This window comes from Halorubrum kocurii JCM 14978 (genome assembly GCF_000337355.1).
GTDB lineage: Archaea > Halobacteriota > Halobacteria > Halobacteriales > Haloferacaceae > Halorubrum > Halorubrum kocurii.
Genome location: NZ_AOJH01000060.1, coordinates 1 through 56,108, shown reverse-complemented (window position 1 = coordinate 56,108; position 56,108 = coordinate 1). Strand labels below are relative to the sequence as shown.

General features: G+C 69.6%; 54 protein-coding genes, 2 tRNA genes and 2 pseudogenes (1 of these 58 running past the window's edge). 24 read left to right on the top strand and 34 right to left on the bottom strand.

Features of this window, described 5'->3' with window-relative positions; translation table 11 throughout:
- The 3 genes from C468_RS09170 to C468_RS09160 form a co-directional block, all read right to left on the bottom strand.
- Positions 1-71: the 5' end (the start) of a Cdc6/Cdc18 family protein gene (locus C468_RS09170; RefSeq protein ID WP_008848610.1), read on the bottom strand. The gene continues 1,129 nt to the left of window position 1, outside the view; the window shows 71 of its 1,200 coding nt (coding positions 1-71); the start codon lies at positions 69-71; its stop codon lies beyond the left edge, outside the window.
- 878 nt (positions 72-949) lie between these two features.
- A complete protein-coding gene (locus C468_RS09165; protein ID WP_008848609.1) occupies positions 950-3,202 on the bottom strand; it encodes an NADP-dependent malic enzyme in 2,253 nt (750 codons plus the stop codon).
- A gap of 84 nt (positions 3,203-3,286) precedes the next feature.
- Entirely contained in the window at positions 3,287-4,381 is a 1,095-nt protein-coding gene (locus tag C468_RS09160) for a DUF7544 domain-containing protein (protein ID WP_008848608.1), read from the bottom strand.
- 172 nt (positions 4,382-4,553) lie between these two features.
- Between C468_RS09160 and C468_RS09155 the strand changes: the two genes are divergently transcribed.
- Both C468_RS09155 and C468_RS09150 read left to right on the top strand, forming a co-directional pair.
- Entirely contained in the window at positions 4,554-5,447 is an 894-nt protein-coding gene (locus C468_RS09155; protein ID WP_008848607.1) for a DUF7117 family protein, read from the top strand.
- Between the two features lie 106 nt (positions 5,448-5,553).
- Entirely contained in the window at positions 5,554-5,781 is a 228-nt protein-coding gene (locus C468_RS09150; RefSeq protein WP_008848606.1) for a DUF7385 family protein, read from the top strand.
- A 126-nt stretch (positions 5,782-5,907) separates the two neighbouring features.
- Here C468_RS09150 and C468_RS09145 read toward each other — a convergent pair whose 3' ends face one another.
- Positions 5,908-7,572: an MATE family efflux transporter gene (locus C468_RS09145; protein WP_008848605.1), complete on the bottom strand. Its 1,665-nt coding sequence runs from the start codon at positions 7,570-7,572 to the stop codon at positions 5,908-5,910.
- An 83-nt stretch (positions 7,573-7,655) separates the two neighbouring features.
- On the bottom strand, positions 7,656-8,867 hold the full coding sequence (locus C468_RS09140; RefSeq protein ID WP_008848604.1) for a mechanosensitive ion channel domain-containing protein: 1,212 nt from the start codon (positions 8,865-8,867) through the stop codon (positions 7,656-7,658).
- A gap of 200 nt (positions 8,868-9,067) precedes the next feature.
- Between C468_RS09140 and C468_RS09135 the strand changes: the two genes are divergently transcribed.
- From C468_RS09135 to C468_RS09115, 5 genes and pseudogenes are all read left to right on the top strand, one after another.
- The gene (locus C468_RS09135) at positions 9,068-9,808 is read left to right on the top strand and encodes a proteasome assembly chaperone family protein (RefSeq protein ID WP_008848603.1); all 741 of its coding nucleotides are present in this window, start codon (positions 9,068-9,070) and stop codon (positions 9,806-9,808) included.
- A gap of 198 nt (positions 9,809-10,006) precedes the next feature.
- On the top strand, positions 10,007-11,059 hold the full coding sequence (trmB, locus tag C468_RS09130; RefSeq protein ID WP_008848602.1) for an HTH-type sugar sensing transcriptional regulator TrmB: 1,053 nt from the start codon (positions 10,007-10,009) through the stop codon (positions 11,057-11,059).
- A 78-nt stretch (positions 11,060-11,137) separates the two neighbouring features.
- Positions 11,138-12,183 (top strand): annotated as a pseudogene (locus tag C468_RS09125) (aldo/keto reductase).
- Positions 12,184-12,269: 86 nt separating this feature from the next.
- On the top strand, positions 12,270-12,992 hold the full coding sequence (locus tag C468_RS09120; protein ID WP_049912156.1) for a hypothetical protein: 723 nt from the start codon (positions 12,270-12,272) through the stop codon (positions 12,990-12,992).
- Positions 12,993-13,082: 90 nt separating this feature from the next.
- Positions 13,083-15,029 (top strand): DEAD/DEAH box helicase family protein, encoded by a 1,947-nt coding sequence (locus tag C468_RS09115; protein ID WP_008848599.1) that lies wholly within the window; start codon positions 13,083-13,085, stop codon positions 15,027-15,029.
- Positions 15,030-15,141: 112 nt separating this feature from the next.
- On the opposite strand, the gene C468_RS09110 is transcribed toward C468_RS09115, so the two are convergent.
- The 3 genes from C468_RS09110 to C468_RS09100 form a co-directional block, all read right to left on the bottom strand.
- Complete coding sequence (locus C468_RS09110; RefSeq protein WP_008848598.1) at positions 15,142-15,696, bottom strand: adenylate kinase; 555 nt, start codon at positions 15,694-15,696, stop codon at positions 15,142-15,144.
- Positions 15,696-15,986, bottom strand: a complete 291-nt coding sequence (locus tag C468_RS09105; protein WP_008848597.1) for a DUF5789 family protein — start codon at positions 15,984-15,986, stop codon at positions 15,696-15,698. Before C468_RS09105 ends, C468_RS09110 begins: the two co-directional genes overlap by 1 nt.
- Before the next feature lie 218 nt (positions 15,987-16,204).
- The gene (locus tag C468_RS09100) at positions 16,205-16,969 is read right to left on the bottom strand and encodes a sugar phosphate isomerase/epimerase family protein (RefSeq protein ID WP_008848596.1); all 765 of its coding nucleotides are present in this window, start codon (positions 16,967-16,969) and stop codon (positions 16,205-16,207) included.
- Positions 16,970-17,074: 105 nt separating this feature from the next.
- On the opposite strand from C468_RS09100, the gene C468_RS09095 reads away from it, so the two are divergent.
- The 3 genes from C468_RS09095 to C468_RS09085 all read left to right on the top strand — a co-directional run bounded on the left by C468_RS09095 (position 17,075) and on the right by C468_RS09085 (position 21,594).
- Complete coding sequence (locus C468_RS09095; protein WP_008848595.1) at positions 17,075-18,811, top strand: thiamine pyrophosphate-binding protein; 1,737 nt, start codon at positions 17,075-17,077, stop codon at positions 18,809-18,811.
- Between the two features lie 450 nt (positions 18,812-19,261).
- Positions 19,262-20,332, top strand: a complete 1,071-nt coding sequence (locus C468_RS09090; protein WP_008848594.1) for a Gfo/Idh/MocA family protein — start codon at positions 19,262-19,264, stop codon at positions 20,330-20,332.
- Between the two features lie 59 nt (positions 20,333-20,391).
- Positions 20,392-21,594: a DUF418 domain-containing protein gene (locus C468_RS09085; protein ID WP_008848593.1), complete on the top strand. Its 1,203-nt coding sequence runs from the start codon at positions 20,392-20,394 to the stop codon at positions 21,592-21,594.
- 154 nt (positions 21,595-21,748) lie between these two features.
- Here the strand turns inward: C468_RS09085 and C468_RS09080 are convergent, their stop codons facing one another.
- From C468_RS09080 to C468_RS09065, 4 genes are read right to left on the bottom strand one after another with little or no spacing between them, the layout of a single operon-like run.
- The gene (locus tag C468_RS09080) at positions 21,749-22,468 is read right to left on the bottom strand and encodes a fumarylacetoacetate hydrolase family protein (protein WP_008848592.1); all 720 of its coding nucleotides are present in this window, start codon (positions 22,466-22,468) and stop codon (positions 21,749-21,751) included.
- Between the two features lie 54 nt (positions 22,469-22,522).
- Positions 22,523-22,921, bottom strand: a complete 399-nt coding sequence (locus C468_RS09075) for a hypothetical protein (protein ID WP_008848591.1) — start codon at positions 22,919-22,921, stop codon at positions 22,523-22,525.
- Positions 22,921-23,319, bottom strand: a complete 399-nt coding sequence (locus tag C468_RS09070; protein ID WP_008848590.1) for a hypothetical protein — start codon at positions 23,317-23,319, stop codon at positions 22,921-22,923. The genes C468_RS09075 and C468_RS09070 overlap by 1 nt, the downstream gene beginning before the upstream one ends.
- A complete protein-coding gene (locus C468_RS09065) occupies positions 23,316-23,600 on the bottom strand; it encodes a ubiquitin-like small modifier protein 1 (RefSeq protein ID WP_008848589.1) in 285 nt (94 codons plus the stop codon). Before C468_RS09065 ends, C468_RS09070 begins: the two co-directional genes overlap by 4 nt.
- Positions 23,601-23,718: 118 nt before the next feature.
- Between C468_RS09065 and C468_RS19435 the strand changes: the two are divergent.
- Positions 23,719-25,255, top strand: a pseudogene (locus tag C468_RS19435) (GMC family oxidoreductase).
- Between the two features lie 44 nt (positions 25,256-25,299).
- Here the strand turns inward: C468_RS19435 and C468_RS09055 are convergent.
- From C468_RS09055 to C468_RS09045, 3 genes are read right to left on the bottom strand one after another with little or no spacing between them, the layout of a single operon-like run.
- Positions 25,300-25,683, bottom strand: a complete 384-nt coding sequence (locus C468_RS09055) for a hypothetical protein (RefSeq protein WP_008848588.1) — start codon at positions 25,681-25,683, stop codon at positions 25,300-25,302.
- A gap of 36 nt (positions 25,684-25,719) precedes the next feature.
- Positions 25,720-26,484, bottom strand: a complete 765-nt coding sequence (locus C468_RS09050; protein ID WP_008848587.1) for an alpha/beta hydrolase — start codon at positions 26,482-26,484, stop codon at positions 25,720-25,722.
- Positions 26,481-27,479 (bottom strand): phosphate signaling complex PhoU family protein, encoded by a 999-nt coding sequence (locus tag C468_RS09045; protein WP_008848586.1) that lies wholly within the window; start codon positions 27,477-27,479, stop codon positions 26,481-26,483. The genes C468_RS09050 and C468_RS09045 overlap by 4 nt, the downstream gene beginning before the upstream one ends.
- Before the next feature lie 246 nt (positions 27,480-27,725).
- Here C468_RS09045 and C468_RS09040 point away from each other — a divergent pair, with 246 nt between their 5' ends.
- The gene (locus C468_RS09040) at positions 27,726-28,133 is read left to right on the top strand and encodes a MaoC family dehydratase (RefSeq protein ID WP_008848585.1); all 408 of its coding nucleotides are present in this window, start codon (positions 27,726-27,728) and stop codon (positions 28,131-28,133) included.
- A gap of 45 nt (positions 28,134-28,178) precedes the next feature.
- Here the strand turns inward: C468_RS09040 and C468_RS09035 are convergent, their stop codons facing one another.
- The 10 genes from C468_RS09035 to C468_RS08990 form a co-directional block, all read right to left on the bottom strand.
- Positions 28,179-28,394 (bottom strand): hypothetical protein, encoded by a 216-nt coding sequence (locus C468_RS09035; RefSeq protein WP_008848584.1) that lies wholly within the window; start codon positions 28,392-28,394, stop codon positions 28,179-28,181.
- A gap of 56 nt (positions 28,395-28,450) precedes the next feature.
- Positions 28,451-29,470, bottom strand: coding sequence for a 3-oxoacyl-ACP synthase (locus C468_RS09030; protein ID WP_008848583.1), 1,020 nt, complete (start codon positions 29,468-29,470; stop codon positions 28,451-28,453).
- Positions 29,467-30,810, bottom strand: a complete 1,344-nt coding sequence (locus C468_RS09025; RefSeq protein WP_008848582.1) for a branched-chain amino acid ABC transporter permease — start codon at positions 30,808-30,810, stop codon at positions 29,467-29,469. Before C468_RS09025 ends, C468_RS09030 begins: the two co-directional genes overlap by 4 nt.
- Positions 30,800-31,834, bottom strand: coding sequence for a branched-chain amino acid ABC transporter permease (locus tag C468_RS09020; RefSeq protein WP_008848581.1), 1,035 nt, complete (start codon positions 31,832-31,834; stop codon positions 30,800-30,802). Before C468_RS09020 ends, C468_RS09025 begins: the two co-directional genes overlap by 11 nt.
- Positions 31,831-32,529 carry an ABC transporter ATP-binding protein gene (locus tag C468_RS09015; RefSeq protein ID WP_049912155.1) on the bottom strand — a complete coding sequence of 233 codons (699 nt, stop codon included), beginning with the start codon at positions 32,527-32,529 and terminating at the stop codon, positions 31,831-31,833. Before C468_RS09015 ends, C468_RS09020 begins: the two co-directional genes overlap by 4 nt.
- Positions 32,526-33,485, bottom strand: coding sequence for an ABC transporter ATP-binding protein (locus C468_RS09010; protein WP_008848579.1), 960 nt, complete (start codon positions 33,483-33,485; stop codon positions 32,526-32,528). Before C468_RS09010 ends, C468_RS09015 begins: the two co-directional genes overlap by 4 nt.
- Positions 33,485-34,852, bottom strand: coding sequence for an ABC transporter substrate-binding protein (locus C468_RS09005; RefSeq protein WP_008848578.1), 1,368 nt, complete (start codon positions 34,850-34,852; stop codon positions 33,485-33,487). The genes C468_RS09010 and C468_RS09005 overlap by 1 nt, the downstream gene beginning before the upstream one ends.
- A 162-nt stretch (positions 34,853-35,014) precedes the next feature.
- Entirely contained in the window at positions 35,015-35,716 is a 702-nt protein-coding gene (locus tag C468_RS09000) for a helix-turn-helix domain-containing protein (RefSeq protein ID WP_008848577.1), read from the bottom strand.
- A gap of 52 nt (positions 35,717-35,768) precedes the next feature.
- A complete protein-coding gene (locus tag C468_RS08995) occupies positions 35,769-37,355 on the bottom strand; it encodes a class I adenylate-forming enzyme family protein (RefSeq protein ID WP_008848576.1) in 1,587 nt (528 codons plus the stop codon).
- A 1-nt stretch (position 37,356) separates the two neighbouring features.
- Positions 37,357-38,163, bottom strand: coding sequence for an alpha/beta fold hydrolase (locus C468_RS08990; RefSeq protein ID WP_008848575.1), 807 nt, complete (start codon positions 38,161-38,163; stop codon positions 37,357-37,359).
- Between the two features lie 252 nt (positions 38,164-38,415).
- On the opposite strand from C468_RS08990, the gene C468_RS08985 reads away from it, so the two are divergent.
- The 3 genes from C468_RS08985 (at position 38,416) to C468_RS08975 (ending at position 40,889) form a co-directional block, all read left to right on the top strand.
- Positions 38,416-38,526 (top strand) — tRNA-Glu (locus tag C468_RS08985).
- Positions 38,527-38,624: 98 nt separating this feature from the next.
- A complete protein-coding gene (locus tag C468_RS08980; protein WP_008848574.1) occupies positions 38,625-39,827 on the top strand; it encodes a cystathionine gamma-synthase in 1,203 nt (400 codons plus the stop codon).
- Between the two features lie 114 nt (positions 39,828-39,941).
- Complete coding sequence (locus C468_RS08975; RefSeq protein WP_008848573.1) at positions 39,942-40,889, top strand: D-2-hydroxyacid dehydrogenase; 948 nt, start codon at positions 39,942-39,944, stop codon at positions 40,887-40,889.
- A 46-nt stretch (positions 40,890-40,935) separates the two neighbouring features.
- Here C468_RS08975 and C468_RS08970 read toward each other — a convergent pair whose 3' ends face one another.
- Positions 40,936-41,502 (bottom strand): peptidylprolyl isomerase, encoded by a 567-nt coding sequence (locus tag C468_RS08970; protein WP_008848572.1) that lies wholly within the window; start codon positions 41,500-41,502, stop codon positions 40,936-40,938.
- A gap of 134 nt (positions 41,503-41,636) precedes the next feature.
- Between C468_RS08970 and C468_RS08965 the strand changes: the two genes are divergently transcribed.
- From C468_RS08965 to truA, 3 genes are all read left to right on the top strand, one after another.
- On the top strand, positions 41,637-41,837 hold the full coding sequence (locus tag C468_RS08965) for a XapX domain-containing protein (protein WP_008002988.1): 201 nt from the start codon (positions 41,637-41,639) through the stop codon (positions 41,835-41,837).
- A gap of 75 nt (positions 41,838-41,912) precedes the next feature.
- Entirely contained in the window at positions 41,913-42,398 is a 486-nt protein-coding gene (locus C468_RS08960; protein ID WP_008848570.1) for a universal stress protein, read from the top strand.
- Positions 42,395-43,273 carry a tRNA pseudouridine(38-40) synthase TruA gene (gene truA / locus C468_RS08955; protein ID WP_008848569.1) on the top strand — a complete coding sequence of 293 codons (879 nt, stop codon included), beginning with the start codon at positions 42,395-42,397 and terminating at the stop codon, positions 43,271-43,273. Before C468_RS08960 ends, truA begins: the two co-directional genes overlap by 4 nt.
- Positions 43,274-43,297: 24 nt before the next feature.
- On the opposite strand, the gene C468_RS08950 is transcribed toward truA, so the two are convergent.
- Positions 43,298-43,831: an Rrf2 family transcriptional regulator gene (locus tag C468_RS08950; RefSeq protein WP_008848568.1), complete on the bottom strand. Its 534-nt coding sequence runs from the start codon at positions 43,829-43,831 to the stop codon at positions 43,298-43,300.
- A gap of 445 nt (positions 43,832-44,276) precedes the next feature.
- Here C468_RS08950 and C468_RS08945 point away from each other — a divergent pair, with 445 nt between their 5' ends.
- The gene (locus C468_RS08945) at positions 44,277-45,194 is read left to right on the top strand and encodes an NAD+ synthase (protein WP_008848567.1); all 918 of its coding nucleotides are present in this window, start codon (positions 44,277-44,279) and stop codon (positions 45,192-45,194) included.
- On the opposite strand, the gene C468_RS08940 is transcribed toward C468_RS08945, so the two are convergent.
- The gene (locus C468_RS08940) at positions 45,191-46,630 is read right to left on the bottom strand and encodes a M28 family metallopeptidase (protein ID WP_008848566.1); all 1,440 of its coding nucleotides are present in this window, start codon (positions 46,628-46,630) and stop codon (positions 45,191-45,193) included. The genes C468_RS08945 and C468_RS08940 overlap by 4 nt on opposite strands.
- Before the next feature lie 91 nt (positions 46,631-46,721).
- On the opposite strand from C468_RS08940, the gene C468_RS08935 reads away from it, so the two are divergent.
- Positions 46,722-46,792 (top strand) — tRNA-Gly (locus tag C468_RS08935).
- A 122-nt stretch (positions 46,793-46,914) separates the two neighbouring features.
- Here C468_RS08935 and C468_RS08930 read toward each other — a convergent pair.
- The gene (locus C468_RS08930; protein WP_008848565.1) at positions 46,915-47,172 is read right to left on the bottom strand and encodes a hypothetical protein; all 258 of its coding nucleotides are present in this window, start codon (positions 47,170-47,172) and stop codon (positions 46,915-46,917) included.
- A gap of 223 nt (positions 47,173-47,395) precedes the next feature.
- On the bottom strand, positions 47,396-48,838 hold the full coding sequence (locus C468_RS08925; protein WP_008848564.1) for a KaiC domain-containing protein: 1,443 nt from the start codon (positions 48,836-48,838) through the stop codon (positions 47,396-47,398).
- A gap of 121 nt (positions 48,839-48,959) precedes the next feature.
- Here C468_RS08925 and C468_RS08920 point away from each other — a divergent pair, with 121 nt between their 5' ends.
- The 3 genes from C468_RS08920 to C468_RS08910 all read left to right on the top strand — a co-directional run bounded on the left by C468_RS08920 (position 48,960) and on the right by C468_RS08910 (position 51,152).
- The gene (locus C468_RS08920; protein WP_008848563.1) at positions 48,960-49,787 is read left to right on the top strand and encodes an NAD(+)/NADH kinase; all 828 of its coding nucleotides are present in this window, start codon (positions 48,960-48,962) and stop codon (positions 49,785-49,787) included.
- A 99-nt stretch (positions 49,788-49,886) separates the two neighbouring features.
- Complete coding sequence (locus tag C468_RS08915) at positions 49,887-50,414, top strand: hypothetical protein (protein WP_008848562.1); 528 nt, start codon at positions 49,887-49,889, stop codon at positions 50,412-50,414.
- A 60-nt stretch (positions 50,415-50,474) separates the two neighbouring features.
- Positions 50,475-51,152, top strand: a complete 678-nt coding sequence (locus C468_RS08910; RefSeq protein ID WP_008848561.1) for a TVP38/TMEM64 family protein — start codon at positions 50,475-50,477, stop codon at positions 51,150-51,152.
- Between the two features lie 260 nt (positions 51,153-51,412).
- Here the strand turns inward: C468_RS08910 and C468_RS08900 are convergent, their stop codons facing one another.
- The 3 genes from C468_RS08900 to aspS all read right to left on the bottom strand — a co-directional run bounded on the left by C468_RS08900 (position 51,413) and on the right by aspS (position 54,012).
- Positions 51,413-52,147 carry a DUF4382 domain-containing protein gene (locus tag C468_RS08900; protein ID WP_049912153.1) on the bottom strand — a complete coding sequence of 245 codons (735 nt, stop codon included), beginning with the start codon at positions 52,145-52,147 and terminating at the stop codon, positions 51,413-51,415.
- 1 nt (position 52,148) lies between these two features.
- On the bottom strand, positions 52,149-52,439 hold the full coding sequence (locus C468_RS08895) for a hypothetical protein (RefSeq protein WP_008848559.1): 291 nt from the start codon (positions 52,437-52,439) through the stop codon (positions 52,149-52,151).
- Positions 52,440-52,707: 268 nt separating this feature from the next.
- A complete protein-coding gene (aspS, locus tag C468_RS08890; RefSeq protein WP_008848558.1) occupies positions 52,708-54,012 on the bottom strand; it encodes an aspartate--tRNA(Asn) ligase in 1,305 nt (434 codons plus the stop codon).
- Positions 54,013-54,571: 559 nt separating this feature from the next.
- Here aspS and C468_RS08885 point away from each other — a divergent pair.
- Positions 54,572-54,883, top strand: a complete 312-nt coding sequence (locus tag C468_RS08885) for a hypothetical protein (RefSeq protein ID WP_008848556.1) — start codon at positions 54,572-54,574, stop codon at positions 54,881-54,883.
- 20 nt (positions 54,884-54,903) lie between these two features.
- On the opposite strand, the gene larC is transcribed toward C468_RS08885, so the two are convergent.
- The coding region (gene larC, locus C468_RS08880) for a nickel pincer cofactor biosynthesis protein LarC (protein ID WP_008848555.1) at positions 54,904-56,108 on the bottom strand (1,205 nt) is incomplete at its 5' end.

Below are 56,108 nucleotides of genomic sequence, written 5' to 3'. Positions count from 1 at the left end.
CTGATCTCGAGGAGTTCCTTGTTCGCGAAGATCGGGTCCTCCCTAGTGAAGAGGTCGTCCGCTGCGTCCATGGGATCGACACCGTGTTTCCGGTGAAATGCGTTCCGCTTCGAACGTGACGACACGGCGGTTGAGAGACACACCGTGTTTCCGGTGAAATGGGGTGCATTGGGTGGGAGAGGGTTGGTCAAGGTGGTGTGTTAATAAAAGAATATGAAAATAGAGAACGAATACCTCTGAAATTCCACAGCCAACTTCACCGGAAACGTGGTGTCGATCCCAGAGCAACCCCAGAGCGTAATCCCACAGAGCAACCCCAGAGCGTAATCCCACCAACACCACAAACAGGAGCCGTCAACGTCACAAACGAGAGAGACCGGAAAGCCGGGAATGAGACAGAGATGGCCTGCGGAAAGAACAGCCTGCAAAAAGAACAGCCTGCAGAAACCGGCCTAGCAGAGCGAACTAAAACCGTAAGAGACCCCGTTTCCGGTGAAACGCTAAACTTCGACCGACAAGCGAATTTATCTTTATAATTTAGTGGAATATACTCTAAATCGGTTTATAGTTCTTTCTATTCAATAACCCGTTCTACGACGGACCACCTGGAATCCAGGCACCGTATCTGGCGGCCCAGACACCACCTACTACCCACCCACCCCAAAACGATCCTATTTCACCGGAAACACGGTGTGTCTCTCAACCGAATGACCACCGTCCACTACCGTCCAAATTAACGGTGGGCGTCCACGCCATCGATACAGGCAGTATTCCTCCACCGTCACGAACGGCAAGAGAATTACGCGAGATCGAACGGCAAGGGATCCAAATTGCGTAAGTCGGTTACGTCGAGCAAGTCAGTTAACTTGAGCAAGTCAGTTAACTTGAGCAAGTCGGTTAAGCCGAGCAAGTCGCGGAAGTTGTAGTCGTGAAAGCTGCCGTGAGTCCGTTATTCCTGCGCGTCGACGACTGCCACGCTAGCTAGGTTGACGATATCTTTGACTTCGTCGCCGCGCTGGAGCACGTGAACCGGCTGGTCCATCCCGACGAGCATTGGCCCGATCGCCTCAGCGCCACCGAGCCGCTGGAGCAGCTTGTAGCCGATATTCCCGGCTTCGAGGTTCGGGAACACGAGCACGTTCGCAGCCTCGTCGAGCTGTGAGAATTCGTAGGTGTCGTTGAGGATCTCGTCGACGACAGCCGTGTCGGCCTGCATTTCACCGTCGACGGGGAAGTCAACCTCTTCGTCCTCATGGAGAATTTCGACCGCGTCACGGGGTTTTTGCGTCCCCTCGTTGTCGACGCTCCCGAAGTTGGAGTACGAGAGCATCGCCGCGCGAGGCTCGACATTAAATCGCCGAGCGAGATCAGCGGTGTGTCGGGTGATCTCCGCGAGCGTCTCTGCGTCGGGATCCTGATTCACCGTCGTGTCGGCACAGAAGACGACCCGATTTTTGAACGTGAGCATATACACGCCCGCGACGGTGTCCGTGTCCGCCGCAGAGCCGATCACCTGCAACGGCGGCCGAAGCGCCGACGGGTAGTGGTGCGTCAGTCCCGTGAGCATCGCGTCGACGTCACCCGATTTCACCATGACACTTCCGAGATAATTCGTGTCTCGGCGAACCAGTTCGTTCGCCTCCCGACTGGTTATGCCCTTCCGCTTGCGGAGCTGATAGAGCTGGTTGCCGTACGCGGACACGTCGCGATCGGCGGGATCGACGATCTCCGGACGGAACGAGAGTCCGAGCGCGTCTGCAGTCCGGGCGATTTCGTCGGCGTCGCCGAGCAGCACGGGATCCGCGATCCCCTGCTCGGAGAGCTGGTAGGCCGCGCGGATCATCTTCTCGTCGGTCCCCTCGGCCAGCGCGATGCGCTTCGGATCGCTCTTCGCCTTGTTCAACACGACGCGCATCATCTCCCGGGACTTCCCGAGCCGCGCCTCCAGTTGTTCCCGGTACGTCTCGAGGTCGATCTCGGTCCGCGCACAGCCCGACTCCATCGCCGCCTTCGCGACGCTCGGAGCGACCTCGAAGAGCACGCGCGGGTCGAGGGGCTTCGGGATCACGTAGTCCGGACCGAACTGAAGCGGGTCGTCGCCGTACGCCTTCACGACTGCGTCCGGAACGTCCTTGCGTGCCAGCTCCGCGAGTGCCTCCGCGGCCGCCCGCTTCATCTCTTCGTTGATCTCCGTGGCGCGCACGTCGAGCGCGCCGCGGAACAGGAACGGGAACCCGAGCACGTTGTTCACCATGTTCGGGTAATCGGACCGACCTGTCGCCATAATCACCGTATCGTCGCGAGCGTCCTTCGCGTCCTCGTAGGTGATCTCTGGGTCGGGGTTCGCCATCGCGAAAATGATCGGGTCAGACGCCATCGACCGGACCATCTCTTGGGAGACGATCCCCCCGACTGAGAGCCCGACGAACACGTCCGCCCCCGCCATCGCGTCGGCGAGGTCGCCGCCCTCTCCCTCACTGGCGAACTGGCTTTTGTACTCGTTGACGTCCCCGTTCGCGACGCGGTCCTCCGTGATGACACCGGAGGAGTCACACATAGTGATGTTCTCCCGTTTCGCGCCGAGGGAGACGTAAAACCGAGCCGTCGCAATCGCGGATGCGCCGGCACCCGAAAAGACGATCTCGATCTCGGAGAGGTCCTTCCCAGAGATCTCCGTCGCGTTCATCAGCGCCGCACCGGAGATGATCGCGGTCCCGTGCTGGTCGTCGTGGAACACCGGGACGTCCATCTCCTCCCGAAGCCGCTCCTCGATCTTGAAACACTCCGGGGCCTTGATATCCTCAAGATTCACGCCACCGAAGGTCGGTTCCATCGCCTTCACCGCCTCGCAAAAGGGATCGACGTCGTCGATTTCGAGTTCGATGTCGAACACGTCGATGTCGGCGAACCGCTTGAACAGCACGCCCTTCCCCTCCATGACGGGTTTCGACGCCGAGGCACCGATGTCCCCAAGCCCGAGCACGGCGGACCCGTTCGAGACGACGGCGACGAGATTCCCCTTCGCCGTGTACTCGAACACCGAATCCGGGTCCGCGGCGATATCTCGGCACGGCGCCGCAACTCCGGGAGAGTACGCGAGCGAGAGGTCACGCTGCGTGTTCGTCGGCTTGGTCGTCTCGATCTCGATCTTTCCCGGCGGCTCCCGGCGGTGGTACTCTCTCGCGTCGTCGTCTAGTCCCATGTCTCTCCCAATTCGGTAACGGAGTAAAAAGGTATGTGAACCCGTCGAATAATAGTTCGACATTCGACGATCACCGTCGGCGGGTCAGACGACGTCGGCGGACGCCGGAACGAGATCGGGGTGGAGCAACGCCAGTTCCGGGTCGATCCCGCCGAGCGTGGCGACCTCGTACGCGATCAGGTACGAACGGGTAACGACGCCGACGGGGAGCGTCACCGCGACCACCGTCACCACGGCGGCGATCGTGACGACTGCGACCGTCACGGCACCGGCGGTCGTTGCCACCAGAGCCCCGAGACCCCCGAGTGGGACGGCGGCGAGCAGAAGCGCGCTCCCGGCGACCGCGGCGATCGCGGACCCGACGATCACGAACGCGACCGCTTCAACGATCACGGTTCCGATACCGACGAAGAAGTGAACCGCGAGGTAGACGAACACCTCCGTCCAGCGCCCACGAACCGCGTGCCAGACCCGTTGCCAACCGGCGACCACCCCAGTACCCTCGACCACCATCGCGGGGACGACGAACTCGTAGGTGAGCCGGAGCGCGAGCGTCGCGAGCAGGACGACGACGGCCCCGAAGAGACTGACGGCGACCGTCGCGCCGACCGAGAGCGACCCGACCGCCGCCGCGAACGAGTCGACCGGTCCCCATCCGGTGGAGCCCTCCGCCGCGACGCCCCCGACGACCGCCACAGCGATCGGGGCGGCGGCAACCAACCAGAGAACGGCGGACGCGGCGAACAGCCCGACCGCCTGTCGAAGCCGTTCGAGGAACGGCCGCCACAGTCGGACCTGGTTCGTCCGGAGCGCGTCGTAAAACACCAGCCGAAGCGACAGCGAGGCCACCGAAAGCCCGACCACAGCGCCCACCGCGGCGCCGACGAGGGCGACGATCTCCCAGTCGCCGGGCGTACCGGCGAGGAGATCCGAGACGCCGGCGTCGAGCTCGGCGGCGGATCCGGTCTCCGTGCCGACTCCCCTCCCTCCGAAAAACCCCGGGACGCCCCCGAGTCGGGCGTCGGGGACCGCGGGAACGGACACGCCGGCGTTCGCACCGCCGCCCATGAAGAGGACGAGGAGCGCGAGCTTCGCCCAGCGGACGAGACCGAACGGGAACAGGAATCGGCGAGTGGTCTCGACGGCGTCGTCCACGGCCTCGACGGCGTACCAACTCATGTCCGCCGATTCATCTGGCACGGTTATATAACAGATTCATCGGGCACGGTTATATGACATATCGAGGCGCTCGATCGCTTTGGTATCTGCCCGGTCAAGCGTTTCGACACCGTTCGACCTCCCGTCCTGTGGGACCACAGCCCTTTACGCCGAACGCTTCGAAGGGTCTCGCATGAAGGTCCGCGGCGAACGGGAGTGCCGGGCGTGCGGCGCGCGGTGGTCGTACTACGAGACGGGCTCCGTCGAGTGTCCCGACTGCGGAAGCCTCAGAAGCGTCGGCGTCGACGACAGGACCGCCCACACCGATGCGCAGACGACGCTCGATCTCAGCGCGCACCGCGCTCGATTTGGCGACGCGAGCGGGACGCTTCCCGACGAGGGCGTCGACGACCTCAAGTCGGACCTCCGCGCGTACGCCCGCAAACGCGGATTCATCCGCGGCGGGGAACTGCTCCCGTTGGACGACACCTACCTCGCCGCCCGCGAACTGCTGGAGGCGGTCGACCTGTACGACCGGTTGCGCGACCCCACTGACCGGGACCGGGAGTACCTCCTCGCACTGCTCGCCGGCGCCGACGCCGGCGACCGGCCCGCGACCGACGCGGTCCCCGACGCCCTCCGCGAGGCGCGGGGGATGGCCGCGGTCCGCGCGGTCGACGAGTACCGGACCGACCTCCTCGCGTTCCTCGACGAACTCGACGCACTCGACGAACTAGACAAATTCGAGAGGGCCGAGGAGGCTGAAGAGACCGAGGGAGACGAGGGAACCGAGGAGGCTGCGGGGGCCGACACCGAAGGAGAAGGCGCCGACACCGACGCGTCCGCACCCGCCGTCTCCGTCAGCGGCGCCGACCCCCTCTCCCGGACCGACCCGACACGCGCGCTCCTCGAACGCCTCCGCGACCGCGCGAAGCGCGTCGAGGCGCTTACCGGCGACGTGCCGCCGGGAGACGCCGACGCGCTCGTCGACGCCGCAGACGCCCTCGGCGAGTACGTTAGAACCGGCGACGAGACCGCGCTCGATCGCGCTCGGGATCGGCTCTCGGACGATCTGGATCGGCAGTAGCGTCGATCGGCTCTCGGATGATCCGGAGGGGAAGAATCCTCTCCGACGGAATCACGGCTGATACTCGCGGAGTCACGTTCAACTGTCGGGCCGGGGACGTCGACGCATGCCGCGTTTCGACGTGCACGACCACCGCCACGCGCTGAAACAGCTCAGGGACACGGGAGCGACGAGCCTCTGGGAGAACAGAAAGCAAGTGGCCTGCCCGGTGTGTGACGCCCCGTTCGACCGGCTGTTTACCACCCGAGAGACGGGGACCACGTTCCCGGAGAACGACGGTGCGCGCTTCTGTCTCCTCCGCGACGGAGACGCGATCCACCTGTTCCGTCACTGAGTCCCCGCTCGCGTCGTGTTCCGTCACTGAGTCCCCGCTCGCGTCGTGTTCCGTCACTGAGTCCCCGCTCGCGTCGTGTTCCGTCACTGAGTCCCCGCTCGCGTCGCCCGGGCTCCGATCCGATCTTCAGTCGTCGCCAGCCGGATCGATGTCCGGTGCCGGATCGTCGATGTACCGGTCCGTCCACGTTCCCCGGGCGAACCACGCGACGCCGACGATCGCCCCGAGGACGTTTCCGAGCGCCATTCCGACCCAGATCCCCGTCTCGCCCCAGCCGGCGATAAAGACGAGGTAGCCCACGCTGGCGACTCGACCGACCCAGAGGGTGAGGATCGAGATCACCATCGCGGTCTTCGTGTTCCCGGCCCCGCGGAACGCACCGAGGATGACCTGCGAGACGCCGATGAAGGCGAACTCGACGGATCGTATCCGCACGTACTCGACCGCGTAGGTGACAGTCGCGGGCGCGTCGGGCACGTCGCCGAGGAAGGCGCCGACGATCGGTTCCGTGAACGCCACCGCGACGACCGCGACGAGGAACATCACCCCGGCGCCGGTCGAAGCCGCTAGCTTGACCGAGCGCGCGGCTCGGTCCGCACGGTTCGCCCCGAGATTCTGCCCGACCATCGTGTCGATCGCGCGCCCGAGACCCATCGCGGGGAGGAACACGAGCGAGATAAGCCGGTTGCCCAGCCCGTAGGCCGCGACGACCGGCGGCGAGAACGTGACGACCATCGCGGTGAGCGTGATCATCGCCAGCGCGCTCGTCGTCTGCTCGACGCTGGAGGGGAGCCCGAGCCGGAAGATGTCCTCGATGAACCCGAGATCCGGAACGAGGTGACTCAGCGAGACTGCGGGGCCCAGGCCCGTCCCGAACAGGAGCCACATCCCGATCGCGGTCGCGACTCCCCGGGAGAAGATCGTCGCTATCGCGGCCCCCTCGATCCCGTAGCCGGTGAAGCCGGTGACAGACAGCAACGCGGCCTCCGCCCCGACGGGATCGAGCGCGCCGACTCCCGGCACGCCGGCGAGCCACCCGAACAGCGGGTTCTCCGCGAACCCGAAGATGAGGAAGGGGTCGAGCAGCACGTTCAGGAACACCGAGACGACCATCACCGCCATCGGCGTCCGGGTGTCGCCGTACCCGCGCATCAGCGCGGAGAACACGAAGAACCCGAACATCAGCGGGATCCCGGCGAAGATGACTTCCATGTAATCGGCCGCCAGCGGGATCACGGTCGCCGCCGTGTCGGCATCGCTCGGCAGGATCTCGAGCGCCGGGCGCGTGTAGAAGTACCCACCGATGCCGATGAACACCGAGAGCACGGAGACGGTGAAGATGGTCTGCCCGGCGACGAGCCCCGCGGATCGGTCCCCGTCGGCGCCGGTGTACTGCGCGACGAGGATGGCCCCCGCGGTCGTGAAGCCGCCGGCGACCGCGATCAACAGGAAGATCAGGGGGAACGCGAGGCTGATCGCGCCGACCGCCTCGGCCGACAGCCGCCCGAGGTACAGCGTGTCGACGACGTTGTACATCACCTGCAACAGCTGAATGACGACGATCGGCCACGCGAGGTGGAACAGCGGCCGGATCAGGCTGCCCTCGGTGATCGACTCCTCTGACACGCGGCCTCCGGATCCGTCGTCGGAACCGCCTCCAGCGCCGCCGCTGGCGTCCGGTTCGTCGCTCGTTCGTTCGTCGGTACCGGCGCCGTCGTCGGTCGAGTCGGGACCGCCTCGCCCGGACTCCGAAGGCGACGCCGGCGGGTCTTCGGAGGGCTCGTCGCTCACGAGTTTATAAACGGTCGCGTCGGTCTATCAGACTTCCGGTTCCGTCGGGACCCCCACTGGGCGACGGGCACGAAGCGTCGCGCTTACCGGTCGCCGCCGGAGTCGCCTCCGTCGCTGGAGTCGGTCCGGGCGGCGGCGTTCGCTCCCGTCGGTAACCCGTCCTCGGTCGGCGCCGGCTCCGCTCTTCCGCCCGCCTCGGTATCGCCCGTCCCGGCGTCGTTCTTCCCGGTTTCGCCCGTCTCGGTGTCACCGTTTCCAGTTTCGGTCACCTCTGTGGCGCCCGCCCGGTCCTCGGTGGCGCCCCGCCCCTCGGGGTCGGGCTTGTCGCCCGCCCGTTCGCCGGCCGGCCGACCGTCGTCCGGACCGCCCACGCGCGCGATTCCGGAGGTATCGTCGAAGACGAGGTGGCGGTGCGGGTACGCCATCTCCACGTCGGCGTCCGTGAGCCGCTCGCGGATCCGGGTGTTCACGTCCGACTGGACCTTCGAGAGCTTGTACGGCTTCTTCACCCAGTACCGGAGGCGAAGGAGTATCCCGTCGTCACCGAACTCGTGAAGCCGGCAGTCCGGGCTGGCGGTGTAGCGCGCGACGCCGACCCGGATGTCTGGACCGCCGTCGATCACCGCGTCACAGTCCCGCGCCGCGCGTTCGATGAGCCGCCGCCCCTCGGAGATGTCGCTCTCGTACGTGACGAGCACGTCGATCGTTCGGCGGGTCCGCTCGTCCTCGGCGGAGTAGTTGGTCACGTCGCGCTCGCGCATCGCCCCGTTCGGCACGACGAGGAACGTGTTGTCGAGCGTGAATATCTTCGTGTACCGGATCGTGATGTCCTCGACGAACCCCGTCGTCCCGTTCTCCAACTCGATCATGTCCCCGATCTCGAACGGCTGGTCCGCGAGGATGAACACGCCGTTGATGAAGTTCCCGACGAGCGGGGCGAGGATGATCCCGATCACGGCGGAGAAGACCGCGGTCCCCACGAGGAGATCGGTGAAGCGGAACCCGACCGCCCAGAGGCCGACGAGCAGCGAGAGCGTGACCGTCCCGACGCGGACCCCCCTGACGATCGTCTGTGCGACGCTCTGTCTCGACACGCGACGCGCCACGGGCCGGCCGATGAGACGGACGAGGAACTTCGAGGCGACGACCCCGACCGCGACCGAGAGGATTACGAACAGCAGCCGGCCGACGGCGGAACCCGCGAACCCTCCGAATGCGTCCGCGAACCGCGTGAGTCGCCCCCCGATCGAGAGGAGGGCCTCGGGCCGTGCCATAGCGAACCCGCCGTCGCCCACCCGAAAAAGCGTTTCTCCCCGCGGCCGGCGAAGATGATCCGGCGTGGCGTACGGGGATCTGGCGTGGCGTACGGGGATCTGGCGTGGCGTACGGGGATCTGGCGTGGCGTACGGGGAGAGGGATCGAGGCCGAACGAAACGTCAGTCGTGGGGGTTTTTCCCATGAAAACAGCTAACATTCGTCTCTGCGAAGCGGAGGTATGCCGGACTCCCCACGCGATCGGCCGTCGTTCAGCGTCACACACGAGTCCGACCCGAGCGACGTGCTCATTGCGGGATTCTCGTCGTTCGGGCTCGCCGGGCTGACCGCGGTCGACTACCTCGTCGAGAATCTCGACCTCGAGCAGACCGGGTACGTTCGGGCCGAGGGACTGCCCTCGATCACCCCTTTTAAGAAGGGACGACCCCGGCGCCCGATCCGCCTGTATTCCCGGGACGATCTCGACGTCACCGTGCTCGTGGGAGAGCTGTTCGTCCCGCCCGTCCTCGGCGAACTGCTCGCGACCGCGGTCCTCGACTGGACGGAGTCGGCGGGCGTCACTGAGATCGCGGTGCTCAGCGGGGTCCCGATCCCGCACGGACCGGACGCGCACCGCACCTTCCACGTCGCGACCGACGACTACCACGAGCGCCGCGTCGACGACGAACTGGTCCCGCCGATGGAGTCCGGGTTCCTCGACGGGACCAACGGGTCCCTGCTCGAACGGGGGATCGACTCCCCGCTCGGCGTCGGGGTGTTCGTCACGCCGGTCCACGCGCAGGCCCCCGACGCCGACGCCGCGGTGCGACTCGTGGACACGATCGATGAGACGTACGCGTTAGGGGTCGACTCGGCGCCGCTCGCCTCGTTCGCGGCGGACGTCCGCCGCCACTACGAGGACCTCGCCGAGCGGATCGAAGAGCGCGAGCCGGACGGGGCCTCCGACCGGATGTACATGTAGGACGGGGGTTGTACGCGTAGGGCGCCGGGTTGTATGCGTAGGGCGCCGGGTTGTATGCGTAGGGCGCCGGGTTGTATGCGTAGGGCGCCGGGTTGTATGCGTAGGGCGCCGGGTTATATGCGTAGGACGCGGGTCTGAAAACGCGTGCAACTCGACTCATAGTAAAAACCTATATCGGTGGGTTACGTCGTAGTAACCATGACCGACGATCTCCGCGGCACGCTCGACCGCGTCGGGGACCGCTTCAACCTCGGCGAGTACGAGATCGACGCGTACCTCGCCGTGCTGGAGCACGGCGAGTTGACGGCGAGTGACATCGCCGACCGGACCGATATCCCGCAGCCTCGGGTGTACGACACGGTCCGGAGCCTCTCGGACCGGGGGCTCGTCGAGCTCCGCGAGTCGCGCCCGATGAAGATCGTCGCCGTCGACCCGGACGACGCGTTCGGCGACCTCCGGTCGTCGTTCGCGGAGATGGTCGACGAGCTGGAGGCCCGCTACACCGCGCCCACCCGCGAGACCGAGGCCGTGTCGCTGGTGAAGTCGCGGTCGACGATCCTCCGGTACCTCGAAGAGGTGATCGTCGGCGCCGAGTACGAGCTCGCGCTCTCGCTCACGCCGGGCCTGCTCCGTCGCTTCCGCGACGAGCTCGCGGCGAAGGTGCAGGAGGGCGTCAGCATCGAGCTGCTCGTCACGCCCGCGTCGCGGGCGCCGGACCCCGAGGAGTTCGACTACCTGGAGGTGGCGACCATCGCCCGGGCGCGCCGCGGGATCACCACGCCGATATTGGCCGTCGGCGACGGCGAGTACTCCGTGTACGCCACGCAGGACGCGCTCCGCGACGACCGCGAGCGGTACGGCGTCATCTTCAACCGCTCCGCACTCGGGTTCCTCGTCTCGGGCTTCTTCGGCACCGTGCTGTGGACGACCGCCGAGACGCTCGCCGCAGACGGGGCCGCCCGACCGTTCCCGCGCCGCTACGCCTCGATCCGACGCGCGGTCAAGGACGTCCGCGAGTTCGGGGACGAGGAGTTCTACGCGACCGTCGAGGGGCGCGACATCGAGACGGGCGACGCGGTGACGGTGCGGGGACGCGTCGTCGACATCGCGTTCGAGGACACCGAGGAGGTCGCGTCGCTCACCGTCGAGACCGAGACCGGCCCGGTCGACATCGGCGGTCGCGTCGCCGCCCTCGAAGACGTCGAGGGACAGGAGATCGTCATCGGCCGCGACGAGCCGCCGACGCTGTAGGCGACTCGCGTCGCTCGCGTCGGCGTCGACGAGCCGCCGGCGCTGTGATTTTTTATCCCTCGAGGTCGCCAGGTCGGTATGGAGTACACGACGCTGGGTGACACGGGAGCGACGGTGAGCCGACTCGCGCTCGGCTGCATGAGCTTCGGAAGCGAGCACGAGTGGATGCTCGACGAGGAGGAGGGCCGGGAGCTGATCGAGCGCGCGATCGACCTCGGGATCACGTTCTTTGACACCGCGAACGTTTACTCGAACGGCGAGAGCGAGTCGATCCTCGGCGACGTGCTCGCCGAGTACGACCGCGACCGCTTCACCGTCGCCACCAAGGTGTACGGCGAGATGCACGAGTCGAACCCCAACTCGAGCGGCCTCTCGCGGAAGGCGGTCGAACAGGAGCTCGAGAACAGCCTCGACCGCTTGGGGATGGAGACGGTCGACCTGTACCAGATCCACCGGTGGGACGACGACACGCCGATCGAAGAGACGCTGGCCGCGCTCGACGACGCGGTCCGGCGCGGCAAGGTCCGCTACCTCGGCGCCTCGTCGATGTGGGCCTACCAGTTCGCCGAGGCGCTCCACGCGAGCGACCGCGAGGGGTACGACCGGTTCGTCACCATGCAGAACCTCTACAACCTCGCGTACCGAGAGGAGGAGCGGGAGATGGTCCCGCTCTGCGAGCGGGAGGGGATCGGGATGATCCCGTGGAGCCCCGTCGGCGCCGGATACCTCGCGCGCCCCTACGAACAGGACGACGCGACGACCCGCGGGGAGCACGAGACGGCGCTCGGGCGGCCGTATCGCGAGGGCGGCGGCGAGGAGATCAACCGTCGGATCGAGGAACTGGCCGACGAGAAGGGGGTGCGGATGGCCCAGATCGNGAGGGCGGCGGCGAGGAGATCAACCGTCGGATCGAGGAACTGGCCGACGAGAAGGGGGTGCGGATGGCCCAGATCGCGCTCCGATGGGTCGCCGGGAAGGAAGTCGTCGACGCCCCCATCGTCGGCACGTCCAGCGTCGAGCACCTCGAAGACGCCGTCGAGGCGCTCGACGTCGACCTCTCGGAGTCGGACGTGGAGTGGCTCGAGGAGCCGTACGAGCCGGTCCGCGTCTCCGGCCACGAGTGAGCGGTACATCCACGGCTGTGCGACCGCGCGACCGCACCCCTGTGTCGCCGTAACACACTTAAGACCCCGCTCTATACTCACACGCAGTGGCTTCCCGACAGGGCGGGCCGGGGGACGCCGAGTCACCCCGTCCCGGATCGACGGAGCGTCGGACCGCGTCCACGACCGCGCCGGCGGGGTCTCGCCGGCGGGCGCCGCCGAGATCGGACCCCCTCCCGCACCCCCCCGACGCGGACTCTCCCCGGGGCCGGAACCCGGCGGCGGGCAAACGACCCTCGGCCGGCCGAACAGCCGAGGACCCTCCCGTCCGCGACCCCGGACGATACGCCCTCACAGACCACTTCCGCGAGCGACTGGAACAGCCGGGGCGGTACGTCTCGACCCGGACCGTCAGCGACGCGATCCGGCGCGGCCAGCTCCGCTGGAACCGGACCGACGGCTGGCGGTTCGCCCTCGTCGACGGCGGGGTCCGGTTCGTCGTCGTCGTGAGCGACACGGAGACGAACTCCCCGGTCGTCGTCACCGGGTGGACTGAGGTGGCCGACCGCGAGGCGGCCCTCAACGCCCCCCGGTGGGACCCCGTCGACGTCGACACCATCGCCGTGCGGGCGGCGCTGAGCGAGTCCGCCTCGACGCCGATCCCCGACCGGATCCGCCCCCGAACCGTGACGCGCCCCTTCGTCGTCGGCAAGCACCGGCTCGAAACCGAGCCCGGAGAGCCGTTCGTCCGCTGTACGGCCTGCGGCTGTCGGTTCCGCTCGAAGGACGCGATCACCTCCCGCGGCTGCCGCGGACGGTCGGGTCGCTGAGGCCCCGACGCCTCCTCACCCGCGGACGCTACCCATTTCCCCCCACCTGCGGACGCTACCCATTTCCCCCTCCCGGCCGAAGCGGAGCCAATGACCGACGACCCCGGCGACCCCGCCGCCGGCGACGACGCCGATGCGAGTCCCGATTCCCCTGATGCCGCCGACGACGCCGATGCGGATCCCGATTCCCCCGACGCCGACGAGCTCTCGCTCGACCGCTTCCACGAGGCGCTGGAGGCCGAGGAGCGACCGGTGGCGACCGCGAGCGAGGTCGCGCGACGGCTCGGGACCACGCAGGCGACCGCGCGCGACGCCCTCGCCGCGCTCGTCGACCGCGGCGACGTGGACCGGCTCGACGTCGAGAGCGACCCCGTCGTCTTCTATCCGACCGACTGGGGACGGCTGGCGACCCGCGAGCGCGTCGTCGCGTTCCCGGACCGCCGGGAGATCGTGGTCGATCGCCCGACGCAGTTCACCCGCGCGCGGCTCTCGCAGTTCGCACACCTCGTCGACACCACCGGAACCGATCCCGGCACGCGTGGGTACCTCTACCGGATCCGACAGGAGGACGTGTGGGCCGCGCCGTTCGACGACGCCGACGGCCTCATCTCAAGCCTCCGCTCGGTGCTCCCGCGCCGGTTCGACCACCTCGAGGAGTGGATCCGGGACCAGTGGCGCCGCGCGCATCGATTCCGATTATACACCCACGAGGACGGCTACGTCGTCTTACAGGCCGCCTCCGAGAGCCTGATGGGTAACGTCGCGGACCAGCACCTCGCGGACGACCACCTCCGGGCGCCCATCTCCGAGACGGAGGCGTGGGTCAACGAGGACGCCGTCGCCGGCGTCAAACGCGCCCTCTACGACGCCGGCTACCCGGTCGAGGACGAGCGCGACCTCGACGTGGGCGACCCGGTCGACGTCGACCTGACGACCGACCTCAGGTCCTATCAGGAGACGTGGGTCGAGACGTTCCTCGACGCGCGCTCCGGGGTGTACGTCGGCCCGCCCGGATCCGGCAAGACCGTCGCCGCCATCGCCACTATCGCCGCGGTCGGCGGCGAGACGCTGATCCTGGTTCCCTCCCGCGAGCTCGCCGGCCAGTGGCGCGAGGAGCTGCTCGACCACTCCACGATCGACCCGGCCGACATCGGACTGTACCACGGCGGGCAGAAGGAGATCCGACCGGTCACGATCGCGACCTACCAGATCGCCGGGATGGACCGACACCGAGCGCTGTTCGACTCCCGGAAGTGGGGGTTGATCTGCTTCGACGAGTGTCACCACGTTACCGCCCCGGTCTACTCCCGGACCGCCGAGCTCCAGAGCAAACACCGGCTCGGCCTCTCGGCCACCCCGGTCCGCGAGACCGGCAGCGAGGAGGAGATCTACACCCTGATCGGCCGGCCGATCGGCGCCGACTGGGACGAGCTGTTCGAGGCGGGGTTCGTCCAGGAGCCGGAGGTCGAGATCCGGTACGTGCCGTGGCGCGACGAGCTGGCGCAGAACGAGTATGCCAGCGCCGACGGCCGCGAGCGACGCCGGCTCGCCGCCGAGAACCCCGCGAAGATCGAGGAGATCCGGTACCTGCTGGCCGCCCACCGCGACAAGAAGGCGCTCGTCTTCATCGAGTTCCTCGATCAGGGCGAGGCGATCGCGGACGCGCTCGGCGTCCCGTTTATAAGCGGCGAGACGCCCCACTACGAGCGCGCAGAGCTGTTCCGGCGGTTCCGCGAGGAGGGCGACGAACCCTCCGCCGACGCCGACCGCGACGACGTCGACACTCTCGTCGTCTCCCGCGTCGGCGACGAGGGGATCGACCTCCCGAACGCCGAGCTCGCGATCGTCGCTAGCGGGCTCGGCGGCTCGCGCCGACAGGGGTCTCAGCGCGCGGGTCGCACCATGCGCCCCACGGGTTCCGCGCTCGTCTACGTCCTCGCGACCCGCGGGTCGAGCGAGGAGGAGTTCGCCCAGCGGCAGATGCGGCACCTCGCGCGCAAGGGGATCCGGGTGCGGGAGACGAACGTCGCGGAGTAGTCCGGCAAGCGACCGTCGCGCGTCGCGGAGTCGTTCGGCACGCGAACGTCGCGGAACAGTTCAGTACGCGCAGCATCCCGTCTCGTGAGAGGGATCGACCGGGATCACTTGCTCACAGCGTGTCAGCCATTCGCTCGGCCGCCTCGTCGATACCTCCCTCGTTTTCGATGAACCGAACGGGAGCGTTCTGGTCGCGCGCGTACTGGAGCGCGGCGGACCGGTTGAGATCCTGCTCGAAGGCGACCTTGCGCTCGCTGGCCTCGCGCAGCTCGCGGCCGCTTCCCCGTCGACGTTCGAGAATCGTCTCCGGATCTGCCTCCACGAGGATGAACGCGGTCGGCGAAACGTCGTGGAGCACTTCCGCAGGTAGCCCCTGGATATACCCGGCCGACGTTTCGACCGCCAGGTGTGTCGAGAGGAGAATATCCGCGGTCTGTGCCTCGTCAGCGACGAACTCTCCCGCACGACGCTGGAGGCGGCGCGTCTGCGTTTGCGAAAGCTCACCGAGGTCTTTGCGTTCGGTCGTGATACCACTCGTCGCGGCCTGTTCAAGCATCACGTCTCCGAAGTTGATCAGCTTGTACTCCTCGCCGAGCCCGCGTCGAACCGCCTGACAGACGCTTGAGAGGCCGACACCAGTGACCCCCGACACTAGAGTAACCGCCATCAGAAGCTCACCTCGCTGTCGTCGTCAGCCTGTTGTGGCATCCCGCCGCGGTCGTCGTAGTATCTGCGTCCGATAAACCGCGCCCCGACGAGCGTCATCAGTGTATCGTAGAGGTCGTCGGCCGAATCGAACTCCTCCACGTCGGACCGCTCGATGACCGTCCGGATCGTGGTGGCCTTTCCGTCTGGGGGCGAGAGCTCCGTGCTCCCCACCGTCTCTAACACCGTGTTCCGTGACGCCGGAAACTGGAGTGTCCGCGCGAACAGATCGCGGGTCTCTGGTAAGCGCATACATCTCACATGACACTGAGGAGTAAAGTAGCTATGTGTAGTTCCGTCCGAAGAATCACCTCCACGAGCGATTCTCCCCGATTCTCACGCTTTCAGGCGCCGAATGGTCCGACCGCTGTCGAGACACGATCCCCGGACGTAGTCATCTAACGCGACCGCCGCCTCGAGGGACACCGCGGACTCTCACGGTCAGTGGGGTGCCTCTCCACGCAGTTCACTCAGCGCAGCGCCTCTCGGAGCGCGGCTGCCCCACGCTCGATCGATTCGATCGGGTCCGCGGGGTCGTCGTGTTCGTAGACGAGCCACTCGGCGTCGGCGGACCGCGCACTCGCGACGACCGCGTCGACGTCCACGTCGCCCTCGCCGAGCCCGACCGACTCGCCCCGGTCGACGTCGGCGTCGGCCGCGTGAACATGCGTGATCCGGTCGGCGTGTCGGTCGATCAGCGCCGCGGGGTCGGTTCCGCCGACCAGTGCCCAGCCCGCGTCGACCTCGAGCCCGACCCGGTCGTCGGTTCGCTCGATCAGCCGCTCTAACGCGGGCGCATCGTCCACCGATGCGAACTCCTGATCGTGGTGGTGATACGCGAACCGGACGCCCTCAGCGTCGAGGGCCTCCGCGAGGTCGTCGAGCCGCGCCGCGGCTGCGTCGACCGCGGCCGCGCTCTCGAAGTGTTCCGCGTCGAGCCAGGGGACGACGAGGGTGTCGACGCCGAGCCGGTCGTAGAACCGGACGGTCTCGTCGAACTCGGCTTCCAGCGCCTTGGCCGGAGCGTCCTCCAACGCCTCGATCGGGACGTGTGCGGACGCGGCTTCGAGGCCGTTCCGGTCGAGAGCGGCGCGCACGTCTTCGACGGGCGACTCGCGCACCCGGTAGGCGAACTCCACCCCGTCGTAGCCGGCCGCTCCCACGCGGTCGAGGAGCTCCGGGAGCGGCGCGTCGAGCGAGCGCAGCGTGTACAGTTGGACCGCGATGTCGACCATACTCGTCGTCTCTCGGCCAGCGACGTATCGGTTCGGGTGTCCGTCGGACGGCGCCGGAATCCGTCCCGCCGAAGGTTTCAACACCCGTTCCGTCGACCTCGCGGTATGGACATCGACGAGTCCCCGACCGGGACCGATCCGGGCGCGACCGACCCTCCGACCGTCGCCGAGGCGGTCGTCGACTGCATGCTCGACCGCGGCATCGACGTCGCCTTCGGGATCCCCGGCAAGCAGACCCTCCCGCTGAACCGGGCGCTCGGCGAGCGCGACGCCCGGTTCGTCGTCGCGCGCCACGAGACGGCGGTGACCCATCAGGCGTGGGGGTACGCCGAAGCGAGCGACCCCGGGAAGATGGCGGCGTCGATCGTGGTCCCGGGCCCCGGGGACATGAACGCGATGAACGGGCTGAAAAACGCCCTGAACGACTGCGTCCCCCTCCTCCACCTCGCGGTCGAGACCGAGCGCGAGGTCCGCGGCGGCGACGGGATCCACGAGACGCCGCCCGAGACGTACGACACGGTCGTCAAGGAGAACGTCCTCGTCGACTCCCCGGCCGGCGCCGTCCCGGCCGTCGCCGAGGCGATCCGCGTCGCGCGCGAGCACCCGCAGGGCCCCGTCCGCGTCGGGATCCCGAAGGACGTCCTCGCGAGCCGCACGTCCCAGCCGGCGGTCGGGGAGCGCGAGCCGGCCGCCCCGCCCACCCCGCCCACGGACGCGGTCGACAGCGCGGTCGACCTGCTGGCCGGAGCCGACGCCCCCGTGATCCTCGCAGGGGGCGGGGTCCGACGCGCGGGCGCCGCCGATTCGCTCCGCGCAGTCGCCGAGCGCCTCGACGCGCCGGTGGTCACGACGTACAAGGGAAAGGGGACGCTCCCGGAGACGCATCCCCTCTCCGCGGGCGTCCTCTGCGGCGGGTCGAGCGTCGAACTCCGCGGCCTCCTCGCCGACGCGGACGTCGGGCTCGTCGTCGGCTCGGACCTCGACGCGGTCGCGACCGCGACGTGGTCGGTGTCGCTGCCCGAGCGCCTGGTCCACGTCACGCTCGACGGCGACGACGTCGGCTTCGGCTACGAGACCGACCTCGGGGTCGTCGCCGACGCCGACCGGTTCCTGCGCGCGCTCGGTGACCGGCTGGGGAGGGACGGGAGATCGGATGGCGCGACGGGGGGATCGACCCCCGAGTCGCCCGGCGCCGCGCGGGCCGCGTCCGTTCGCTCCGCGGACCGCGAGCGGTTCGCGGCGGTCGCGGAGGAGCGCGCCGCCGACGCTCCGCTCCGTTCGGTCGAGGTCCTCCGCGAGGTCCGCGAGGCGCTCCCGGCGGAGGCCGTCGTCACGGCTGACGCCGGCGGGTTCCGGCTCTGGACCCTCGTCTCGTTCCCCGCGGCCGGCCCCTCCCGATACGTGAACCCGGGATCGTGGGCGACGATGGGAACGGGGCTCCCGTCGGCGATCGGCGCGAAGGTCGCCGATCCCGACCGCGACGTGGTGGCGCTCACCGGCGACGGCGGGCTCATGATGTGTGTTCACGAACTCCACACGCTGGCGGCGGAAGGTATCGACGTGACGGTCGTCGCGCTCAACAACGACGACTACGCGATCATCAGCGAGGAGGCCGCCCGGTCGTACGGCCTCCCGGCGGGCGCGTACGGCTGGGCGGACGCCGGGATCGACCTCGTCGCCGTCGCGGAGGGGATGGGCGTCCGCGCCGATCGGGTGGCCGAACGGGAGGCGATCGGCGAGGCGCTCGCGTCCGCACTGGCTCACGACGGGCCCGCGCTGATCGAAGTCGCCACCGACCCGGACGAGCCGCAGGCGAGCGAGTGGATGACGCGGGAGCGGTGAGCCGTTCGGCTCCGGCCGCGCTTCCCTTCACGGGTCGAGTTTCGGGTATCTGAAGCGAGCGATATCCCGGCGGCGATCCGACGCGACGCATGCGCAACCCCTGGTCCACGGCGACGTACCGGAGGGCGTCGGGACCGGGTACGACGGTCACGTCCGCCTGCTCGCGACGCTCGTCTGGGATGCCCTCGCCGTCGCCGTCGGAGGATTCGTTCTCCTCTCGGGCACCGACATCGTCGATCCGGTGCTCGGCGGCTGGGTCCTCGGCCGGTTCCTGCGGGCGCGGGAGTCGGCGCGGCTCGAACGGTTCCTGACCGACGTGCTCCTCGGTGCGTTCACGGCCGTTTCGTAGCGATTTCCGTTCACAGCCGTCCCGATCTCGCGGAACGGCGTCGGCCAACTGATCCCCGCCCGGAGCGTGAACCTTAACAACATTCGTTGTGAATTCGGCCTATGACTCGCGCGAATGACGTCGCGGTCGGTATTGTCGGTCTCGGCGGGATCGGTCACCACCACGCGACGAAGCTCCTCGATCGCGACGCGAACCTCATCGGCGGGATGGACATCGACGCGGACGCTCGCCGCCGGTTCCACGAGGAGTTCGGCGTTCACGCCTACGAGGACGAGTCGGACCTCTACGCGGTCTGTGACGCCGTCCTGATCACGACGCCGAACCGATTTCACGAGGAGTACGCCGTCTCGGCGCTGGAGGCCGGCCTCGACGTGCTCCTGGAGAAGCCGCTGGCGCACACCCTCGAGAGCGCGGAGCGGATCGCCGAGGCCGCTCGCGCCGCCGAGGGCTTCTGTATGGTCGGGTTCAACAACCGGTTCGCGGAGCCGGTGCAGGTGCTGAAAGGGTACCAGGCGGAGGGCCGGTTCGGCGAGACGACGCACGTCGAAGCCAACTACATCCGCCGCCGCGGCGTCCCCGGTCGCGGCTCGTGGTTCACCTCACGCGACGTCGCCGGCGGCGGCGCGCTCATCGACATCGGCGTCCACGCGATCGACCTGTCGCTCTACTTCCTCGATCACCCCGAGGTCGTCGAGGTGTCCGGGGAAACGCGCTCGGAGTTCGGCGGCCGCGACGACTACGCGTTCGTCCACATGTGGGGCGACGACAACGGGTCCGACGGGTTCGACGTTGAGGACTCCGCCTCGGCGTTCATCCGCGACGCCGACGGCAACACCGTCTCGCTGGAGGTGGCGTGGGCGACGAACCGACCGACCAACGACGAGTTCGTGATCCGCGGCACGGAGGCGGGCGCGACGTTCGACCGCGGGAGCGACGAGCTCACGCTCCACGAGGCGACCGCCTTCGACGACGACCACCACCACTTCTCGGACGCCGAGATCGAGACGCGCGAGAGCGACAGCCACGCCGCCGAGCAGGCGAGGTTCCTCGACGCTGTCGCCGCGGGCGAGGCGCCCGACATCAACACGATCGAGGAGGCGCTCTCCGTCCAGCGCGTCATCGACGCGATCTACCGGTCCTCGGAGCGCGGCGAGGCCGTTCGGCTGGACTAGCGGACGCCGCCCGCTATCCGAACCTATTCGGTCCTGGGTCTCCTCGTCGGAGCCAACTCGTGACCCGCGACGCCGGCCCGACGCCGCCCTCTGACCGGATCGTCTCCCTCGACGCCCTCAGGGGACTCGCCCTGCTCGGCATCCTCCTGATCAACGTCTGGGTGTTCGCGATGCCCGAGGAGACGCTGTTGAACCCGACGGTGTACGGCGACTTCACGGGCGCGAACTACTGGGCGTGGGTCGTCAGCCACGTGTTCGGACAGAACAAGTTCATCACGCTGTTCTCGGCGCTGTTCGGCGCGGGGATCCTGCTGTTCATCGACAGCAAGAATGAGAAGGGGCAGGACGCGATGCGGCTCCACTACCGGCGGACCGCGATCCTCATCGCGATCGGGCTCATGCACGCCTACCTGCTGTGGTACGGCGACATCCTGGTCGCCTACGGGGTGACCGCGCTGGTCGTCGTCGCGTTTCGGGACTTCGAAGCCCGAAAACTCGCCGGTGTCGGCGTGGTGTTCCTGCTGTTCCTCCCCGTGGTCGAGCTGTTCGCCGCGTTCACTATCGGCGGCGACGCGATCGCGGCGCAGTGGGCGCCGGCGCGGTCCGCGATCGAGCAGCAGGTCGCGACGTACCGCGGCGGTTGGGTCGAACAGCTCGACCACCGGGTCTCCTCGTCGTTCGATCGACAGACGACCGGCTACATCAACGGGACCTTCTGGCAGGTCGGCGGCACCATGCTCCTCGGGATGGCGCTGTACCGCTGGGGCGTGCTGACCGGCGAGCGGTCGGCGGCCCTGTACCGGCGACTCGTCGCGCTGGGCGTCGTCGGCCTCGCGATCACCGTCGCGGGGGTGTTCTACATCGAGGCCAACGACTGGAGCGCCGACGCCGCGCTGGTCTGGCGCCAGTTCATCTACGTCGGCAGCTTCCCCCTCGCCGGTGGCTACCTCGGGCTGGTGATGCTGTACGCCCGACGGCGTCCGGACGGCCCCGTGACTCGCGGCCTCGCCGCGGTCGGCCGCACGGCGTTCACGAACTACCTGCTGCAGACGGTGATCGCGACCACCGTCTTCTACGGGCACGGGCTCGGGCTGTTCGGCTCCGTCACCCGGGTCGAACAGCTCGGGTTCGTCGTCGCCGTCTGGCTGGTCCAGATCGCGCTGTCGGTCCTGTGGCTGCGACGCTTCCGGTTCGGGCCCGTCGAGTGGGTGTGGCGAACCCTCACCTACGGGGAGCGACAGCCGATGCGAAACCCGGAGTAGGGAGACGGGTCCGATCGGAATTTCGTCGTGGATTCGCCCCGAACCGCAGGAAGTCGTTTAGAAATGGGTGCTACCCGCGAGGCGGTGAACGCCTCCGAAGCCCCAGCCGCGAGGAGGCGCGTGCCACCGCGCGTCCTTTTAAAAGCGCTCGGAGCTACTCTCCGTCGACGACCGGATTCGACAGCGTCCCGACGCCCTCGTAGGTGATCTCCACGCGTTCGCCGGGCTCGACGAGCCCCGGGTTCGCCGGGCTCCCGAAGGCGATGCAGTCGCCGGGCTCGAAGGTGAACCGCTTCGAGAGATACGAGACGATCTCGTGCGGGCCGAACAACATCAGCTCGGTGTTGGCGTCCTGCCGCTGTTCGCCGCCGACCGTCGTCGAGATGTCGAGGTCCGTCGGGTCCACCTCGGTCTCGATCCAGGGACCGAGCGGCGCGGAGCCGTCGAACGCCTTGCGCGCGGTCCGGCCCTGCTGGTCGAGCGCGTCCACGTCGTTCAAGATTGTGTACCCGCGGACGACCTCGGGCACGTCGGCGGGGTCGACGTCGCGGCAGCGCTCGCCGACGACGGCGACCAGCTCGCCGGCGTAGGTGAGCTCGTCTGTCCACTCGGGGTACCGGACCGGCTCGCCGTACGCGAGCAGGCTCGCGGGCGGTTTGATGAAGAAGTCCGGCTCCTCGGGCCGTTCGTACTCCATCTGGTCGAGCGTCTCCGCGTAGTTCCGGCCGACGCAGTAGAGCGCGCTGGGGTCGCAGGGCGGGAGGAGCCGCCCGTCGCGGCCGACCTCGTACCGGCCGTCGTCGGCGACCACGGTTCCGTCCTCGTAGCGCCCGGAGACCGGTCCGTCCGGCGTGAGCAGGCGAGCGAGTCGCATGCCGGAACGTCTGCGCGGGGCGTCGAAAAAGCGTCGGTGGGCGCAAGCGGGCCGTTACTTTTGCTTGCGGTCGTCCGGGACGCCGATCACGACGCCGGACCGGATCTCCAGGGCGGTCTCGAACTCCGCTCGCCGATCCCTGCCGCCGACGCGCTCGACGGCGGCCTCGTGGGCGCGGGCGACGGCGTCGCGCTCGCGGTCCGAGAGGCCGAGCCGGTCGGCGATCCCGTCCCAGTGGTCGGGTTCGACGAGGAACGTCTCGCGGTCCGCCTCCGCACCGATCCGCTCGTACCGCCGACGGTACTCGTCGATCCGCGGCCCGAGGTCGGCCTGCACCCGCGCGAGGAGTTCGGGGAGGCGCTCGGCCGGGACGCTCGCGAGCGCCGCCGTCTTCACGAGGGCCGTCCCCTCGATCGGGTACGAGCCGGGCGACCGGGGGTCCTCGTTCGTCATCACCCGCCCGCGCGCATCGCCTTCTGCCGGTACTTCGGGAGCAGCTCCGCGAGCGCCTCGGGGTCGCCCGCGAACGACGCGGTCACCTCGGTGAGCGTGATGGCGGCCGCGGCCGTCACCGTCTCCGCGCTGAGCGCGACCCGCCACCCGTCGCCGTCCACGCGGGTCGCCTCCGCGGGGTCGTCGGTCCCGACGAGATCGCCGCCGAGGTTGACGAGGTAGTGGGCCGCGAGCCGACGCGAGATCCCCCGATACGCGACCTCGTCGCGCTCCCAGCCCGGCTCGGCCGGCGGGCGCGACTCGGACTCGGCGCCGGCCGACTCGCTCCCTTCGTCGCGCCCCTCGTCGTCGCGCCCCTCATCGTCGCGCGCCTCATCGTCTCCGGCGCCGCCGCTCATGTTCTCCCGCCCGCGACCGGCGGGAACACGGAGAGCCGGTCGCCGTCGCCAAGGGGCGTGTCGAGCCCGTCGAGGTGGAGCACCTCGCGCCCGTTCTTCAGCACGTTGATCTGCGGGGCGAGGTCGCCGTCGACGATCAGGCGACCGTCCATTCCCTCGTACTCCGCCTCCAACTCCCGCAACACGTCGCCGACGGTCGATCCGTCCGCGAACTCCGCAGCGACGGTCTTCCCACCGGCGGCCTCGCGAAACGTCGCGAAGAACCGCAGTTCAAGTTCCATATGCTCTCGATCGGTCCGGACCGACATAAAACGGTCCCGCAGCGGGGATCGTAGCCGCCTCTCCATGTGGTGTGGTACCAGAGAGTTTAGGTGGACCCGGTCCGTCGGAGGGACCAGAATGGCAGAAGAGACGTACGACTATGCGGTCGTCGGCGCGGGGTCGGCCGGCTGTGTGGTCGCGCGCCGGCTGGTCGAACAGGGGGCCGACGTGGTTCTGCTCGAAGCGGGCGCCCCCGACGAGGAGCACGAAGACGTGATCGCAACGCCGGCTCGGTTCCCCGAGCTCTTCCGATCCGAGGCCGACTGGGAGTACTACACCGAGCCCCAGCCGGAGATGAACGACCGGCGGCTGTACCACCCCCGCGGGAAGACGCTCGGCGGGTCGAGCTCGCTGAACGCCATGATATACAACCGCGGCGTTCCGTGGGACTACGACAACTGGGCGTCGATGGGGAACGAGGGGTGGGACCACGACGCGATGCTCGACGCGTTCAAGCGGAGCGAGGACTTCGTCGGCACCGGCGACGAGGAGTTCCACGGCGAGGGCGGGCCGTTGACCGTGGCCGACCTGTCCGACCCGCATCCGGCCTCCGAGGCGTTCGTCGAGGCCGCCGTCGACTGCGGCATGGAGCGGAACGTCGATATCAACGGCCGGAACCAGACCGGCGCCGGGCTGTACCACGTGACGCAACGCGACGGGAAGCGCTGCAGCAGCGCCGCGGCGTTTATCAAGCCGGTGCTGGACCACGAGGGCCTGACTGTCGAGACCCGAGCGCACGTCACCGGGATCCGGTTCGACGGCGCGAACCGCGCCGTGGGGGTCGACTACGAGAGCGACGGGGAGACCCGTCGAATCGACGTCGCGGACGAGGTAGTGCTCAGCGCGGGCGCCTACGACTCGCCTCAGCTGCTGATGTGCTCCGGCGTGGGCCCGGCCGACCACCTGCGCGAGCACGGCATCNGGCATCGACGTGGTCGCCGACTCGCCGGGCGTCGGTCGAAACCTCCAAGATCACCTGTTCGCGTTCGTCGTGTACGAGCGGACGGACGACGAGCCGCCGGCGCCGACGTCGAACATCGGCGAGGGCGCCGGCTACACCTACGTCGACGACGACGAGCCCGCCCCGGACCTCCAGTTCCACTTCTGCCCGACGTACTACATGAACCACGGCTTCGACAACCCCGAGGGCCTCGGCTTCTCGATCGGGTCGACGCAGCTCCGCCCCGAGAGCCGGGGAGGGGTGGAGGTCGCCTCGGCCGACCCGACCGACGACCCGGTCGTCGATCCGCGGTACCTCTCGGCCGACTCCGACCTCGAGGTCCTCCGCGAGGGTATCAAGCGAGCCCGCGAGATCGCTCGGTCGGAGGCGTTCGACTCGGTCCGCGGCGAGGAGGTCTGGCCGGGCGAGGACGTCGAGACCGACGCGGAGATCGAAGAACACGTGCGCGAGACCGCGCACACGGTGTACCACCCGGTCGGAACGTGTCGGATGGGCGACGACGAGTCCGCGGTCGTCGACGACCGCCTCCGGGTCCACGGCGTCGAGGGGCTCCGAATCGCTGACACGTCCGTGATGCCGAAGATCCCGAGCGGGAACACCAACGCGCCCGCGATCGCCGTCGGCGAGCGAGCGGCGTCGATGATCGGGGACTGACCCGGCCTCGAGTCGTCACGCGGGGCCGTCGCCCGCGAAGTCGTTTATAAATCCGACAGTCGGATGCCGTCCTCGACGAGCCGGAAGTTGCGCTCGCGGCCGAGCTCGTCGCCCAGCCACTCGTGTTCGTACAGCTGGCCGATCAGCTCCACGTAGAGGTTCCGCCACGCGATGGCGTAGATCGGCGACTGCCCCCACGCGCGCAGCTCCGGGACGAACTCGTGGTACGTGCTCGCCTGCGCTTCCATCCGCTCGACCGCGTCGGCGACGACCTCGGCCGCCTCCGCGGGCTCCGCGTCCGCGATCTCGTCGTTCAGGCGGGACTGGATCCCGACGATCGCTCGCCGCATGTCCTGCTCGGCGGTGCCGTCCTCCTCGGGCAGCGACTCGACGACGCCCTTCGGCACGCCCAGCTCGATCTCTGGCATACCGATCCGTCCGACGGCGACGCCCAAAAAACCCGCTCACCCGGCCAGCCACGCGCCCGTGGCGTCGCCGACGCGCTCGCGCATCGCGGCCGGGTCAGTGCTCACCGACCGGTCGCCCCGCTGTGGCCCGTACGCGCCGAACCCGGCGTGGTTGACCCCGTCGAGCTCGACGAGCCGCGCGTCCGGTGGAAGGTTCCCCCGGCTCTCGAGTTCGCGCTCGGCGTCGATCACGCCGTCGGCCGCGCCCTGCACCGAGAGGACGCGGAGCCCGCTCTCGGAGACGTCGCGATCGCAGTAGGAGGCGTGGAGCACGAGCCCGTCCAGCTCGTCGGCGTTGGCCGCGGCGTACCGGCAGGCCATCGCACCGCCCAGTGAGTGGCCGCCGACCGCCCACGACTCGATCGCCGGGAACGCCTCTCGGGCGTCGTCGGCGCGGTTCGGTCCCAACACGGCGAGGTTCAGCGGCATGTCGACGATCACGACCGCCACGTCCCTCCCGGCGACCGCCTCCGCGGCGGTCGGGACGTAGCTCTCGTGGTTCACCCGAGCCCCCGGGTAGTAGACGAGTCCCGTCGTCTCCGCGGTCACCGGACCGCTCCGGACCGCGGTCGCGCCGTCGAGCCGCTCGACGGTCACCTCGCTCGAGGACTCGACCGCGTCGAGCGCGGCCTCGTCGGGGCCGAGTCCGACCGCGAAGTAGACCCCCGCGCCGCCGACGACGAGCGCGCCGACGAGAAGCAGCGCCGCGACGGCGACGCCGACGGTCCGGCGGTCCGGCCACCGATCGGAGCCGGGCGTCACGGCGTCGGTGCAGCCTTCTGAAGCGCCGTCTCGGCGATGTTGCCGCCGTAATCGGCCGACCGAAGCACCGAGTCGACGACGAGCCCGAGCAGCTGCGCGCGGGTGGGGTCCAGGTCGCGGAGCAGCTCGTCGATGGCCCGGACCCGCTCGTCGATCGCCCGGACGCCGGTGCGCGCCTCGTTCGCGAGGCGGGTGGCCTCGTCGCTGTCGTCGGCGAACAGCGCGTCCATCGCGGTGTCGATCACCTCGACGGCGTCCCCGTGGAGCTCGTTGACCGCCGCGACGACGTCGTCCGGGAGCGGCTCGTCGAGGTTGAGCGTCAGGTGGGCGATCTTCGTCGCGTGGTCGCCGATCCGCTCCAGCTGGCGGGCGCTGGAGTGGTAGTCGAAACACTCCTCGCGCGGGAGGCCGAGCTCCTCGGCCGCCTTCGGCGTCCGGAGGGTCGATCGGAAGATCCGCGAGACGACGAGCCAGAGCCGGTCGAGGTCGTCGTCCCGCCCGATCACGTCGTTCGCGAGGTCGTGGTCGCGCTCGGAGAGCGCCGCGATGGCGTCCTCGAGCATCGACAGCGAGATCAGCCGCATCCGCGTCACCGCGTTGTGGATCGACAGCTCCGAGGAGTCGAGCAGGTCTTGCACGACCACCCGGTCGCGAGTCTCCTCTAACACCTCCAGCCCGACGAGGCTCTGGACCGCCTCGCGGACCGTCGACCGCTGCTCGGTGGTGATCTCGGCGCCCTCGAGTTCGATCACGTCGAACCCGCTGACGTACATCGTCGTCACGGCGCGGGTGAGCGCTCGACCCGAGAGGTTCGAGACGTCGAGCGTCCCGCGGGTTCGGGCCTCTTCCGAGAGCGGCGTGAGGAACAGCGAGTCACCGTCGGGGTGGAACTCGATCTCCGTGCCCGCCTCGACGTCGTTGTCGGTCGCCCACGTCTTCGGAATCGAGACCGTGTACGTCGAACCGCCGGTGACTTGCACCTTCCTCGTCTCCATGTCACGACATCACTCCCGAGGTCCCTTAAGTCTGTCCGAAATATATACCCGGTGTCGAAGGGCTCTGTACGCTTTTGAAGGCATTATAAGCGATCTCCCCGGATCTGGCCGCCCCCAATATTCTGAGTGGCAGATGAATACGAGTAATTTATATAGCACTATATAGTCAGCTGACGACGTTGTCGAGAGGCTGAGGTTCGAGGCTGAACCCCGGGGTTGAGGCGGCCTGCGGTCGATCCGATACCCATGCCAGTCGCGACCGCCGGCGAGACGGCGTCCCACGAGGTACAGGTCACGGCGGAGACGATCGACGCCTTCGCGGCGCTCTCCGGCGACGAGAACCCGATCCACCTCGACGAGTCGTACGCCGCGGAGACGATGTTCGGCGGTCGGGTCGCGCACGGAATGATCGCGGCCGCGGCCGTCTCGGCGGCGCTCGCGTCGCTTCCGGGAGACGTCGTCTATCTCCGGCAGGACCTCACCTTCGAGGACCCGGTTCGCCCCGGCGAGACGGTCCGAGCCACGGTCGAGGTGACCGAACACCTCGGCGGCGACCGGCTCCGGGCGCGGACGGAGGCGTTCGTCGACGAACGCGACGAGCGCGTTCTCGACGGCGAGGCGACCGTGCTGTCGCTCCCGCACGACGCGGCGTGACGAGCGGCGGCCGCTCCCCAGCCCGCTACCGCCGAGCGAGCGGCCCTACGGTCGCTCGCTGTTCGGGTCAAACCAGTAGTTGAACGCGGACAGCGTCACGAACATCGTGACCGCGAACACCCAGTCTGGCGAGCCCAAGAGCGCGCTCACCGCGAGCGAACTGAGGCCGGCCGTGACGCCGACGAGGAGGGCATAGCTCCCGCGAGAGAACCCGCGGATCCAGCGGTCGAGCCGCCTGTACGCCTCGGGGACTCTGACCATACGCGCACACGTTACCGCGCGCAAAAAGTCGTGTCGGCCTCGCTACCGATCTCAGGCTAGCCGTGCCACCGAAGCACGGTGGCCGCCCACGTGTACCCGGTCCCGGCGGCGAGGAAACAGACGAGGTCGCCGGGGGCGAGCCGACCGGCTGCCAACCCCTCCTCGACGGCGAGCGCCTGATCGACGCTCTGGACGTGGCCGTACTCGTCGAGGTAGTAGCCGTCGCGCTCGGGGTCGAGCCCGAGTTCGGCGAGCACGCGCTCGTGGAACGACCGCTTCATGTGGGTGAGCGCGACGAAGTCGAGGTCTTCGCGCTCGAACCCCGACCGCTCCAGCGCCGCGTCCGCGACAGAGAGGAACGCCGGCAGCGACACGGGTCCCAGCCGCGCTTTCATGCCGTCGGGATCGGGGACGGTGAGGGTGTGCAGCCCCTCCCGAACGGTCTCCTCGCTCGGCGGCCGCTTCGAGCCGCCGGCGGGCATCACCACGTCGTCGGCGAAGGAGCCGTCGGTCTCGGCGGCACTCGCGTGGACGGTCGCCCGGGCGCGGTCGCCGGGGTCCGCCTCCACCACGAACGCGCTCGCGCCGCTCCCGAAGTTGAACATGAACGACGCGTCCTCGTCCCCGTAGTCGACGAGGTCCTCCTCGCGGCTCGCGGAGACGAGCAGTGCGGCGTCGACCTCCTCGACCCGGAGCTGGGCCGTCGCCTCCCGGAGCGCGATCGGCGCGCCAGCACAGAGCGTGTAGCTCTCGGTGGCGTAGGCGTTCTCGGCGCCGACCTCCTCCGCGATCGCGGCCGCGGCCGACCACACGACGTGGTCTTTGAACTCCGACCCGTGGTAGACGAGCAGGTCGATTTCGGCCGGGTCGACCTCGGCGTCCGCGAGCGCCCCGCGGGCCGCCGCCGCGGCCATGTCCGTCGCGTGGTCGCCGTCGGGCGGGCAGACGCGCTTCTCGGTGACGCCCATCTTCTCGACGACGACTTCCTCCGGGATCCCGCTGATCTCGGCGATCTCCGCACCGGTGACGGTCTCATCCGGGACGTACGTGTCGAGCCCGGTGATTCCGACCGTCATCGGCGGTACCTCCGGAGCCGCTCCGGGAGCCGCTTGCCGACGGTACCGCCGAGCCGGTCCCGGACCGTTCCGAGGATCCCGTTCGGGACGAACAGCACGAACAGCACGAAGACGATCCCGAGGTAGAGGGGCGCTCGCCCGTCGACGGCGGTGTTGACGACCAGTTCGAGGCTGACCCCGAACAGCTCCGCGTCGAGGACCGCCTCGGGCAGCCCCTCGCGGAGGTACGTCGCGAGCCCGCCGCTCTCGGTCGAGAGCACGTCTTCGAGCCACTGGTGGAACGTCGTGCCGTACAGCGGCCCCGCCAGCGTGCCAAACCCGCCGATGATCGTGGTGATCAGCGCGTCGGCGGTGACGAGGAAGAAGTACGAGTTGTCCGGGGACACCGACCGGGAGTACGCCGCGAAGATCCCGCCGGCGATCGCTCCGAAGAAGCCGCTGATCGCGAACGCGGCCATCTTGAACCAGTAGGTCGAGTAGCCGACGGCTCGGGCGCGCTCCTCGTTCTCGCGGATCGCGACCATCACCCGACCGAACGGCGAGTGGAGGATCCGCTGCATGGCGAAGTACGAGACCACGACGACGGCCCCGAGCGCGTAGTAGGAGACGACGGTCGCCGACACGTCGATCCCGAGCCCGAGCAGGTTCTGGACGCTATCGCCGGTGAGCCGGCCGACGCGGAAGCTCAGGGCGTCGACGTACGGAACGCCGATCGCGAGCCCGTCGCCGCTCACCGTGGCGCCCTCGGTGGGGTTCGAGGAGACGTAGCCCCACGACCGGATCAGCTCGTAGATCACCTGCGCGAACCCGAGCGTTATCATCGCGAAGTAGACCCCCGTGAGCCGGAAGGAGACGGCCCCGATGACCAGCGCCAACAGCCCCGCGAGCACCGCGCCGAGCAGGAGCGTGATCATGAACGGCGTCCCGCCCGGAATCCCCGGTATCTGCCCGTTCGCGGCGAGCACGACGAAGTACGCGCCGGTGCCGTAGAACGCGGCGTGGCCGAAGGAGAGGTACCCGGTGTACCCGCTGATGAAGTCGAAGCTCATCGCGAACAGCCCGAGGTACAACACGACGATCATGAACGTGATCCCCGGGAGGAACGCCGTGGTCTCGTCGGCCAGCGGCGACGACAGCAGCACCCCGTTCACCGGCGGGTACAGCAGGAACGCCAGCACGACCGCGAGGTGGACGACGTGGTCGCGGATCGCGTCCGCGAGGCCGACGGCGCGGTCGCTTCGGGTGTCGCCGAGATCCGCGTCGTCGGTCCCCGCGTCGCCGAGATCCGCATTGTCGGTCCCCGCATCGTCGGCGGGGGAGCCGGGGTCGCTAATGGCCACCCACCTCCTCGACGCCGTAGAGGCCCTGCGGACGGACGACCAGCATGCCGACCAGAAGCAGGAAGATCGTCACCTCGGAGAGGCCGGAGAAGGTGACGATCCCGGTGGTGAACAGCCACGTCGTCACCGAGTCGGCGATCCCGACGATGCCGGCCGCGACGACGGTGCCGCGGAACGACCCGAGCCCGCCGATGATCACGACCACGAACGCGTACAGCAGCACGTCGACGCTCAACAGGACGCTCGGGCCCCAGATCGGGTCCCACATCAGCAGGACCCCGCCGACCGCGGCGAGGCCGGTGCCGACGCCGAAGACGACGGTGAACGCCCGGCGCACGTCGATCCCGAGCGCCTGCACCATCTCCGTGTCCTCGCTGCCGGCCCGGATGTACAGCCCGTACAGCGTCCGGGTGAGGAACAGCCAGACGGCGACGAGGACGACCCCGCCGATCAGGACCTCGAACAGGTAGAGCCGGCGGACCGCGATCCCGAGGACGTCGGTCCGGCCCAACAGCACGTCCGGCACGGTCCCCATCGGCGCCTGCCACTGCGGGTCGGGCTGGATTCCCCGCAGCGTCAACACGATCCGGGCGACCTCCTCGATGATCAGCGAGACGCCGAACGTCAGCAGGATCTGATACGTCGGCGTCCGGTCGTAGATCGGTCGGATCAGCTTCAGTTCGATGACGCTGCCCGCGGCGGTGGTGACGGCGAACACGATCGCCATCGCGACGAAGAAGACGCCGATCGTCGCGAGCGTCCCCGTCCCGGAGCCGACGACCAACACGAGCACGAGCCCGCCGAGGTACGCGCCGACCATCGTCACCGCGCCGTGCGCGAAGTTGAGCACGCCCATCAGCCCGAACACGAGCGTGAGCCCCACGGCGATGGTGAAGTAGACGGCCGCCTTGCCGAGCCCTTCGACGAGGACGGCGATCGCCGTCCGGAGTCCGTCGAGCGCGCCGCCGGTCGTCAGCAGCGGAGCGGCGTCAGCGAACCCGGCGGCGAGAGCGGTCGCGCTCATGCGGTGAGGTACCTCCGGATGCGCTCGTCGTCGCTCGTCACGCCGGCGGTGTCGCCCTCCTCGACGACGACCCCGTGGTCGACGAGGTAGAACCGGTCGGCGAGGTCCATCGCCAGCCGGAAGTTCTGTTCGACGAGGACCATCGTGGTGTCGGCGGAGGCGGCCCGCAGCGCCTCGACCACGTCCGAGACGATCTGCGGGGCGAGCCCCTCGCTGGGCTCGTCGACCAACAGGAGGTCGTTGTCGCCGAGCATTCCGCGGGCGATCGCGAGCATCTGCTGTTGGCCGCCGCTGAGGTCGCCCGCCTCCTTGTCCGCGAACCGCTCCAAGGCCGGGAACAGCTCGTACGCCTCGTCGAGGCGGGCGTCTGGGTCGGCCGCGGCGTGCGCGGCCACCCGGAGGTTCTCGGCGACAGTGAGATGCGCGAACACCCGACGATCCTCCGGTACCCACCCCATCCCGCGGTCGGCGATGGCGTGGGGCTCGACGCCGGTCACGTCTTCGCCTTTAAATCGGACCGTCCCCCGACGCGGCGGCGTCAGCCCGAGCGCGGTCCGGAGCGTCGTCGTCTTCCCGACCCCGTTGCGGCCGACGAGCGCGACGATCTCCCCCTCCTCGACCGACAGATCGAGCCCCTGGAGGATGTGGCTCTCGCCGTAGTAGGTGTGCACGTCGTCGAGTTCCAATAGGCTCACCGACGACCACCTCCGCCGTGGGGCGCGCCCTGCGCGACCCCGCCGTCGGTCGCGGCCGCGGAGCCGTCATCGACACCGTTACCTCCGTCGCCGCCCCCGTTGCCTCCGTCGCTGCCCCCGTTGCCTCCGTCGCCGCCCCCGTTGTCTCCGGCGGTCCGTTCGCCGCCGGTCTCGTCGCCCTCGCGGCCGTAGCCGCCGAGGTACGCCTCCTGCACCGCCTCGTCGCCGCGGACCGACTCCGGCGGGCCGTCGGCGATCAGCTCGCCGCGGTGGAGCACGGCGATCCGGTCGGAGATGCCCATCACGACCTCCATGTTGTGTTCTATCAACATCACGGAGTGGTCGGCGGCCACGTCCTCGATCAGCGCGACCACGTCGTCGACGCCCTCGCTGGAAACGCCGGCCGTGGGCTCGTCGAGCAGGAGGAGGTCGGGATCGCCCGCGAGCGCGACGCCGATCTCCAGGCTGCGCTTCTCGCCGTGGCTGAGGTTCTCCGCGACCGTCTGCGCCTTCTCGGCGAGCCCGATGCGCTCCAGGACGCCGCGGGCCTCCTCGTAGTGGGCGTCGAACGAGCGCACGTTCCGCCACAGCTTCCAGGCGTCGCTGCCGCGGGCCGCCTGCGCCGCGATCCGGACGTTCTCCAGCACCGTGAGCGTCGGGAAGAGATTCGTGATCTGGTACGACCGGTGGATGCCCGCGAGCGCCGTCTCGTGGGGGGGCGCCTCCGTGATGTCGCGGGCGGCGTTCGATCCCCCGGCTCCCGCTCCCGGCGCGAATCGGATCGCGCCGGCGGACGGCTCCAACACCCCGGTGAGGAGGTTGAAGAACGTCGTCTTCCCGGCGCCGTTCGGCCCGATCAGCGAGCAGAGCTCGCCGGCCTCCAGCTCGAAGTCGACGCCGTCGACCGCGGTGATCCCGCCGAAGCGCTTCGTCAGCCCGTCGGTTTCGAGCAGCATCACAGCGAGCAGCCGGCGTCCTCTTCGGGGACCATGACGGCCTCGGGCTCGAGCCGTTCGAGCGGCTCGCCCGGCATGATCGGCGCGTCCCACGTGTCGGCGTACTCGTCGCTGGTCGGGACGGGCCACGCGACGGTCATCTGCGAGGCGCCCTGGTTGTTGTGGCCCTGGAAGGTGTAGCCGTCGGCGCCCTTCGGCGTGTCGGCGACGGTCATCCCGCTCATCGCGTCCGCGATGTCCGCGCCCGCGGTGGAGCCGGACTCGCCGATGGCCTGCGACAGCGCCGACGCGACCGTGAACGTCCCGGAGCTGAACAGGTCGGGAACGATGTCGTAGGCGTCGACGTGCATGTCGATGAACGCGTCGTTGATCTCGTTGTCGTACTGGTTCCAGTGGTAGCGGGTGGTGAACGGCCCCAGCCCCGCGTCCTGGATGTCCTGGGCCGTGAAGTCCTCGCCGAGCGCCGCCTCGATCGTGCCGCCGATGAGCTGTGTGGTCAGCAGCGCCGCGAACCCGCCGAACACCTGCACGTCGAACGAGATGGCCGACGAGAGGAACTGCGGCAGCGTCGCGGCCGTGAACCCGCCGACGACGCCGGTCGCGCCGTCGGACACGGCCTGCTCGAAGAGCCCGTCGAACTCGGAGTACCCGACCTCGACGAACCGGGGCTCTAACACCTCGATCCCCTCCGCCTCGAGCACCTCGGTGTAGTTGTTCGCGACCCCCTGCCCGAACGCGTTGTCGGACGCGAACACCGCGACCGTGTCGATGTCGAACTCGCGGGCGACGTGAGTCCCGCCCGCCCGCGCGTCCATGGCGGTGTGCTCGCTCGCGCGGAACGCCAGCGGGTGACAGTACTCGTCGCTCACGGTGATGTCGGCGTCGGCCGCGGGGCCGATGAGGTACGGCACCTGCGACTCGTCGACGACGGTGTCGATCAGCCGCCGGGCGCTGTCCGACGAGGACGCGCCGAACAGCACGTCGATGTCCTCGTCGACGACGAGGTCGGTCGCGACGCTCTGGGCCGTGTCGGGGCTGAAGCCGGTGTCCTCGACGATGACCTCGTATGTCGGACCGTCGTCGACCTCCATCGTGTACGTCCCGGGCGTGAGCCCCTCGATCGGGTCCGTGTCGTGTTTGTACGCCAACCCGGAGTAAAAGCCCATCAGGCTGATCTGGCCGTAGTACTGGAGGTCCCCCGACGTGGGCTGGACCGCGCCGATCCGGACCGTCTCGTCGGAGACGTCGCCGCCGTCGTTCCCGTCGCCGCCGTTTCCGGAACAGCCGGCGAGCCCGGCGAGTCCGACCCCACCGACCGCGGCGCCAGTTCGTCGGAGATACGACCGTCGTGTGGTTACGTCTCGCATACCTAAATCGGTGTGACCACACGGGCAAAAGGGGCCGAGTTAAGATGTTAACAAGTAGCTCGAAAACGCGGAAAACGCCTCGAAAACGATCGCTCACGCGACGGAGCACAACTTCCGAGCTTGCCGGCTCGTGACCGCGAGACCGCGGGCGACGGGGTGTCGTTAGTTCATGCGATCCAGCGCGGCGACGACGCTTCGAAGCAGCTTCTTCTCGCCGCGGCGCATGTTCTTCGAGACCGCCGCCGTCGACACGTCGAACTCGTCGGCGAGCGTCGAGAGGGTCGCCTCGCGGGGCGACTCGAAGTACCCCTCCTCGGCGGCCGTCTCGATCGTGTCGCGCTCGACGTCGGTGAGGTCGCGGCAGGCTTCCAGCATCGTCGACGCCGCGTTCGCGTTGCGCATGGTGTCGAAGAGCGACTCCATCGACAGCTCCGACCGGTCCTCGACGACGAACTCGTTGCCCTTCTCCAAGTCGTGCAGCGCCGCCTCCGTGGTCGCGTCGTCGTCGAACCCGACCTGCCACTGCTCGGAGCCGTCCGCGATTCGGAACGGACCGGTGATGTAGCCGCCGTGGTCGGTGATCGTCGACATCGCGTTCGTCTCCTCGATGACGGTCCGGATGATCGCGGTGCCGTCCTGCTTGGAGAACAGCTTGTACTCCGCCATGTTCTCGTGGTCGCGGAGCGTCTCCAGCCCCTCTCCCAGCTCGTAGCGGTCCGGTGACTCGACGAGCAGCCGCGTCTCCAACTGCTCGGCGGCCGTGTCGAGCTGCCAGTGCATCGCGGAGAAGCCGACGTCGTGATCCGCGGAGGTGTCGATGAACGGGCAGTCAAACTGCTCCATATCCATCGTGACGTCGATCATGGGCTGACCTTTGCCCCTACGTATATAATGGTTGTTCCTGGGATATTCTGTCTCACCCTCCGAATCGCTCTTTGAGGGCCGTTCGGTCAATCTTCGACGGGCCGGACGTGGGCATCTCTTCGACGAACGCGAGTTCCTTCGGCACCGCGAACCGCGCGACCCGGGAGGCGAGATGCGACTTCACGTCGTCGAGCGTCAGCGACTCGTCGCCGACGAGAATCGCCTTACCGACGGTCCCCCACTCCTCGCTCGGGACGCCGATCACCACGGCCTCCTCGATCCCCGGGTGGTCCGTGAGCGCGTCCTCGACGCGGGGCGGGTAGACGTTCTCGCCACCCGAGACGAACATGTTCTTCTTGCGTCCCTCGATGTGGTAGTAGCCGTCGTCGTCGACGCGGGCCAGATCGCCCGTCGAGACCCAGTTGCCGAACGTCTCGGCGGTCTCCGTCGGGTTGTTCCAGTATCCGTCGGCGGCCGCGGGCCCGGCCAGTTCCAGTTCCCCGACCGTCCCGTCGGGCACCGGGCCGTCCTCGTCGACGACGCGAGCGTCGACCCCGAGCGCGGGCACGCCGACGCTCTGGGTCTTCTCCGCCGGGAACCCGTCGGGCATCGCGAAGTTGTTGGGGCCGCACTCCGTGAGCCCGTACCCCTGCGAGATCTCGACGCCGCGGTCGCGCCACGCGTCGATCACGCTCTCGCGGCAGGGGCCGCCGCCGCTCTTGACGAACCGGAGCGTCGAGAGGTCCGTCGCCGCCCAGTCGTCGTGGCGGGCCATCATCCGCAGGACGGCGGGGACCGCAACGAGCGTCGTCGCCCCCTCGCGCTCCACGTCCGCGAGGACCCGGCCGGGGTCGACCTCCGGGCTCAGAAGGATGCGCGCGCCCATCTGGAAGAACGGGACCGTGAGCACGTTCCAGCCGCCGGTGTGGAACATCGGGAACACCATCGGCGTCACGTCGTCCTCGCGGAGTCCCCACGCGGTGATCGTGTTGAACCCGTTCCAGTGGACCGCGCCGTTGCTTATCACCGTCTCCTTCGGGGTCCCCGTCGACCCGCCGGTGTGGAGGAAGAGGCGTGGGTCCGCGGGCGACACCGAGGCCGTCTCGACCGGCGAGCCGTCGGCGGGCAGGTCCTCGGTGTAGGGGCGCCACGCGTTGTCCTCGCCGGTGGGGATCGCTCGAACGGGCGGCTCCGCGTCGGCGCGCTCCAGCGCGTCGACGACGTCGCCCTCGAACGGGGTCTCGACCATGAGCAGCCCGGGGTCGACGTCGCCGAGGACCGCGGCCAGCTCCCGCTCCGCGAGGCGGTGCGACAGGGGGGCCAGCACCGCGCCGACCTTCCCGGTCGCGAAGAACAGGTCGACCAGCTCCACCCGGTTCCGCGAAACGACCGCCACTCGGTCCCCCGTCGAGACGCCGGCATCGCGGAGGAACCGCGCGGTGCGGTTGGCGCGCTCGTCGAGGTCGGCGTACGTGTACTCCTCGCCGGCGGCCGTGTCCGTGACGGCGACGCGGTCCGGCGAGAGGCGGGCGCGCCGCGCGGACAGCGATCCGACCCACTCGTACCCCCGGTCGGCGTGCGGGTGCGGTCTGGGGTCGACCGCGTTCTCGCCGGCCGCCCGCGGATCGTTCCCATCCATCTCAGGCGACCTCGTCGAGGAACGACCGAATTCGGGCGTCGATCTCCGCTCTCCGTTCGATGAAGAAGAGGTGCGGGCCGCCCTCGACCCGCTCGACGGTCGCGTGCGGGAGGTGTTCGGCGAGCAGCTCCGCGTTCCCGACGGGGAGCACCCGGTCCTCGGTGCCGTGGAGCACGAGCGTCGGGACGGAGATATCGGCGAGGCGGTCGGTCGCGTCGAACGCGGCCACCGCGGCGGCCTGCGCCTCCCGGCCGCTCGGCGTCGCGTCGCCGGCGAGCCGCAGGTCGACGATCCGGTCGACGAGATCGGGCTCGCGCTCGTAGAACCCGTCGCTCACCGCCGGTTCCATCAGGTACCGGATCCGCTCGCGCGGGCCGAGGTCGTCGGGCGCGGAGAAGATGTGTTCCTGCACGTCCGCTGGCATCTCCGGTGCCTCATCACCTCCCGGTGAGGTACACAGCAGGGTCAGCGAGGCGACACGGTCGTCGCCGAGCGCGACCTCCTGGGCGATCATCCCGCCCATCGACGCGCCGCAGACGTGGACCCGGTCGACGCCGTGGTCGTCGAGGACCGCCCGCGCGTCGGCGGCCATCTCCGCGATCGCGTACGGTCCCTCGGGCGCGTCGGAGTCGCCGGTGCCGCGGTTGTCCGGCCGGAGCACCTCGTACTCGTCGGCGAGGTCCTCGGTCAGCCACCGCCACATCCAGCGGCCGTACCCGAGCCCCTCCAACAGGAGCACCGTCGGGCCGTCGCTCGGTCCGTCGACGGCGTAGTGGATAGAGACGCCGTCCCGTGTCACTCTCGGCATACCTAACACGGAGCGCGCGGCGCCCTATCAACCCGCACGTTAACGTATCAACCGGCGGCGGTCGATCGCGCTCGAACCGGGAGACGCGATACCACCGAACCGGTGATCGAACTCCCGCCGAACCGGGAGACGCGACCCTGCCGAACCGAGGGACGCGACCCCACCGAACCGGGAGACGCGACCCTGCCGACGGCTCCCACGGTGCCGCGACTTGAGAAGAGTTAAATCGGATGCGGCACAATCCGAAATTGCGCTCGGTTGGTGTAGTCCGGCCAATCATGTTGGCCTTTCGACAGACGCGGCGCGCCGGCGCGCCGGTTTGGAAGACAGCCGACGACCAGGGTTCAAATCCCTGACCGAGCACTTCTCACAGTCTCACGCCGCCAGCGGTCGCGCTCGCTGGCACCTCTGTGCCGCCTCCGAAGGGGAAGAATCACCTCCCTCGGCGACGACCGTCCGCCATGAGCGACCGATCCGACGCCGGCGAGGGCGGCGACTTCCCCGACGCCGACGACCGCCGCTTCGAGACCCGCGCGATCCACGCCGGGCAGGAGCCCGACCCGGAGACCGGCGCGCTGATGACGCCGATCCACGCGAACTCCACGTACAAGCAGGACGCCCCCGGCGAACACCGGGGCTACGAGTACAGCCGCACCGGGAACCCGACCCGGAGCGACCTCGAAGCGAACCTCGCCTCGCTGGAGTCGGGGAGCCACGCGCGCTGTTTCTCTTCCGGGATGGGTGCGATCAACACCGTCCTGAACCTGCTGGAGGCCGGCGACCACGTCGTCGCGGGCGACGACGTGTACGGCGGGACCCACCGCATCCTCACGCAGGTGTACGACGAGTACGACGTCGACACCAGCTTCGTCGACACGACCGATCACGACGCGGTCCGGGACGCGATGCGCGAGGAGACGGAGCTTGTGTGGGTGGAGACGCCGACGAACCCCCTCATGAACGTCAACGACATCGGCGCCCTCGCCGAAATCGCGCACGACAACGACGCGCTCTGCGCGGTCGACAACACGTTCGCGACGCCGTACCTCCAGCGCCCGCTCGAACACGGGGCCGACATCGTCTCGCAGTCGCTGACGAAGTACCTCGGCGGCCACTCCGACACGATCGGCGGCGCGCTGATCGTCGACGACGACGACCTCGACGAGCGGCTCGGCTTCTACCAGAACTCGGTAGGCGCGACGCCCGGCCCGTTCGACTCCTTCCTGGTGCTCCGCGGGACCAAGACGCTCCCGGTGCGGATGGACCGCCACTGCGAGAACGCGATGGAACTGGCGCGGTGGCTGGAGGGTCACGACGACGTGAGCCGGGTGTACTACCCCGGACTGGAGAGCCACCCCGACCACGAGCTCGCCGCCGAGCAGATGGACGCGTTCGGGGGCATGCTCTCGTTCGAACTCGACGGGAGCCTCGATCAGGCGTCGACCGTCGTGAGCGAGACGGAGGTGTTCACGCTCGCGGAGTCGCTCGGCGGCGTCGAGAGCCTGATCGAGCAGCCGGCCGCGATGACCCACGCCGCGATCCCGCGCGAGGAACGGCTCGCGGCCGGGCTCACGGACGGCCTCATTCGGGTCTCCGTCGGGATCGAGCACGTCGACGACATGAAGGCCGACCTCCAGCGGGCGTTCGACGCGGCGCTGGAGTAGCGGGACGCGGGCCGCGGAGTCACCGGACGCGGATCGCCGACTCTGCCACCTCCCGAAGCCGGAACTCCTCGCCGCACGGACACCCTTTATAACATTCGCGCCGAGTCGCTCGCCATGAGCGAACCAGACGTACTCGTACTGCGGCAGACGATCCACGGCTCGGACGCCGCGGACCTGGTCGCGTCGCTCCGCGAGCGGCTCCCGGGCCGCGAGGTCGTCCTGGCGCGGACGCCCGCGGAGGAGCGCGACCTGATCGAGACCGCCCGCGTCGCGGTCGGGCTCGACATCGACGAGGAGCTGTTGGCCGCCGCCGAGGAGCTCGAGCTGTTCGCCTGCGTGTTCGCCGGTACCGGCCACCTCCCGCGCGACGCGCTCGCGGACCGCGGCGTCGCCGTGACGAACGCCTCGGGGGTCCACGGGCCGAACATCGCCGAGTACGTCGTCGGGTCGATGATCACGCACGCCCGCCAGTGGCCGCGCGCGCGACGACAGCAGGCGAACCGGGAGTGGCGCACCTACGAGACGACCGAGGTGTATGGCTCGACGGTGGCCGTCGTCGGGCTCGGCGCCATCGGACGGGCGATCGTCGACCGGCTGGAGTCGTTCGACGCCGACACGGTCGGCGTCCGGTACTCGCCCGAGAAGGGCGGTCCGACCGACGAGGTGTACGGGTTCGACCGGTTCCACGAGGCGGTCGCCGACGCGGAGTACGTCGTGCTCGCGTGCCCGCTGACGGAGACGACGCGGGGGCTCGTCGACGCCGACGCGCTCAAGACGATGCGCGCCGACGCCGTCCTCGTCAACATCGCGCGCGGGCCGATCGTCGACACCGATGCGCTCGTCTCCTCGCTCCGGAACAGCCGGATCCGCGGGGCCGCGCTCGACGTGACCGACCCCGAGCCGCTCCCCGAGGACCACCCGCTGTGGGGGCTCGGGAACGTCACGATCACCCCGCACAACGCGGGCCACACCCCGCACTACTACGACCGCGTCGCCGACATCCTCGCCGGCAACCTCGACCGGCTCGACGACGGCGAGGAGCTCGAGAACCGGGTCGTCTGAGCGGCCGCTCGAAGCTACTTATAACGGACAGCGACCGCGTCGCGGCTTACTCGTCGACCGTGACCTGCTCGATCTCGACGGTGTCGCGGGGCTCGTCGCGGCGGTCGGTCGGCACGGCGCCGATCTCCTCGACGGCGTCCATCCCGTCGATGACCTGCCCGAAGACGGCGTGCTTGCCGTCGAGGTGGGGCGTCGCGTCCAGCGTGACGAAGAACTGCGAGCCGTTCGTGTTCGGGCCGGAGTTCGCCATCGAGAGGATCCCCGGGCCGTCGTGGGTGAGGTCGTCGTGGAACTCGTCGTCGAACTGGTAGCCGGGGCCGCCGCGGCCGCTCTCCATCGGGTCGCCGCCCTGGATCATGAACCCCTCGATGACGCGGTGGAAGACGTTCCCCTGGTACAGCGAGTCGCCGCGGACCTCGCCGCTCTCGGGGTCCTCCCACGTGTTCGTGTCGCGGGCGGGGTCGGCGTCCGCGGCGGGGTCGTGACGCGCCAGTCCGAGGAAGTTCTCGACCGTCTTCGGGGCGCGGTCGGCGAACAGCTCGACGACGACGTCGCCGTGGTTCGTGTGGAGCGTCACCTGCGGGTTGTCGGGGTTGGAAACCTCTCGTGCCATGCCTCAACGGTGGAGCGCCCGTCTGAAAACCCTGCCCATCCGCGGCGCGGACGGGAGTCGGTGGCCCGGACGGCGAGCTCCCGGCATCGACCGCGAACGCCGCCCTTATGAACAGACGCCGCCGAATCGCCGACATGAGCTCCACGCCCGTGGTGACGATCGCGGCCCTCGTCGTCGGCCTGACGGTCGGCGCGCTGTTCGCCTTCCTCCGCGTCCCGATCCCCGCTCCGCCCGAACTGCCGGGCGTGGTGGCGATCGTGGGGATCTACCTCGGTTTCAAGCTCGTCGGCTACGCCGGCGTCGGCTTCGACCTGCTCGAGGCGCTCGGGCTGTAACCCGGCCGACGCCGCCGGCCCTCGGCCGTCGCTGCGGCCGGTACCGTTTTGCACCCGGCGGGCGGACGCTCGGGTATGTACGACGCGATCCTCCTCCCCGTGGCGCCGGGCGGCGAGGCGAACGACGCGGTCCCGCACGCGAAGAGCCTCGCGGAACGGTACGAAGCGACCGTGTACGTCGTCTCCGCGATCGACACGATCGCACAGACGCTTCGCGGCCCGCAGGCCGGCGCGTTCGCCGAGCGCGTCGAGGACGCGGCCGAGGAACGCGTCGAGACCGTGACGGCGGAGCTGGAGTCCGCGGGCGTCGACGTGGTCGGCAACGTCCTCCGCGGCGAGCCGGTCGACGTCATCGAGAACGCGATCAGTGACGTGGGCGCCGACATCGTCGTGATGCCGAGCCACGCCCGCTCCGGGATCCAGCGCGTGCTCCTCGGGAGCGTCACCGAGAAGGTCGTCCGGGTCTCTCCGGTCCCGGTCGTCACGGTGCCGATGGCCGACAGGGAGGACGCGGCGGCCGCCGACGCCGCGGGCGACGACGGGGCTCCCGACGCGGAGTGACCGAGGCATCGACGCCGGCGACCCGCGCGTTCCGGGTCGCGTACGACGGCCGCGAGTACGCCGGCTTTCAGCGCCAGCCCCACGCGACGACCGTCGAGGGGACCCTCCTTCGCGGGCTCGCCGAACACGGGATCCTCGACCGCGGCGACGGGCCGACGCACGCGACGCCGCCGGGATACGCAGCCGCGGGGCGGACGGACGCCGGCGTCTCGGCGGTCGCGCAGACAGTCGCGTTCGCGGCGCCCGACTGGCTCACCCCTCGGGCGTTCAACGGTCACCTCCCCGGGTCGGTACGCGTGTGGGCGGCCGCCGACGTGCCCGAGGGGCTCCACGCGACCCACGACGCAACCCGACGGACCTACCGCTACCACCTGTACGCGCCGGCTCGCAGCGACGGCGGTGACCGCCCGCACGCGGTCGACGACGACCGCGTCCGCGACGCCCTCGCGCGCCTCTCGGGGGAGCACGACTTCCACAACCTGACCAGCGACGAGAACGGAACTGTCCGAGACCTCACCGCCGGCGCGACCCGGGCGCGCGACCTCCTCGTCGTCGAGGTGTCCGCCGACGGGTTCCCGCGGGCGCTGGTGCGCCGGCTGGTCGCCGCGGTCCGCGCGGTCGGCCGGGGCGCGGCCGACCCGTCCCTGATCGACCGCCTGCTCGCTTCCGAGCCGGTCCCCGGCGAGCTCGGGGTCGGGCCCGCGCCGCCCGAGCCGCTGGTGCTGTGGGACGTGTCCTACGAGGGCGTCGCGTTCGCGGTCGACCCCGAGGCGGCCGAGAGCGCGACCGTCGCCTTCGGAGAGCGGTACCGCGACGCCCGACACGCGGCCGCGGCGACGGGCGCGATCCGGGACCGAATCGCCGAAGAGAACTGATCACCGAAACGGACTGATCGCGACCTACGCGGCGGACCCGCCGCCCGGCGTTTCCATCCCCTCGACCCGGACCAGCAGGGTGTTGCCGTCGACGTGGGTCGCGTCGATGACCCCAGAGAGCCGGAGGCCCGCGCCCGGCGTCGGACCGACGGTCACCCGGTCGCCCGCGTCGAAGGAGCCGACCGGACCGCGGATCACGAGCTCCGCCCGGCACAGCTCGGGGTTGGCGACACTGGAGAGGTCGATCTCCTCGACGTTTACGCCCTCCACCGGATCGCCCTCGCGCTCGACCGGCGTGCTCGCGGCGTCGTCCATCCGCTCCACGCCGAGCGTCTCGTAGGCCGCGTCGGTCGGGACGTAGCCGCCTTTCGGCCCGGCGACGCCCTTCACCAAGCCGATGTCGCGCAGGCTCTGCATGCGGTTTCGGACCGTTCCGGGGTTGCGGTCGATCGACTCGGCGATCGTCCGGCCGGACACCGGCGGGTCAGCGTTCTCCGCGAGGTTCACGAGCGCGGTGAGCACCCGTCTCTGACTCGTCGTGAGCTGTATCGTCGACATGGGCGTACTGAACGATTATCTGTGTATAAATGTTGGGTTATTTCTCCCTTATATTGTTTACCTTGGCATAGAAGAGCAGAAAAAGTGACTGTTCTGGACTAATAATTCTTTCACACGGTCATGTGTGTACTTCGAACCCGCGTAGAGAGTAAGTTTCTGCTTTTCGTTCAATCTACGCGGTTTCTTTCGGTTTAATATGAGAAATTATCTCCACAAAGTGCCAATCAATACGTAATCTTGGGAAGACCTTAAACAAAACCCACCGTGGGTATTTACCCGTCCGTTCGGAAGCGACGAGCGAACATGAGCTTTCGAACCGACGCCCGCGCGTGTCGGCGGTGCGGCTCGACCGCAAGGGCCGATCGACTCGCTCGAGGGCCGCGCAGTTCGAGCGGGCGGGCCCTCGACGGACGGGGTCCGGAACCGCCGTTCGGGGGGCGTATCGATGGGTGACCCGCGCTCGACCGCGTTCGAGTCGGGGACGGCGCCGGACCGCTCCGCGGCCGCGACGGGGAACGACCGAGACGCGTCGATCCGCGACGCCTCCGACGACGCCGTCGGCCCGTTCGAGGCCCCGGACCCGGAGTCGGAGCGCGAGCGGATTCGGACGTTCATCGACGACCGGGTCGCGGCCGCGAACGCGGCCGGGCTGGTCGTTAACATGAGCGGCGGGCTCGACTCCACGGTGACGGCGGCGCTGGCGGTCGAGGCACTCGGCGCCGACCGCGTGTACGGACTGATACTCCCGTGTAACAAGATCGGAGCGCCCCACGCCCGCGACGCCGAGGCGCTCGCGGACGCGCTCGGGATCGAACACGACACGGTCCACCTCCAGCCGCTGTTCGCGCAGTTCGGCGCGGTCGCGCCCGACCGGTTCGACCTCCACGACGAGCCGGTCCGCTCCGGGAACGCGATCGCGCGCCTCCGGATGACGCTCGCGTACCTCGCCGCCAACGCGACGGGGCGGCTCGTCTGCGGGACGACCAACCGGAGCGAACGTCTCCTCGGCTACGTGACGAAACACGGGGACGGCGCCGCCGACCTGCTCCCGCTCGGCCACCTGTACAAGACCGACGTCCGCGCGCTCGCCGACGAGCTCGAGGTGCCCGAGTTCGTCGTCGAGAAGCCGCCGACCGCGGGCTTCCTCCCCGGGCAGCGCGACGCGGACGACCTCGGCGCCCCCTACGAGGTTATCGACGCCGTGTTGCGGCTAGGCGTCGACCGCGGGCTCGACGCCGAGGCGATCGCCGAGCGGCTGTCGGGCGACGCCGACGAGGAGACGGTCGCCGACCTGCTCGCGCGCCACCGCGCCGCGGCGCACAAGCGCACGCCGCCGCCGATACCGACCGGGCGAGGGGACTAATCCCAGCCGGTCGGCCAGAGGCCGGCCGCGCGCATCCCCGTCTCGAAGTCGGCCTCGCGGAACGCCGCGATCAGGTCGTCGCGGTCGAGTCGGGGGGCATCGCGCTCGGGGGCCGCGAACTCGGCGACGAGCAGCGCGGTGAGCATCGCGTGCTCCCGAACGTTTCGGTCGTCGACCTTGTCGCGGGTGTCCGCGTGGGTGTGGCCCCACCCCCGCCCGCGGTCGCCGGAGTCGCTGTGGAGCTGGAGCGCCGGCACCCCGCGCCGGACGAACGGCCACTGGTCGGAGAACGGATGCGGCTCCGCGTCCACCGCGATCGGCTGGTCGGTCGCCGTCGACACCGCCTCCGCGACCGCCGCGGCCGTCTCGGAGGCGTGCGCCAGCGCCGCCAGGTCGCGGAACCGCCCCGCGCCGTCGACGTTGACCACCCCTTTCACCCGGTCGAGGTCGACCCGGTCGGCCAACCGTTCCGACCCGAGGAGCCCGACCTCCTCCGCTCCGACCGCGACCACGTCGACGCCGATCGGGAGGGCGGCCTCGGTCAGGATCCCCGCGGCGGTCGCGACGGTCGCGATCCCGCAGCCGTTGTCGAGCGCGCCCTCCGCGATGTCGTGGGCGTCGTAGTGCGCGAGCAGGAGGAGCCGCTCGTCGGTGTCCGGGCCCGCGCGACCGACCACGTTCCGGCTCTCGCCCGGTTCGGTCGTCGCCTCGACCGACAGCTCGGCGCGCGCGACGGGCTCCGGTTCGGTCGCGATCCCGCCGCGCCCATCGACCGCGTACTCCCGGAGCCACGCGCCGGTCTCCTTCGAGACGCCGACCGCGACGGCGTCGGCCTCCTCGCCGAAGGTCAGCGACCCGGTGGGCGGGAGCTGGCCGTCGAGGTGGTTGACGAAGACGAAGCCGACCGCGCCCGCGTCGATCGCGTACCCGAACTTCTCCATCCGGTGGACGAACCGGCCGCCCTCAGGGGTCGTCGTCGACGCGACCGCGATCCGCCCCCCGACGTCCCGCTCGTCGATCTCCGCGGGCGTGCCGTACCCCACGTCGACGAGGTCGCCGGCGACGCTCCCGCTCGGCGAGTACGGGAGCGCGAGCGCCTCGAACTCGCGGGTCGCCGCCGCGCCGTCGCGCTCGGGAGCCGTCACTCGGAGCGTCGCGCTCCCGCGCTCCCACGCCGCCACCTCGAACGGTCTCGTCTCGACGCCAGAGAGCCCCGCCCGCTCGAACGCGTCGGCGACGATCTCGGCGGCTCGGCGCTCGCCCTCGCCGCCCGCCATCCGGCTCCCGATCGCGGTGAGATCGGTGAGGAAGCGCCGCGGTTCGCCGTCAGTCCACGTCCGGCCGAGGGCCGGCGCGAGCTCGGCGCGTCGCTCGCGGACGCGCTCGACGGCCGCGGGATCGGCCGTCACGTCCGTCTCGTTCGGCTGTGAGTGCATGGAAACGACTCCGTCGGCGGCGGGTTAAGCGTGTGGCTCGCGGCACCCGAAACGCTACGTTCAAGTGGGACGGTTCGATACGTTCGAGTGAGCACCGTTGGTCCAGTGGTAGGACATTAGCTTCCCAAGCTAATAGCCCGGGTTCGATTCCCGGACGGTGCACTCCCTTCGGTCGTGCACCGTCCGTACCCCCGCTCGCAGGCTCGCGGGGGTCCCGGAGAGTGCGTTTCTGTGGCGAGCGACACCGCGAGCCACGGACCTATTTTTAAATGTACTACACCTGCTCACTCGCGTCGCACGGTCACCACCTGACGGATGGCGTACTCCGCTCCGCCCACGATCAGCGCCACGCCGAGCACGGCGACCCACCCGATCAGGTACCAGCCGAACGGCGTCGGGTCCACCGGGGTGAGAGTCGCGGCCGGCGCGACGGTCACGGACCACGTCCCGTACGCCGACGCGGCGAACGCGACGCCGACGACGATCGACGGGGCGACGAGCCGTGTCTCGGCGAGAATCGCGACCGGGACCGCTCCGAGCAACAGCCCGCCGACGGCGACGTACCATTAAAAAGGGGGAGACGTCGATCGAGAACTCGAACCACTCGGCGAGCGCGGCGGTGACGACCAGGTGAGCGAGACCGGCGATCAGACCGGTCCCGAGCGCTCGACGGGAGGGGACGAGGGACGCGATCGCGGGGGACACGGAGATCCGTTCCGCGACGCGATTGATAAACCCACCTCGCCGCGCGCGCGTTCCCGGCCGTCAGAAGATGTTCGCCTGTCCGTACACCGAGATTCCGGAGTCGGTGATGTCGTACGGCTTCGACTGCCGGGAGTGGTTCGCGTCGCGGATCTTCTGGATCTCCACGGCGAGGCGCGTCTCGCGGAAGTCGGTCCCGCGGATGTACTGGAGCACGAACACCGCGTCGGTGAGGTACTCGACGATCCCGTGCCGGGAGGCGTAGGGGTTCTCCTCGCTCGCCTCCGAGGTGAGCAGGGTCGTGACGCCCGCCTCCTTCAGCGAGCGGGTGAACCCGAACACCTCGGACCGGCGCTTCGCCGGGTGGTCGTACATCATCTCGAGGAGCGAGACCGAGTCGAGCACCAGCCGGTCGGCGTCGAACTCGGCGATGAGCCGGACGAGGTCGTTCCGGATCGACGCCAGCGAGTTGGCCATCTCGATCGGGTCGATGGCGACGACCGCGAGCCGGTCCGCCTCCGCGTGCTCGCGGAACGACCACCCCTTCTCCTCCGCGGTCGAGAGGATCGACTCCCGGGTCTGTTCGAGGGTGATGTAGATCCCCTTCCGGTCGGACTCGAGCGCCTCGTTGAGGAACTGGAGCGCGAACGTCGTCTTCCCGGTCCCGGCGCCGCCGATGACCGACAGCAGCGAGCGGCGCGGGACCCCGCCGAGGATCATCTCGTCGAGCCCCTCGATCCCGATGTCGGTCCGCTCGATCGCCGACTCGAACTCGTCGGGGTCGACGTCGAACCCCGGCGACGAGTCGCCGCCCGCCCCGCCGGCGAACTCGTCGAACCCCATCCCGCTCGGGTCCCCCGAGCCGCTCCCGGCGGTTCCTCGGTACCCGCCGAAGGGGTCTGCCGACCCGCCGCCGACCTCCTCGCTCTCCCCCGGCCCGCCGCCGGTCGCCCCGCTGCCCGACCCGCCGAAGGGGTCACCGTCACCGAACGACCCGCCGCCGAACTCCCCGCCGGAGCCGGTCGATTCGGACGGTTCGTCCCCCGATGAGGCGCTTGACGAGCCGCCGAACGGGTCTTCCTCGCCGAAGGATCCGCCGCCGAACGAGTCTTCCTCGCCGAACGGATCGCCGTCGCCGAACGAGTCTCCACTGAACGACTCCTCCTCGACCGACTCCTCCTCGACCGACTCCCCATCGACCGACTCCCCGCCGAACGGGTCGGCCGCGTCGTCTCCGGCGTCTCGCGTCGGGTCCCGCTCGCCGTCTCGAATCCCGCCGAACGGGTCGCGTCCCCGATCGCCTGGCCGGTCGTCGTCTCCGTCGGTTCCGACGTCCGATTCGGCCGCGCCTCCCTCCTCGACGACCGCCTCGTCGTCGGTCTCGCCATGGTCGTGCGTGTCGGCCGCCTCGTCGCCGGCCGCACCGCTGTCCCCGTCGCCGGCCGCACCGCTGTCCCCGTCGATGTCCCGCAACGCGCGCTCGAACCAGTCGTCGTCCTCGCTCATGGTCCCAGTCGGCCGTGGGGGGTCGACATGGTTCTGGCAAGGCGGGCGGGCGGCTTGAAACTTTCCGGAACCGCGGTCCGATGTCCGCATCCTTTTGTCCGGCGGCGAGAATCGGTCGCCCATGGAGGTCGGAATCGTGGCGCGGAAGGGGAGCGAGCGCGCGGTCGCGGTCGCCGACGAGCTGCGCGACGCGGTCGTCGGCGGCGGCGCGTCCGTCTGGCTCGACGCGGAGACCGCCGGCGCGCTCGGCGAGCCGGCGGCCGGCCGCGCGGTCGACGCGCTGGCGGACTGCGACCTCGCGGTCGCGGTCGGCGGCGACGGGACGTTCCTCTTCGTGGCGCGCAACGCCGAGGACACCCCGATCGTCGGCGTCAACCTCGGCGAGGTCGGCTTCCTCAACGCCGTCCCTCCCGAAGCGGCCGAGGAGGCCCTCCTCTCGGAGGTCGAGGCGTTCGACCACGGGGAGATGGACGTGCGGGAAGCGCCGCGGCTCGCCGCCCGGACCGGCGACTGGGCCTCCGTCCCGGCGGCCAACGAGATCGTGATCCAGAGCGGCCGGCGCGGCCCCGGCGCCGGGATCGACTACGAGGTCCGCGTGGACGGGAGCCGGTACGCCGGCGGGCACGCTGACGGGGTCCTCGTCGCGACGCCGACCGGCTCGACCGCGTACAACCTCTCGGAAGACGGCCCGCTCGTCCACCCCGACGTGAGCGGGCTCGTCATCAACGAGATGGCCGCCGACGAGGGGATGCCGCCGCTCGTGGTCGACGCCGACGCGACCGTGACCGTATCGGTCGAGGGCGTCGACGGGTTCGTCGTCGCGAGCGACGGACGGAACACGACGACGCTCTCCGCCCCGGCCGAGGTGACCGTCGAGCGGACGACGCCGCCGATGCGGATCGCGGGGCCCCCCTCCGACTTCTTCGAAGCGCTCGGGAAGCTGTCGTGACCCGAGGTGCGTGAGGCCGCTCGACACGCCGCTTCGCCCGATCGCGGTGCGGACGCCGACTCGCAAGCTTCAACCGCCGGTCGACCGCATCTCCCGTGCATGTCGCTTCCGACCGGGCTGGCGCCGTTCGCGGATCAGTCGCGGACCGACCACGCCGCCGTCCTCGCCGCCGGCGCGCTCGTCTGCCTGATCGGCTACGTCGGCGTCGCCGCCCTCCTGTACGGACTCGGCGCCCTCGACCACGCCGCCCCGGACGGCCCCCGGCGAGTCGCGTCCGCGGGCGCGTCGGCGGCCTGTTGGGGGGTTTACGCCGCCGCGTTCGCGCGGGGGAAGGGCGGACCCGTGACGAACGCGTTCCTCTCCCCGACCGCGACCGTGGCGGTCGTCCCGGCCGCGTTCCGGTGGGCCGCGTTCGGGCCGGCGTGGGGCGCGCTCCGGGACCGGATCGGCCTCTTCCTCTTTCGACCGGGCCTGTTCGTCGACGCCGCCGCGCTGACCCTCCCCGGTCTCGCCTTCGCCGCCGGTCTGCTCGCGATATGGGCGAGTCGGCTCGACGAGGCCGCGGTCGAGGCGTGGCAACGCGAGCATCTCTCGACCGAGTTCCGTCGGGCGTTCGTCGAGGAGTGAGTTATTAAAAGGCCAGAGCGCTCCACAAAGCGTTTATCCCCCGAGAGAACATCACCGCTCGTGAATCGCCGAACCGGGATCGTCGGGTACGTCCTCGCGGGGGGTGCGCTGGCGGCGCTCGCGGCGGTCGCGTGGGCCGTCTCCCCCGACGCCGTGCTCGGGCCGCTGTCGTGGTTCGCCGGCGACCCGGTCCGGTTCGGCGCCGCACTCGTCGCGCTGACGGCGGTCAGACCGTTCCTCGCGTGGCCGACGACGCTGCTCGCCGTCGTCGCCGGCTTCGGGTACGGCTGGGCCGGAGTCCCGGTCGGCGTCGCCGCGATGGTCGCCACCGCGCTCCCGCCTTACTGGCTCGCGCGGGCCGGCCGCGTCCGGGCACGCGAGTGTTCTCGGCTCGCCGACCGGCTCTGCGGCGCGGGCGAGCGGTTCGCCGACGCCACCGGGGGAGTCCGAGCCGTCGCCGGGACCCGCCTGCTGCCCGTGCCCTCCGACGCCGTCTCGGTCGCCGCGGGCGGGGCCGGCGTCCGACTCCGGTCGCTGCTCGTCGGCACGGCGGTCGGAGAGTTCCCGTGGGCGGTCGTGGGCGTCGCGATCGGGGTCTCCGTCGACCGGCTCGCGGAGGGCGGCACCGCTTCGATCGATCCCGCCGCGGTGCTCGCGATGGCCGGCGTCGGAGCGCTGCTGCTCGGCGGACCGTTGTATCGAACGTTTACCAGTGACAGCGCGTCGCCGACCGCGTGATCTGGGTCGGCGCGGCGAGCGTCGTCGCACGCGTCGAACGAAACCGACCGCCCCGACGCGAGAGCCGCGGCAGGACGATCGAACGGGTCGTGTGCCTCCGACGGGGGACCGACGCGAGCGTGCATTCCCCTGGTCCCCGAATCCCGGGACCGCTCCCAGCCCTGACCCCGAAGCGCGGCCGATACGGCCGGTTCGACCGCCGATCGGCGACCTGACCGCGGCTTCAACGGGGGATCGAGGGGAACGCGACGCGTCGAGGGTTACGCGGTCTCGTCGTCGCTTTCGTTGGTTCCGCCGCTGTCGTCGCCGTCTCCGGACTCGCCGTCCGTTTCCTCGTAATCGACCTCTATCCCGCTCGGAACCGGTCGGAGGAGGTACCGTCCGTTCCCGCGGCGGACCGGGGCGAAGTCGGCGGTGAACACCGTTCGGGTGTCCTCGCGCACGTCGAACTCCGCGTTGAACGTCAGCGGGGCGTTCCCCGGGAGGTCGACCTCGGCCTCACCGCCCTCGACGAGCGTTCCGTCGGCGTTCGACACGTCCAACTGGAGGAAGCGGTAGGTGCCGACCGACAGCTCCCGCTCGTCGATCAGCTTCGTCTCACCGTCCTGGAGCTGGACGAGGTCTGCCTCCTGCGGCTCGTCGAACTCGTGGTACTCGCGGCCGGCGGGTTCGCCATCGCCGTCGTCCTCGTCGTCCCCGCCGTCGTCAGTCTCGTTGCCGGACGACTCGTCGTCCGTCGCGTTCTCGTCGTCAGTCTCGTTCCCGTCTGCGCCGCTCTCGGCGCCCTCGGGGCCGAGCCAGATCCCTTCGACGGTGACCACGAGCGACTCGAAGTCGGCGATGTCGGCGGGCTGGTCGGTGACCGCGGTCGCGAGCGTTCCGGTCGCGCGGCCGACGCAGCCGGCGAGGCCGGCCGCACCGAGCGCGGCGGCGCCGGTCGCCTGCAGGTAGGTTCGCCGGTCGAGCGCGTCGAGGTCGGGCGTGCGGTCCGTCACGTTACGCACCCCCCTCGGCGTCGGCCTCGTCGTCTTCACCGGCGTCGTCGCCGGCGATGTCGCTCACGTTCTCACCGAGATCGTCGACACCCCCGGAGAGGAAGTCGTTCACGCTACTCAGGATGTCGCCGACGAAGTCCGGAACCGCGTCCGGGAGGTCGCTCGGCGGGCCGGCGTCGCCCGAGCTGTTGTCCGGTCCGGGCGTCGCGGCGACGGCACCGGCCGCCGCGCCGGTCCCGATCAGTACCACCGTGGCGAGCGCCACGATCAGTGTCGTTCGGATCGCGTTCATGACGATTGGCTCTCGCGTCGCTACGCCCTTTAACACCCCAAGCCGTTTGGCCGAGTTATGCCCGATTTAATCCGGATTAGCCGCAGGTAGCGACTCTCAAACGGCGTTTCTGTGAGATCGGCGTATCGCTTATAAAAGAACGGATCGGACGGCCGCGGTCGGCGGCGCGGCCGCGGACCGCGTCAGCGGCGCGGTTCCGCGCGTACGACGGCCGGGTCGACCTCGTACGGGGCCGGTCCGGCCGGTCCGGCCGGGGGTGGCGACGCGCTCAGGGCTCCAGCCGGTTCGGGTCGCGCGGGAACATGATCGCCTCCTTGATGTTGTCAAGGCCGGCGACCTGCTGGACGAGCCGGTCGATACCGAGGCCGTAGCCGCCGTGGGGCGGGGTACCGAAGCTGAGCGCCTCGATGTAGAACTCGAAGTTGGCCGTCTCGACGCCCTCCTCCTCCATGACCTCGACCATGCGGTCGACGTCGTGCTCGCGCTGGCCGCCCGAGGAGAGCTCCTGTCCCTTATAAATGAGGTCGAACTTCCGCGAGGCGATGTCGTCGCCCTCGACGTCTTGCATGTAGTAGAACTTCTCGTCGGGGTAGCCGACGACGAAGAACGCGGGGTGGCCCCGCTCTTCGAAGTGCTCGCCGAGCAGCTTCTCCCCTTTCGTGTCGAGGTCGGTCGGGTCGTCCGGGAAGTGTCCGAACTCGGTCTCGAGGATGTCGAGCGCCTCGTCGAAGGTGATCCGCGGGAAGTCGTCTTCGGGAACCTCGAGGTCGACGTCGAGCAGGTCGAGCTCGCGCTCGGCGCTCTCGGCGACCGCGCGGAGCGCGTGGCGCAGCGACTCCTCCTGGACGTCCATCACGTCGTCGTGGTCGTCGATGTACGCGAGCTCCACGTCGAACATCGCGATCTCGGAGACGTGCCGGGAGGTGGCGAAGTCCTCGGCGCGGAACGCGGTGCCCGTCTCGTAGACGGCCTCATAGCCCGACGCCATCAGCATCTGCTTGTACAGCTGGGGGCTCTGCGAGAGGAACGCGTCCTTGTTGTAGTAGAGGATCGGGAACAGCTCGGCGCCGCCCTCCGCGCCGCCCTTCGAGATGAGCGGCGTCTTGATGTCGACGAACCCCTCGTCGTCGAACCACTCCTCCATCGCCGTCATCAGCTTCGAGCGCAGGGTGAACACCGCGAGCGTCTCCGGCTTCCGGAGGTCGAGCGCGCGGTTGTCGAGCCGGGTCGAGAGGTCGACCTCGATGTCCTTCGAGATCTCCAGCGGGAGCGGGGAGTCGGCCTCGTCGATGACCTCGTACTCGGTCGGCGCGATCTCGACGCCGCCGGGCGCCTGATCGCTCTCAAGCGGCTCGCCGACGACCCGGACCACGTCCTCGGCGCCCACGTCTTGGACGGCCTCGAACAGCTCCGGCTCGCGCTCCTCTTTGAAGACGATCTGGATGAGCCCCTCGCGGTCGCGCACGATGAGGAAGACGAGGCCTCCCAGGTCGCGGATCTCGTGGACGTGGCCGGCGATGGCGACCTCGTCCGCGTCCGGTTCGACGTCCGACGTGTGGATTCGCTCGATCATGACGGTGGCTGCTTACGCGCAACTGGTCGGGCGTTCGTCATAGGCCTGTCGTCTCGCCCTCACCGGAACCGGCCGATCTGGGTCATCTGCGCGGGATTCGCGGCCGCGCCTCGGTGAGACCGGCACCACAGATATGAGCACAGTTACCGATACACACGGTCTCAGTAGATTTAATAATCATCCGACATATCAGGGCTGTAACGGCGCTCTCGCGCCGCCGGAGTCCGCGTATGACCCGCTTCCGTTCCATCGCATCGGCGTTCGCCGCCGTCGTCAGCGGCGCGCTCCTCGGCTGGAACGGCTACGGGACTCCGGAGACACGGTCCGCCCGCCCGACCGCGTGACGCGCGTCGGCTGGGGAGTTCCCCGCGGGACGGACCGCATCCCGACTTCTCCAGCCGTCGCTGCGTCGCTCGGCGGTCGCCGCCCAGCGGTTGGCGATCACCGGTCACCGGACGCGACCGTGCCCCCTCGCGAGCGTCGGGTTCGCCGTCGACGGCGGGCCCGCGTTCGAGGCCGCGGACCGGTCCGCGCCGCGTTCGACTCGCGGCGAGGGGCTATGGCAGCAGCCATCCACTCACAGACCGTGGAAGCGACCGTGACGGTCCGCGTCTCGCAGGCCGCCGCCGGCGACCTCGAAGCCGGCGCCCGTGCGCAACTGGAGCGCGTCGACGGCGTCGCCGTCGAGGACCTGTCGATCGCCGGCCTCCAGCCGGGGCTCAACGACACGACCGTCGAGGCGGTCACGACCCTCTCGGTCCGGAGCGCGGACCGGCCCGGCGAGCGCGTCGCAGAGCGCGTCGCCGACCGGCTGGCCGACGGGTTCGGCGTCGAACCGAAGGAGGTCGAGCGGGTCGAACCGCCGGGGTGATCGGCGGTCCCAGTTGGGGTCTACTCCGCTCCGAGCCGATCGCGAACCTCCCGCTCCGCCCGTCGGAGCACGTCTCGGATCGGGAGCCCGGTCGCCTCGGCGACCGCGGCGGCGGCGTCGTACTCGGCGCTCACGTCGTAGACGTCGCCGTCGGCGGTCGACGCGACCTTCACCGTCACCTCGTGGTCGTCGCCGTCGACCGAGAGGACCGCCGTCTCGAAGTCGCGCTCGGCGATCCACCGGTGGCTCGCGCCGGACTGGCGGACCCCCAGGGTCCCGGTCTCGCGGGCGAGCCGCTCCGCGAGCGCCCCGGCGTCCGCTGGCTTGCAGATCACCTTCACGAGGTGCCCCGGTCGCGACTTCTTCATCGTGGTCGGCACGACCGTCACGTCGCGCGCCCCGGCGCGCTTGAGCGTCTCCTGGAGCCCGCCGAGCACCTCGGGAGCGGCGTCGTCGAGGTTCGTTTCGAGGACGGCGACGTCGTCGTGGACGAGGCCGCCTCCGCTCTCGGGCGCGTCGGTGTCGGCGGCGCCGGCGTGGTGCCCGCCGCCGTGCTGCCCGCCGGCGTGGTGCCCGCCGCCGTGCTGCCCGTGACCCGCGGCGTCAGGCTCGCGCCCCTCGCCGACCAGCGCCCGGAGCACGTTCGGATGGTCCGGGAAGGTCGCGTCGCCCGCTCCGTAGCCGGCGGCGTCGACGGCGAGGTCGGGGAGCGCGTCGACGCCCTCGGCGACCGCCGCGAGGATCGCGGCGCCCGTGGGCGTGAGCAGCTCGCGATCGACCGGCCCGCCGACCACCGAGAAATCGGCGCCGGCGACGACCTCGGTCGTCGCGGGCGCGGGGACCGGGTAGACCCCGTGGCTCATCTCAACGGCGCCGCCGCCCGTCGCGACCGGGGTGGTCGCGACCCGGTCTGGATCGAGGTCGTCGAGCAGCAGCGCCGCGCCAACCACGTCGGCGATCGCGTCGTCGGCGCCGACCTCGTGGAAGTGGGTCTCGTCGAGGTCGGTGCCGTGGACCGACGCCTCCGCGCGGCCGAGGCGCTCGAAGGCGTCGAGCGCGACCGACTCGACGGACTCGGGGAGGGACATCGACTCGACGAGCGCGACGACCTCGGGGTAGCTGCGGTGGACGCCGGCCCCTTCGGCGTGTTCCGGGTCGTGATGGGTGTGGTTGTCGTCGTGGTCGTGACCGTGTCCGTGGCCGTGACCGTGACCGTGCTCGTGGT

What these genes read in the sequence shown, in the direction of transcription:
- C468_RS08980 (WP_008848574.1), top strand. Translation starts at nt 38,625, where the DNA reads ATGAGCGACCGATCCGACGCCGGCGAGGGCGGCGACTTCCCCGACGCC.
- C468_RS09080 (WP_008848592.1), bottom strand. Translation starts at nt 22,468, where the DNA reads ATGCGACTCGCTCGCCTGCTCACGCCGGACGGACCGGTCTCCGGGCGC.
- C468_RS08995 (WP_008848576.1), bottom strand. Translation starts at nt 37,355, where the DNA reads ATGGATGGGAACGATCCGCGGGCGGCCGGCGAGAACGCGGTCGACCCC.
- C468_RS08950 (WP_008848568.1), bottom strand. Translation starts at nt 43,831, where the DNA reads ATGTCGACGATACAGCTCACGACGAGTCAGAGACGGGTGCTCACCGCG.
- C468_RS08895 (WP_008848559.1), bottom strand. Translation starts at nt 52,439, where the DNA reads ATGAACGCGATCCGAACGACACTGATCGTGGCGCTCGCCACGGTGGTA.
- C468_RS08915 (WP_008848562.1), top strand. Translation starts at nt 49,887, where the DNA reads ATGTCGCTTCCGACCGGGCTGGCGCCGTTCGCGGATCAGTCGCGGACC.
- C468_RS09000 (WP_008848577.1), bottom strand. Translation starts at nt 35,716, where the DNA reads ATGATCGACGTCACGATGGATATGGAGCAGTTTGACTGCCCGTTCATC.
- C468_RS09010 (WP_008848579.1), bottom strand. Translation starts at nt 33,485, where the DNA reads ATGCTGCTCGAAACCGACGGGCTGACGAAGCGCTTCGGCGGGATCACC.
- C468_RS09115 (WP_008848599.1), top strand. Translation starts at nt 13,083, where the DNA reads ATGACCGACGACCCCGGCGACCCCGCCGCCGGCGACGACGCCGATGCG.
- C468_RS08885 (WP_008848556.1), top strand. Translation starts at nt 54,572, where the DNA reads ATGGCAGCAGCCATCCACTCACAGACCGTGGAAGCGACCGTGACGGTC.
- C468_RS09150 (WP_008848606.1), top strand. Translation starts at nt 5,554, where the DNA reads ATGCCGCGTTTCGACGTGCACGACCACCGCCACGCGCTGAAACAGCTC.
- C468_RS09090 (WP_008848594.1), top strand. Translation starts at nt 19,262, where the DNA reads ATGACTCGCGCGAATGACGTCGCGGTCGGTATTGTCGGTCTCGGCGGG.
- C468_RS09040 (WP_008848585.1), top strand. Translation starts at nt 27,726, where the DNA reads ATGCCAGTCGCGACCGCCGGCGAGACGGCGTCCCACGAGGTACAGGTC.
- C468_RS09160 (WP_008848608.1), bottom strand. Translation starts at nt 4,381, where the DNA reads ATGAGTTGGTACGCCGTCGAGGCCGTGGACGACGCCGTCGAGACCACT.
- C468_RS08940 (WP_008848566.1), bottom strand. Translation starts at nt 46,630, where the DNA reads ATGCACTCACAGCCGAACGAGACGGACGTGACGGCCGATCCCGCGGCC.
- C468_RS08965 (WP_008002988.1), top strand. Translation starts at nt 41,637, where the DNA reads ATGAGCTCCACGCCCGTGGTGACGATCGCGGCCCTCGTCGTCGGCCTG.
- C468_RS09055 (WP_008848588.1), bottom strand. Translation starts at nt 25,683, where the DNA reads ATGCCAGAGATCGAGCTGGGCGTGCCGAAGGGCGTCGTCGAGTCGCTG.
- C468_RS08975 (WP_008848573.1), top strand. Translation starts at nt 39,942, where the DNA reads ATGAGCGAACCAGACGTACTCGTACTGCGGCAGACGATCCACGGCTCG.
- C468_RS08945 (WP_008848567.1), top strand. Translation starts at nt 44,277, where the DNA reads ATGGGTGACCCGCGCTCGACCGCGTTCGAGTCGGGGACGGCGCCGGAC.
- C468_RS08990 (WP_008848575.1), bottom strand. Translation starts at nt 38,163, where the DNA reads ATGCCGAGAGTGACACGGGACGGCGTCTCTATCCACTACGCCGTCGAC.
- C468_RS09105 (WP_008848597.1), bottom strand. Translation starts at nt 15,986, where the DNA reads ATGCGCTTACCAGAGACCCGCGATCTGTTCGCGCGGACACTCCAGTTT.
- trmB (WP_008848602.1), top strand. Translation starts at nt 10,007, where the DNA reads ATGACCGACGATCTCCGCGGCACGCTCGACCGCGTCGGGGACCGCTTC.
- C468_RS09155 (WP_008848607.1), top strand. Translation starts at nt 4,554, where the DNA reads ATGAAGGTCCGCGGCGAACGGGAGTGCCGGGCGTGCGGCGCGCGGTGG.
- C468_RS09110 (WP_008848598.1), bottom strand. Translation starts at nt 15,696, where the DNA reads ATGGCGGTTACTCTAGTGTCGGGGGTCACTGGTGTCGGCCTCTCAAGC.
- aspS (WP_008848558.1), bottom strand. Translation starts at nt 54,012, where the DNA reads ATGATCGAGCGAATCCACACGTCGGACGTCGAACCGGACGCGGACGAG.
- C468_RS09075 (WP_008848591.1), bottom strand. Translation starts at nt 22,921, where the DNA reads ATGACGAACGAGGACCCCCGGTCGCCCGGCTCGTACCCGATCGAGGGG.
- C468_RS09165 (WP_008848609.1), bottom strand. Translation starts at nt 3,202, where the DNA reads ATGGGACTAGACGACGACGCGAGAGAGTACCACCGCCGGGAGCCGCCG.
- C468_RS09065 (WP_008848589.1), bottom strand. Translation starts at nt 23,600, where the DNA reads ATGGAACTTGAACTGCGGTTCTTCGCGACGTTTCGCGAGGCCGCCGGT.
- C468_RS09030 (WP_008848583.1), bottom strand. Translation starts at nt 29,470, where the DNA reads ATGACGGTCGGAATCACCGGGCTCGACACGTACGTCCCGGATGAGACC.
- C468_RS09095 (WP_008848595.1), top strand. Translation starts at nt 17,075, where the DNA reads ATGGACATCGACGAGTCCCCGACCGGGACCGATCCGGGCGCGACCGAC.
- C468_RS09005 (WP_008848578.1), bottom strand. Translation starts at nt 34,852, where the DNA reads ATGCGAGACGTAACCACACGACGGTCGTATCTCCGACGAACTGGCGCC.
- C468_RS08960 (WP_008848570.1), top strand. Translation starts at nt 41,913, where the DNA reads ATGTACGACGCGATCCTCCTCCCCGTGGCGCCGGGCGGCGAGGCGAAC.
- C468_RS09135 (WP_008848603.1), top strand. Translation starts at nt 9,068, where the DNA reads ATGCCGGACTCCCCACGCGATCGGCCGTCGTTCAGCGTCACACACGAG.
- C468_RS08970 (WP_008848572.1), bottom strand. Translation starts at nt 41,502, where the DNA reads ATGGCACGAGAGGTTTCCAACCCCGACAACCCGCAGGTGACGCTCCAC.
- C468_RS09035 (WP_008848584.1), bottom strand. Translation starts at nt 28,394, where the DNA reads ATGGTCAGAGTCCCCGAGGCGTACAGGCGGCTCGACCGCTGGATCCGC.
- C468_RS09045 (WP_008848586.1), bottom strand. Translation starts at nt 27,479, where the DNA reads ATGGAGACGAGGAAGGTGCAAGTCACCGGCGGTTCGACGTACACGGTC.
- C468_RS08920 (WP_008848563.1), top strand. Translation starts at nt 48,960, where the DNA reads ATGGAGGTCGGAATCGTGGCGCGGAAGGGGAGCGAGCGCGCGGTCGCG.
- C468_RS09070 (WP_008848590.1), bottom strand. Translation starts at nt 23,319, where the DNA reads ATGAGCGGCGGCGCCGGAGACGATGAGGCGCGCGACGATGAGGGGCGC.
- C468_RS08925 (WP_008848564.1), bottom strand. Translation starts at nt 48,838, where the DNA reads ATGAGCGAGGACGACGACTGGTTCGAGCGCGCGTTGCGGGACATCGAC.
- C468_RS09100 (WP_008848596.1), bottom strand. Translation starts at nt 16,969, where the DNA reads ATGGTCGACATCGCGGTCCAACTGTACACGCTGCGCTCGCTCGACGCG.
- C468_RS09020 (WP_008848581.1), bottom strand. Translation starts at nt 31,834, where the DNA reads ATGAGCGCGACCGCTCTCGCCGCCGGGTTCGCTGACGCCGCTCCGCTG.